Origin of the sequence: Pseudomonas syringae group sp. J254-4, from assembly GCF_032586855.1 — a bacterium.
GTDB classification, from domain to species: domain Bacteria; phylum Pseudomonadota; class Gammaproteobacteria; order Pseudomonadales; family Pseudomonadaceae; genus Aquipseudomonas; species Aquipseudomonas amygdali.
The window spans coordinates 171,213-228,883 of sequence record NZ_JAWHOO010000005.1; the positions used below are offsets into that span (position 1 = coordinate 171,213).

The following is a 57,671-nucleotide window of genomic DNA, read 5'->3' on the forward strand; positions in this document are numbered from 1 at the left end:
GCGCCGCCTTGCAGATTGCGGAAACGGGAACGAAATGCTTCCGGCAGACGCTTGCCGACAGGCGGCTGAGCGCTCCCATCCGACAGCCAGTCGCCAGCGATCCAGTCGTGCACCAATTGCTTCTCGTAGCCATTGAACACGCCGAACATCGGTGCACCGACCCCTTCGAACAGTTTCCAGAAGCGGCTATTAAGAGGGTCTTCGTGACGCTTGATCCAGCCCCTGTTTTGCAGCACGGCAAGAAATTCCGGGATCTGGTCAGGCTCGGCAAGCCACTCGTTGACCGTCTTGCCGTCCAGACGGCAATAGTCGGAATGCATGTGCTGACCAAAGGTCCGCTTGCGCTCCAGCATGGCGATCACTTCCTGCTCCAGATCGAACGACTGGATGACCTGGGTAGAGCCCATGCCCAACTCGTTCAGCCTGTAGCCATTGGAAACACGGCGATAAAATTCGTCGCGTTCCTGGCCCACAGGCAACAGCTCAAGAACGCTCTGCGCAGCCTTGCGTGCGTGGCCGGTGCTGGCGTTATCGATCGTCACATGCAGCGTGAAGTAATAAGGGTCGATGCCCAGTTCATTCAGTTCGAACGATGTGATGAGCAAATGCAGCGGCAGCTGTTCATAGCCCAGGTTGTAACCAATCACCTCGGGAAGGTACTGCTCGCTCAGTTGCCCCAGTGACAGCTGAATGGCGCCTTGCAGGTAGGCATCATCTGCCAGTGGGGCGCTGGTGTCGCAGTCCAGGTCGGCCAGCAACTTGCGATAAAGGGAGACATGATTCTGCGCCTGTTCGCCGTCGCCCAGTTCTTCCAGGTAAGTACGAATCAGACCGTGAAAACGGTAGTCTGCCCAATGCGGCAGCAAGCCATACAGCCATGCACCGTCAACCAGCTTGGTCGGCGCGACCTGCTGAATGAAATACATCGCGTGAGCCTTGGTCTTGAAAAATCGCCTGGGCTGCCCGGCGCGACGTTGTTCAAGATAGAGCGCATAGTGATCGGCTACGACCCCTACGTTCTGCTCCATCCAGTGTTCCAGCGTTTCAGGCTGAGCCGGAAGGTCGCAGTTTTCCCGCTCGGCCAAGGCCAGGCAGTGATTCAGAAACATGACCGCATCGTGTTGATATTCTGGAGCACGTTCACTCATCCATGATTGATAGACGGTTTTTGAACAGGCTTCTTCAACGACGGTTTTGACGACGGCATTGCCAGTCATCACTTGAAGAGACGTCATGAAAATCGTACCTCGGCAGTTGAAAATCACGATTGACGCGGTCACGCGAGACTTTCTGTTTTCTATGCAGCGTAGATAAGTGAGTATCGTGATACGGGGAAATTCAGCGTATTTTGCCGAGGGCCGATAGGTGGCAGATGTGGTTATTCCATGAGCACGAATGCCTCGCGGAAAAAATGTATTCTCGTTCTGTGTGCACATCAGGAACAGGCGATCATGGACAACTCACATGGCGTACAGAACCTTGTCTGGCAAACCAGCCAAGTGTCCTCGACAGACCGTGAGCAGCATTTGAAGCAAACGCCGAAAACAGTCTGGCTGACCGGATTCAGCGGCTCCGGAAAGTCCACCATAGCGTTTGCACTGGAGCGAGCGTTGATGGACCGTGGCAGGCTTGCGTATACCCTGGATGGCGACAACATACGTCAGGGTTTGTGCCGGGATCTGGGGTTTGCTGCGGCAGATCGTTCGGAGAACATCAGGCGCATCGCTGAAGTCGCCCGATTGATGAATGACGCAGGCCTGATCGTTGTCTCGTCGTTCATTTCGCCCTATGAGACCGACCGGGAAACCGCTCGCTCGATCATTGGCCACGAGCGCTTCATCGAAGTGTTTGTCAGCACACCGCTTGAAACCTGCATTCAGCGTGACCCCAAAGGGCTCTATCGCCGGGCGTTGGCAGGCGAGTTGAAAGACTTTACCGGCATCAGCGCCCCCTACGAACCGCCTGCTGGCGCCGCCCTGTGTCTTGATACCAGTCGATTAGCAATTGACGACTGTCTTAAGCAAGTTTTACGGCTGCTCAGCCTGAATACATAAGCTGGCTGCCTCACCTGCAGGGTTCAGTATCATCGATACATCGGCGTTTTACTGCAAGCGGTCGGAAAGGCTGAACACAGGTTTTGGGCGTGGGTCAAAACGTTTATATCGTCGATAACGATGATGTATTCAGCCCACACAAGGATGATCGAAAATGAACAATTATTTTCGCATGAGCGCCATTGCCATCGTGCTTTCGCTAGGCTCTCAAGTGGTTACTGCTGCGCAGGACGCTGACGACTTTGTAAAAGATGCTTCTGCAGCAGGGATCGCAGAAGTTCTGGTCGGCAAGCTTGTACAGGATGAGCAGGGTGTGTCTGCCGACGTGAAGAAGTTTGCTCAGCAAATGGTCACAGACCACACGGCTGCTAACGATAAGCTGGCAGCGATTGCCAAAAGCAAGAACCTTGAACTGTCCGAAGACCCCATACTCAGGGATAAAGCCGAGGCCGCCATTCTGGAAATGCACAAGAAGTCGTTTGATCAAGCGTATGCCAATAATCAGGTCATTGCGCATGAGCAGGCGACCAAACTGTACAAGGAAGAGGCCGAGAACGGTGATGACCCCGAGCTCAAGGCGTTTGCCAAAGCTACGTTGCCAACACTTGAGCAGCATCTTGAACATGCGAAAAAACTTGCAGCTGCGCATGGCGACGACGCTGCCAAAAAGTGATGTAACTGTAAAAGCGTGATGGGATATTGCGCATGATGACATCTTCCTGGCGAGAGGTAATGTCATGCGGCTATTGAGACGTCACTGAATGATATGACTTTCGGCGCTGCAAACATCTGAGCGTTCGTGAATGACCAAATCTTCTATGGTCATACGAGTCATGGTTATATCCTTTTCAGTAACCGAGTGACTTATCCACAGGCAAGGCTGGTGTCCAGCCTGCCCGGGGACTCGCCTTATAGAACGTGTGCCATTGATGACCGAATGTGATCAGCGTTCTGGCAGGTTGTTATCAAGCAAGGTTCCAACCCCAAAGACCTTCATAGCCATCACCACCTGAAGACCCCGACGTGCCAGCAGCGCCTGAGCCTCGAAAGCACGAAGCCCTTTTACAAACACCGCGTCGGTCAACGCAGTATCCAACTCGCCCTGAGACGGGAAAGGTTTGCGGGAGCGAAGTTTTTTCATGATTCCGTTCTCCTGAACAAGACAGGCTTAAACCCGTTTCAAACATTTTTGCCCTGTACAAAACCAGAACCCAGATCCGCACCGGTAATAGGGTTGGCAGTCGGATCGGACTGGGTCCGCTCCTTCATCATTTCCAGCACTTCTGCATCCTTGGCATCCAGTGTGACGGAAGCAGTGCCATCGCCGCCATCGACAGCCGGTTGTGGCGATTCCACATACTCCCAGACACCGCCCTGGTTCCACGGACCGCGTACATTGGGTTCACCGGACATGTTGAAGTACTTGTTGGTGAATTCCGGCATGCCTGGCAGCTTGCCCTGCGGGAAGTTGGGCTGGATGGCGTGCAGGGCTTTTTCGAAAGACAACTGATGAGCGATTTCACGTGTCATCAGAAAGCCCAGTGCCTCTTTCACGCCCGGGTCATCTGTCACGTTCATCAAACGCTCGTAAACAATCTTCGCTCTGGATTCCGCAGCGATGTTGGAGCGGAAGTCAGCCGTTGGCTCGCCAATGGTATCGATGTAGGCCGCCGTAAAAGGCACACCGGCAGAGTTGGTCAACGGCGCACCGGCCCCGTACAGCAGGCTGGTGATATGGGAGTCGTTGCCATTGCCGTTGATGGAGCGGTAAAGCTCGCCTTCTTCTTCGATGCCTTCAGCCAATTGACCTTTGGCGCCTTTGTTGAGCATGACAATAATCGAGCCGACTATTTCCAGGTGGCTCAACTCTTCGGTGGCGATGTCCATCAGCAGGTCTTTACGGCCTGGATCCTCCTCGCTCAACCCTTGAGTGAAATAACGTCCGGCTGCTGCCAGCTCGCCTTGGGCACCGCCGAACTGTTCCAGCAGAAGATTGGCCAGTCCAGGGTTTGGTCTAGCTACCCGCACGGTATATTGAAGCCGCTTGTTATGAATAAACATGTCGTGTCCTCAGGCGTGATCTTTTGGGAAGCGTCAACCCACCTGGATGGGTTTTATTCAACGCAGTCACTGGATATGAGAAAGCGGGGATGTAGACGTTGCGTATAACTTTAGTGAACGGGATGAACGGCCTGAAAATCCGGGTTCAATAGAATTTTCTTATTCGCTGAATGTTTGAAAAACAACACACTATTAGTTCAGAGGCCCCGCAGGCAATGCTCAGAGCGTAAGCCGTCTGTGTTGGCGAAAAATTCAAAAAAGACGGGTTATAAACAAAGTCTATTAGTTGTCATAGCCTTGCGGCCATCCCTATCGGCATGAGTGAGGGTGGCTATATGATATCGCTTACATGATGGCATTAATATTTTGAATTTTTCGAAAACCCTGCGATCTGTTTTGCGAGTCGACAAAGCAGGAGCAACACAATGGCTGATGAAAAACACTACCGTATCGATTACCTGCTGCATGGCAGTTACAAGACGTTCTATATAAGAGCGGTTGTCATGGACAATAAAGAAGCCTGGCACTGGGCGTCGGTGGATGCAGGATTCGGTGCGATCCCCAAGTACCGTTCCGACCCGGTACCAAAGCTGAGCAAGCCTCAAGCTGAAAAGCTCGGGTTGTCGAACGTGGAGTGGACGAGGGCTTGAAAGGCCCTCGTTCAAAACGCTATGACGCTCACCGTTGTGCGTCACGATGCCGCACAACGGTGTACGCGCTGAAAGATCTGTGGTCGACAGATCTGCCAGATGGACACCCATTTCCCTCCGTACTGAACTGAATCCACCTCATTTGGATCAGCGTTCACCGCAAGCTTCACTCCCCAAGCTCCGCCCCCGCGTCTTCCCGTAAACCCCCGCGACCTCAGGTTCTACGTAGCCCTGCCGATAGACCGGTATCAGATGATGGCCCTCATTGAACTTCCAGATGGGGCACAGCTCTGAGGTGATGTCACTATGCCTCTATCTGAATGGATGATTCCCTTCAAAGCGGCACCACTGACCTTGCACCTGCCGTGATACAAAGAAATAAAGGAGCTTTTTCAGCCGGATCGGGCGCCTAAATTAAAATAGAGACCACTATGAACATCCTTTCGCCTGGTATTTACCTTACCAATCGCCTGCGGTTCCCTGCCAAGTTTGCCGTTTTAGCCATCATCATCGTCATCCCGCTGATCGTTCTTGGTCTTCGGGTTTTCAACAGTCTGAATGCGAGCATAGACACCGTTGCCCAGGAACGTATCGGTCGTGAATACCTGCATGTCATGACACCCGTTCTGCGACTCTCCATGCTGCAGCGTGCAGCAACCAACCGTTTGCTCGCCGGTGATGCCTCCGCTGCCCAGGATCTGGCCAGCAACCGCACCCAGCTTGAAACAGCGCTTGGTAACCTCGCCGACATGGATGCCCGTCAAGGACGTCTGCTGGAGACCGAGAGTCGCGTGCAGCGTCTTCGCGAAGGTGCGCGCTCCCTGATGGAAAGTCTCAAGCCTGGTCTTTCGCAAGACGAGGTGTTTGCACAGTGGAATGAGCAGCTGGCCCAGACACTCAACTTTATCTATTACGTCTCGGCTACCTCGGGCATGGTACTGGACGAAGATTATGCCTCGCTGTTTCTGATCGACCTGAGCACCATTCGCATGCCCAGAGAAATCAACGTGGCCGGTCAGATCCGGGGTATCACCGCCGGTTTGAGTACTGGTCAGGGGCTAAGCGTACCGATGCGCGGCTCGCTTGAGAGCCTGTTGAAGATCGAGCTGCAATTTCGCGCGGAGCTGGAGCAAAGCATTCGACTGCTCAAGCGTCGTGCGCCAGAGCTTGCTGCCCGCATTGGCGACCCTATCGCTTCGGCCACCTCGACGATGGACGGCTTTCGCAATGACCTGCAAGCGTACGTCAAAGGTACGGAATTCTCGGTGCCGCAGGGGCAGGCGCTGAGCGCGCGCGGTAACGCTGTGGTCGCCGGGCTTTATAAGGCCCAGGACGAAATTCAGAGTGCGCTTCAAGGTGAACTGGATACGCGTTACAGCGCGCTGCTGCTGCAACGCGAAGTCGTGATTGCCATGTGCGTAATCATGGGCTTGCTGCTGCTCTATGCGTTCTTCAGCATCTACCGCGCCCTGCGCCTGACCATCGACGGCCTGCTGGGCGTCACCCGTCGTCTGGCCGACGGTGATCTGAGCGCCCGTGTACAGGTGAGCAGCAAGGACGAAGTGGCTGACATCGCCAACGGTCTGAACCTGATGGCCGAAGCATTCGCTAGCTCCATTTCGCACATGGACCGCACGTCATACGAACTGTCTGACGTAGCTGCCCGACTGGGCACCTCCATCGGTCTGGCCAAGCAGTCGATGAACGCGCAACAGGCTGAAACCGAGCAAGTGGCGACGGCCATCAACGAGATGACCACAAGCGTGGCCGATGTAGCGCAGAACACCGAAGGTGCTGCGCTGGCTGCTGATGAAGCCAACACTGCCTCGCGTAACGGGCTGCGCATCATGCATCAGGCCCACTCGACCATTCAGGCTCTGGCTGAAGAAGTGGAAGTCAGCGCCCAGAAAGTCCAGGCGCTGGCCCTGCACAGTCAGTCGATTGGTGGCGTTATTCAGGTCATCAGTACGATTGCCGATCAGACCAACTTGCTGGCCCTGAATGCTGCCATCGAAGCGGCTCGGGCTGGCGAGCAGGGCCGCGGGTTTGCTGTGGTGGCTGATGAAGTCCGCACGCTGGCTTCGCGCACTCAGGCGTCGACCGAAGAAATCCGCAACATCATCCAGCAACTGCAAAGTGCCACCGATGCTGCCGTGCAGCAGATGCAAGCCGGCCAGCAAAAGGCCCAAGCGTGCATCAGTGCCGCCAGCGATGCTTCTGGCAGCCTGTCGAGCATCAGCCAGGGCGTCGAGCGTATCGTCGAGATGAACACTCAGATCGCCAGCGCCGCGGTGCAGCAGCATGCGGTTTCCGAAGACATCAACCGTAATGTCATGGAGATTCGCAACAGCTCCGGCACCTTGATGCTGGGTATCGACAACAATGCCGTCACTGCCGAAGAACTGGCGCGAGTTGCTAGCGACATGCGCAATGTCGTGGCGCGTTTCAAGCTGGTTGCCTGACCGGATCGGGGGCTTGCAGCCCCCCCGATTCTCCTCTCGAATCGGCGTTCGAACGCTGATTGCCTTTTTTCGATCAAGTTTTGCTCTTCTGCGGCCGATAGCTCTGGCGCGCGGGTTTGCTGTCCATAAAAACAAATCTTCAGCTCTTTCGTCGCGCACAAAAAGCATTTTCAGGAGATTTTATGAACAGCAGTTTTGCGAATATCAGCGTCAACATGAAGTTGGCATTGGGCTTTGGGACGGTTCTTTTTTTCACTGCCATTCTCGCTCTGGTCGGCTGGACCAGCCTCGATAAACTCATCAATCGCACCGACAGAATCGGCGATATCACTGAGTTGAGTGACAACCTGACCAATCTGCGCGTCGCGCGCCTGCAATATATGCTGACTGACGGCGATGAAACCGCCGCGCAAAACATGCAGAGCAAACTGGATGTCTTCAAGGCGCAGCAGCAGTCACTGCTCATCACCTTCGACAATCCGATCAACCTCAAGCCTTTACGTGAACTGGCCGACGTCACTCGCGACTACGAGGCATCGTTGAACAGCATGCGCGCTGCGTTTCAGGCCGGCGCCAAAGTGCGTAATGACATGACCGCCAACGCCATGGTTGCCATGCGCGCTGTCGACTCGTTGAACGATGCCGTCATGCAGATCGATCCTGCGGACCCGGCGCGTTTCGATCAGGTCCAACTGGCGACTGCCGCCAGGCAAGACCTGATTCTGGTTCGCTATGAAGTACGTGGTTATACCGGCAACCCCAATGACAAGACCGAGAAAGCAGCTTTTCAGCAACTGGATACGGCGATCAGTCATCTGGACAGGCTCAAAACCGCTTTTGGCGCTGCCAACCGCGAACAGATTGCCCAGTTTGAAAGCGCTCTTCGCAGCTATCGCAGCTCGGTCGACGCTTTCAAGGCCACCACTCAGACTGCTGCGAGCGTGCGCAAGGACCTGACTTCCCAAGGGGCTGCCATCGTCAAACTGGGCGAAGAGCTGTATGGCATTCAGATGCAGATGGGCAAGGATGACACCGCTCAGGCGCGTAACCTGCAGATCGGTTGCGTGCTGTTGGTCATGTTGCTGGGCATTCTTGCGGCCATCGTCATTACCCGTCAGATCACCCGGCCGCTGCGCGAAACGCTGGCGATTGTCGAGCGCATCGCTGCTGGCGACCTGACTCATACCGAAGCCGTCACCCGACGTGACGAACTGGGCGTATTGCAGCAGGGCATCCAGCGCATGGGCACAACCCTGCGCGAGCTGATTTCCGGTATTCGCGACGGCGTCACGCAGATTGCCAGCGCTGCCGAAGAGCTGTCGGCGGTTACCGAGCAGACCAGCGCCGGGGTCAACAGCCAGAAGGTCGAGACCGATCAGGTGGCGACCGCCATGCATGAAATGTCGGCCACTGTGCACGAAGTGGCACGCAATGCCGAGCAGGCGTCCGTTGCTGCCTCCGATGCCGACAAGCAGGCTCGTGACGGTGACAAGGTCGTCGGCGAAGCCATCCAGCAGATCGAGCGACTGGCCGCCGAGGTGGTGCGCTCATCCGATGCAATGAATGTGCTGGAGCAGGAAAGCGACAAGATCGGCAAGGTTATGGATGTAATCAAGGCGGTTGCCGAGCAGACCAACCTGCTGGCACTCAACGCAGCCATCGAAGCCGCGCGTGCCGGGGAAGCCGGTCGCGGTTTTGCCGTTGTGGCCGACGAAGTTCGCGGTTTGGCGCAACGGACCCAGCAGTCCACCGAGGAGATCGAGGGCCTGGTGGCTGCATTGCAGAATGGCACGCGTCAGGTGTCGGGCATCATGCTTGGCAGCCGCACACTGACTGACAGCAGTGTCGAGTTGACGCGCAGGGCCGGTACGTCACTGGAAAGCATCACCCGGACCGTGTCGAACATCCAGGCGATGAACCAGCAGATCGCAGCCGCCGCCGAGCAACAAAGCTCGGTGGCCGACGAGATCAGCCGCAGCATCGTCAACGTTCGCGACGTGTCCGAGCAGACCGCTGAAGCCAGCGAAGAAACCGCAGCCTCCAGCGTCGAACTGGCGCGTCTGGGAGGCCAGTTGCAAACGATGGTCAGCCACTTCCGCGTCTGAGCCAGCGGACTTTTATGCCCTTGCGGTGCGGGGCGCGTGAGGTGTTCTTTCGGACACCTGTCGTTTCCTGCGCTCCAGCGAAGAAGTGATAAAGAGGACGCGGAGCGTCCAGAACGGCATGCGACGCAGAGCGTCGCACGATAGTTGATAGCTCTTACAGACGCCTATCGTTCCTCACGCTCCAGCGTAGGAATGCCGTGGGTGACGCTCCGCGTCACAGATCTGCGCTGCGCCGCTGAATCGAGACCGGACGCAGTGCGTCGCACGATAGTTGATAGCGTTCTCACAGACACCTATCGTTCCTCACGCTCCAGCGTGGGAATGCCGTGGGTGACGCTCTGCGTCACAAATCTGCGCCGCGCCGACTGTTCACGATCGGGCGCAGAACATTCAGAACGGCATACCCGTTAGTCCTGCAAATATACGTTGGTATATATAATTCATACTCACAGATAAACATGACCTACTTTTGCAGGTTTTAACAGTTGTTCAAAACTCGATAAGCTTTACTCACTGTCCGGCAACTATTAACTCACGGCCTTTTTCTGTTATCGCCGACCGCCTGTTTGTTTATCACGCTGGCGGGTACGCGCCTGCACAGCCGATTCGAGGTGAACAATGCATTCGATATTTGAATTCGGTAAAAGCCTGCGCACGCCCCGTTTTGTAAAACCCGGTGCGCGCACTCCTTATTGGGCCGATGGTATTTGCCTGGTCGTTATTGCCGTGTTTATTGCGCTGGTGCTGTATGGCGTGGGCCAGATGATGCAGCCACTTGCCGCGCTGAACTCAAGCCCGATGAGCCTCGACCCTGCGCGCCTGCCCGAATATGCATTGCGCACCACGCTGCGCATGTTCATCGCGCTGGCGGCTTCGCTGGTTTTCACGTTTGTCGTGGCCACGCTGGCGGCCAAAAGCCGTAAGGCCGAGCAGGTGATTATCCCGGCGCTGGATATTCTTCAGTCGGTTCCGGTATTGGGGTTTCTGACGTTCACAGTGACCTTTTTCATGGGGCTGTTCCCCGGTCGGCAAATGGGTGTCGAATGCGCAGCGATTTTTGCCATTTTCACCAGCCAGGCATGGAATCTCGCATTCAGTTTCTATCAGTCACTGCGTACCGTGCCGAGCGACCTGAATGAAGTCACCCGGCAGTTCGGACTGTCTCCACTGCTGCGTTTTACCCGTCTGGAGCTGCCGTTCGCCGTACCGGGGCTGGTGTGGAACATGATGATGTCGATGTCCGGCGGCTGGTTTTTTGTGGTCGCTTGCGAAGCCATTTCGGTCGGTGACACCACGGTCAATCTGCCCGGCATCGGCTCGTGGCTGGCGCTGGCCATCGAGCAGAAAAACCTTGCTGCGATTGCCTGGGCGGTGGGCGCAATGGCGCTGGTGATCCTGGCCTATGACCAATTGTTGTTCAGGCCGATCGTGGCATGGGCGGACAAGTTTCGCTTCGAGCAAACCGCATCGTCAAAGCGTCCGCGCTCCTGGATGTACAGCCTGCTGGGTCGCTCGCGGGTGGCACCGATGCTGGGCTCGATCCTCGCTGCGCCATGCAAATGCCTGATGCTGATCGACTGGCGCGTGGTATCCCGGCTGTGGAACGTAAAGCTCACGCCTGGCGTTGCCCGGTTGCTCGACTATCTATGGCTGGCCCTGGTGATGGCTGCTTGCCTGACCGGCAGTGTTTACCTGTTCAGGTTCATCGAGACATCGCTGGGCATGAGCGACCTGGTCACCGCGTTGGGATTGGGGCTGGCAACAATGGTGCGGGTGATTGTCCTGATCGTCATCGCCAGCCTGATCTGGGTGCCTGTTGGTGTATGGATCGGCTTGCGTCCGGTCTGGGCTGAACGCTTGCAGCCGATAGCGCAGTTCATGGCGGCTTTTCCAGCCAACGTACTGTTCCCTTTTGCAGTGATTGCGATTGTCGGCCTGCACCTGAACCCGGACATCTGGCTTTCGCCGCTGATGGTGCTCGGCACCCAGTGGTACATCCTGTTCAACGTGATCGCAGGGGCCAGCGCCTTGCCGACTGACCTGCGCGAAGCGGCCACGATATTCAACATGCGCGGCTGGCAGTGGTGGCGGCGTGTGGCCTTGCCGGGGGTGTTCCCCTACTACGTCACCGGGGCGCTGACCGCATCGGGTGGGTCGTGGAACGCCAGTATCGTCGCTGAAGCGGTGTCCTGGGGTGATCAGCATCTGGAAGCGGCAGGGCTGGGTTCTTACATCGCCAACGCGACTCAGGCGGGAGACTTTCCGCGCGTTGCGTTGGGCATTGTTGTCATGTCGATCTTCGTCATCGCGTTCAACCGGTTGCTGTGGCGTCCGCTGTACGGGTTTGCCGAGCGGCGTCTGAGTCTTGTGTGATCTTGATTGAGGAGGGCGCCATCATGATGGCTGTCGAAACGCGTTGCCTGGTAGATGTTCAGAAAGTCCGACATGTGTACGGCAAAGGCAGCAAAGAGCGCCTGGTGCTGGATGACGTGACACTGACGCTCAATGAGAACGAAATAGTCGGCCTGCTGGGTCGCTCCGGCTCGGGCAAGTCCACCCTGCTGCGCTCCATCGCGGGGTTGGTGGTGCCCACCGAAGGCGAAGTGAATTTTCCTCGCCGCGTGCAGGGGCGGTCGATGTCGGTAGGCATGGTTTTTCAGAGCTTTGCCCTGTTCCCGTGGCTGACGGTGCTGGAAAATGTCGAAGTCGGGCTTGAAGCGCAACGTGTGCCACCTGCCGTGCGTCGCAAGCGCGCGTTGGCGGCCATCGACCTGATCGGTCTGGACGGCTTTGAGAGTGCTTACCCCAAAGAGCTTTCAGGCGGCATGCGCCAGCGCGTGGGCATGGCACGTGCGCTGGTCATCGACCCTGATGTACTGCTGATGGACGAGCCGTTTTCCGCGCTCGATGTGCTGACGGCCGAAACCCTGCGCACCGACTTGCTGGATATGTGGAGCGAAGGGCGCATGCCCATCAAGTCGATCCTGATGGTGACGCACAATATTGCCGAAGCCGTGCTGATGTGCGATCGCATTCTGCTGTTCTCCTCCAATCCGGGTCGGGTGATCAGCGAGATCAAGGTCGATCTGCCTCAGCCGCGCAACCGTCAGGACCCAATCTTCCGGGCGCTGGTGGAGGAGATTTACGTGCTGATGACCCAAGACAACGATGCAGGCGAAATACGTCAGGGCGTGTTTCCAGGCACCGGGCTGGGCATGGTTTTGCCGCAGGTGTCCACCAATGCGCTGGCAGGGCTGATCGAAGCCATTCATGCGCCGCCCTACAGCCTCAAAGCGGACCTGCCGGAACTGGCCAGCGCGCTGCACTACAACGCCGATGAGCTGTTCCCGATTGCCGAGGTCCTGCAACTGCTGCGTTTTGCAGAGCTCAAGGGCGGTGATATTCGCTTGTTGCCTGCCGCAAATCGCTATGCGCTGGCGGATGTCGACGAACGCAAGCAACTGTTTGCCCAGCACCTGCTGAGCTTCGTGCCGCTGGTCGCGCACATTCGGCGAGTGCTGGATGATCGCCCCACGCACACGGCACCGGCGCGGCGTTTTCGCGATCAACTGGAAGACTTCATGTCGGAAAGCGATGCCATGCAGACCCTGAATGTCGTTACGCAATGGGGGCGTTACGCCGAGCTGTTCGCTTATGATGAGCTGGCCGATCAGTTCAGTCTGGATAACCCGTCCTGAGGTTTGTACGACATACTCGGCAGGCCTTTTGAAGAGCGAGAGGGTGCAGATGCACGAGCCAGAATCCTGTAGCAGAGCCGCGATGGTCGTCAGGTGGGTCGCCTTGCTGGCGCTGGCGCTGGTCATCGCGATTGCCGATACCCTGACCGATCTGGAGATCGCCGTGGGGGTGTTCCAGATCGCGGTGGTGCTGCTGGCGGTCAGGCTTTTGCCGGTCAGGGGCGTTATTGTCATGGCGGCGGTGTGCATGCTGCTGACGGTGGTCAGTTACGAAATGACCACCTCCAGAGGCAGCGAGGCGTCCGGGCTGATCAACTGCGTCATCAGCCTGGCCGCCATCGCTATGACCACCTGGCTGGCGCTGCGTATGGCGCGGGCCATCCGCACGGTTCATGAAGCGCGCTCGCAGCTGGCGCACATCGCACGGGTCAATCAGTTGGGTGAGCTTGCTGCGTCCATTGCCCATGAGGTGAATCAGCCGCTGTCGGCGATTGTCATCAGCGGTAACGCCTGTCAGCGCTGGCTGGCCACCGAGCCGGTCAATCTGGAAAAGGCCCGTCAGGCAGTCGAGCGCATGATCGGTGATGCCAATCGCGCCGGAGATATCATCGTGCGAGTGCGGGCCCTGGCGAAGCGCTCGTCGACGCACAAAGAGTGGATAAGTGTGGCGGACACGGTGGCCGAGATCGTTGCGCTGGCGCACAGCGAGATAGACGGGCAGGGCGTCACACTGTCGGTTGACGTGCCGGAGGGAATGCCACCGCTGCTGGCTGACCGTGTGCAGATCCAGCAAGTGCTGCTGAACCTGATGCTCAACGGCATGGACGCGATGAGGAAAGTCGAACCGGAGCAGGCGCAACTGGACGTGCGGGCCGAGTGGCGCGGAGGCGGGGAAATCGAGTTCACTGTCAGCGACAGCGGTGTAGGGATTCAGCCGGAAGCAGCCGATCGGCTTTTCGACGCTTTCTACACCACCAAAGAGGAAGGCATGGGAATTGGGCTGGCGATCAGTCGGTCTATCATCGAAGCGCATGGCGGACGAATCTGGGTGACGCCCAACCCGTCAATTGGGGCCACGTTTCATTTCACTCTGCCCACTGGAAAAATGGAAACCTGATGAACACAGCCGCTACTGCACCGCAGGCCGAAGAGCCGGTCATCTTTGTCATCGATGACGACCTCTCGGTGCGTTCTTCGCTGGAAGACCTGCTGGCTTCAGTTGGCTTGCGCAGCATGTTGTTCGGCTCGACCCGCGAGTTTCTGGACACCCCTCGTCCTGATGCGCCGGGCTGTCTGATTCTGGACATTCGCATGCCCGGCATGAGTGGCCTGGATTTTCAGGAGCACATGGCCAGGTCGGGGATTTTTCTGCCGGTCATTTTCATCACCGGGCATGGCGACATTCCCATGTCCGTGCGGGCGATGAAGGCCGGTGCGGTGGAGTTTCTGACCAAACCCTTCCGTGACCAGGACTTGCTGGACGCGCTTCAGCAGGGGCTTGAGCGAGACCGCAGCCGTCGCCGCAACTCAGCCGTCGAAGCCGAACTGCAGCGCCGTCACGCCAGCCTGAATCATGGCGAACAGCAGGTGATGGAACTGGTCGTCAGTGGCTTGCTCAACAAACAGATTGCAGCCCGCCTGAACGTGAGTGAAATCACCGTCAAGGTCCGGCGTGGCTCGGTCATGCGCAAGATGGAAGCCGACTCGCTCGCTGACCTGGTCAAGTTTGCCGAGCGGCTCAAAGAGCTCCGTTGATTAACCCACGCCCGCACACCTGTCGTTCCTTGCGCTTCCGCGTTTGACTGCCTTGCGTGAGGCTCCGCGTCACAACTCTGCGCCGCGCTGCGTGCTCGATTAATTCACCAGTTGTGGCAATACGTAGTTGCGCACCACGTACAACGAACCCTCTGCGCTCAAGTGTCCCGAGTCGATCTGCAGCAATGAGCGGCTGTTTTCCAGGCGTACCCGGCAGGCATCGGCGATGCACAGCTTGTCGATCAGCGACACAAACTGGATGCCTGCCGATACAGCCAGCGCGCGGGTTGCCTGATCCACCCGCATGACGCTTTGATCCAGCGCCGGATCGCGGATATACGACTCGCTCAGCCCCCAATGACGGTTGACGATGACACTGGGCAGCGATGGGCTCCACGACGGCATCGGACCGATCAGCACTATATGTTTCACGCCAAAGCCCTTGAGTCGGGTCGCAATCCGCTTCCAGTCGGTCTTGTTGTGGCCATCCTTCTGCGCGATGACCACGATGTCCGGACGCAGCCTGTCGATGCTCTGCAGGGCAGTCCTGTTGGAGTAGTCGCAGGCCTTGCTGGTCGCTGACGTGCGTCCCTCGTGGTCATTCAGGTCGGGAACGCAACTGGCCGAGGCCACCTGATAGAAGGGGGTCGTGCGTGTCAGCAAGGTACGCAGCCCGAGTGACAACGCCTGGGCGTGAGAGTCGCCCCACAAGAACACTCCGCCCGGCCCCTGTTTGCGCGTGCAGGCCTCGTCGATGCCCGACTGGCCACGCTGGGTCAGGGCGGAAAAGGCGTCACATTTCAGCCAGTAGGGCTCGTACAGGTTGTGCTGTCGATCGACGTATTCCTGGATGAAATGCGCCTTGTCCGAAACACTGATCGGGCGAAGTGGCGATACCACGCCCCGCGTCGCACCCACTAGCGCCCCGGCCGCGAACACCAGAACGACCAGTGCGGCGGGCATGGCAAATTTTCGGCGCTGCCCAGGTTGATGTGTGCTGGCGGGCTGCTCGATCAGTCGCCATGAAATCAGCCCCAGTGTCAGGGCCACGCCGATGCCCAATAGCACCGTGCGGGTCTCGCCCAGCAAACCGGTGTAGTTCATCCACACCACCACCGGCCAGTGCCACAGGTACAACGAGTACGACAGTTTGCCTGTCCATTGAAACAGCGGGTTGCAGGTCAGCAGCGAATCATTGCGGGCCGCCGCGATCACCGCGAAAGTCCCCAGCACCGGCATCAGCACCAGATACCCGGGCCATGTGTCCTGCACGGACAGCAGACAGAAACCGGCGACGATCAGCGCCAGTCCGACCTGTTCCAGAACTCGCTGCTGCAGGGGCCTGAGTTGCAGCGGGAACAGGCAGGCCACGCCACCCGCGAGCAACTCCCAGGCACGGGTCGGCAGCAGGTAAAACGCAGCTTCCGGCCATCGGGACGAGGCAAATACACAAAGCACAAAGCCCGCCAGACTTGCGCCCAGCACCCACCAGCGCAGGTTGTGCAGCGCGACAAAGCGACTGAGGAGCAACAGTGCAATCGGGTACAGCAGGTAAAACTGCCACTCCACCGACAGCGACCAGCTGTGCAACAGCCATTTCTCATGAGCACTGGCGGTGAAATAACCGGCCTCGCGCCAGTAGACAACGTTGGAAACGAATCCCAGGCTGCTGGCCACATGAGTGCCCAACGCGCTGTAGTCCAGCGGCAGCAAGGAGAACCAGCCCAGCAGCAGCAAGGCAAGACACAGCACCGCGAGGGCCGGGACGATGCGTCTGGCCCGCGACGTGTAGAACGTTGCCAGCCTGAATTTGCCGCTCCTCAAGCCGCGCAGGATGATCCCGGTAATCAGATACCCCGAGATCACGAAAAACACGTCCACCCCAGCGAAACCGCCAGGCAGCCAGGCGGGTTGAAAGTGAAAGAGCAGCACCGCAGCCACCGCGATGGCGCGCAGCCCATTGATGTCTTTTCTGAAGTCCATTTGAGAAAGCCATCCGGTGGATGATCGTGAGGGAGAGTGGCGCTGTGCAGCGCAGCGGCCGGGAAGTTATCTGGCGGCCCGTCAGTGGGCAGTGGAGGGCAGCCTGAGCGCATGGCTTGCAGCGGATTGTCTGCTGGCAATCACATGACCAATGGCCACGCCTATAAACAGATTGGCGACAGCGACCTCGAACATGTCGGTGGTCCAGCTGATCAGGCACCAGCAGAAGCTGATCGCCAGCAGCATGTGGCCGATGCGGGTCTGATCATCGATCAGTCGGAACAACAGCGGAATCTGTAGCGCGTACAGCAACAGCCCCAGCACGCCCAGCATCGCCCACAGATACAGCGCCGAGCTGTCCATGCCGAGAAATATGCCAGCACCTTCGACCGGAAATAGCCCCATTGTGCTGCCGACCATGCCGAAGCCCGCGCCGCTGATCATCCAGCCTTCGCGGCTAATGGCATTTATCAGGTTGGGCCAGGTATTGATCATCCGGTCATACAGCGAGGCCAGAGAGCCGCCGCTACTCACCGCATAGGCATCGGGGCTCACAATCAGCCCCAGAGTCGGTAGCAGCAGGCCGATGCCTACCACCACGCTGCAAAGCGTCCGGCAGGTCCAGCTCATTCGCCGCAGCAACAGCAGAATAAGGGTCAGGGCAAATGCCGCGGCTGGCGCTTTGCTGGTGGTCAGCACGATGGCGTAAAGCGCCACGGCACTGAGCAGGATCATCATCAGGCGTGAGCGCACGAAAATGATCAGGTACAGCGTGTAGAAGGCGATCATGATCGACAGTACGTTGGACACTCTGGCGAAACCGGCAATGCGGTCCACCTCGTCCGCGCTCCATGTGGTGTTGGCGCTCAATTCGGTTTCACCGACGCTATAGCTGTAGCCCTTCCAGGGCACCGAGGTGTACTTGTCCAGAGCAATACCCAGCAGTGAGGCCAGCAGGCAAAAGCCGATGGCGCGGTACAACAGTGGGCGGCGGTAGAGCAGGTGCTTGCTGCACACCAGGCCGAACACCAGCGGGCTCAGGGCGAACAGACTGAACGCCAGGTTGTGGACGCTGGCGCGATGCAGCATGGCCAGCAGCCCGGAAATCAGCCACACCACCATGAACGCCCAGAACAACCGTCCCGCTTTGAAGGTGCACAGCTCAAGCACAAACAACAGGATGCAGGCAGCTTTGGGCATGTAGAGCAGGGGGCTGATGCCTGCCTGATCGAAGTAGAAGCGCAAGGCTCCGGAGAAGGTCTCGACCAGAATCAGGCTGATGGCGACCCACACCACCACCGTGGATTTATCAAAGGACATCACCGACGACCTGGTGTCGGCGCTGTTCGCAGTAGTCAACGCCATGCTGGCTGCCTTCTGGATATGCGTCTGTGGAATTGCGCGGACAAAGCTACCGCCCGACGATCACGGGCATGTGTCGACACAGGAAGGCTCTGGGAGATGAAAGGTCTGGAGCGAACGCTCGCAACGGCGTGACAACACGTATATCAGTCGCAGTTCGGGCAACTGTCAATTAATTAGTCAGGATTAAGGGCTATGCGCTGCACTTAGTACCCGGGACAGGACGCGGAGCGTCCAGAACGGCGTGCCCACGCTGGAGCATGGGCACGATAGTGTTTTGGCGGGCACTTAGTTGAGCTCATCGTTCCTCACGCTCCAGCGTGGGAAAGCAGTGCGTGACGCTCTGCGTCACCTATCTGCGGACTACGGGTACTTGCGTCTGTCCGGTGCTGGCGGGAAGTACTGGTACATCCACGTTTCGCTCAGCGTACGGTCGCCAGTGCGGATGAACATGCGCATTTCAACCGGCTCGACCGAGTCGCTGTCCGGTACCCAGTCGAAGGTAACGCGGTAGCCCTTGATGTCCGGCAGCACGAGGATGTTGAAGTCCTGCACCTTGCCATGTGTGACCGTGACAATAGGCTCGATCCCGGTGCCTTCCGGCAAGCGATCCAGACCGCCGCCGTTGAAGTCCACGGCAAAACGGCGCGCCCAGGTTTTCGGGTAATGCTCGCCCGGTGCCCAGCCTTCGAGGAAGCCGCCCATGCCTGAACGAGTGGCGTGGACCTGCGCCAGCGGCGTGCTTACAGGTGGCAACGGGCTCCAGAACAGCTTGTAGCCGTAGTTCATCGAATCCCCGGCCTTGACCGGCGTCTTCGGTGTCCAGAACACCACGATGTTGTCCATCGTTTCACCCGTGGTCGGCAGCTCCAGCAGGCTGACCTCGCCTTCGCCCCACGCGGTGATCGGCTCGACCCACAGGCTCGGACGGCGGCTGTACCAGACTACGGTGTCCTGATAGCTGGAAAACTCGTGATCGCTCTGCACCAGCCCGAAACCTTTCGGGTCGGTGTCGGCGAACGCGCTGAACTGCGGTTTGGCCGGGTTGTTCAGCGGACGGCAGATCCACTCACCGTTTCCGCGCCACATGGACAGGCGATCCGAATCGTGAATTTGCGGGTGGATGGTGTCGCACATGCGGCGCTCGTGAGTGCCGCAACTGAACATGCTGGTCATCGGCGAAATGCCCAGTTGCTGGATATCGGTACGGGCATTGATGTGCGCGTCGATTTCCATGACCACCTGGCCAGCCTGACAGTCGATGTCGAAGCGGTAGGCGCCGGTTGCACTGGGCGAGTCGAGCAGTGCGTAAACCACAAAGCGTGTGGCGTTCTTGTCTGGCGTTTCAAACCAGAACTTGGTGAAGTCGGGGAATTCTTCCTGGCGCTTGGCGTAACTGTCGATGGCCAGGCCGCGGGCCGACAAACCGTATTGCTTGTTGCTGTCCACGGCCCGGAAATAGCTGGCACCGAGGAACGAAACAACGTCGTTGATGGCGATTTCGGGTGCCTTGAACAACTTGAAGCCGGCAAAGCCCAGATCGCCCTTGACCAGATTCTTGTCGATGCCGCTGCTTTCGTAATTGAACAGGTCATGGCGGAAATGCACTTCACGCGCCTGCTTGTTCTGCGGGTCGACGCTGTACATGCGCACCGGCGTCTTGAAACCCATGCCGACGTGGAAGAAATGCACGTCGAGCTGACCGTGGACGTCTTTCCACAGTGAGTGGTTCGGGTCGTAGCGAATGGCATTGAATTGCAGCGGCGTCATATTTGCCAGGACGGGTGGCAGCACTTGCTTGTTGCTCACATAGCCTTTGCCTGCGAGCTTCTTGGCATGGGCTTGCAGCTCTGCAAAATCGAAGTGTTCGATCTCGCCATCGGCTGCGGCGGCCAGTGCTCGCGCAGCATAAAGCCCTGAGGCCGACACGCTGCCGTAAGCGGCCAACGCCATGGACGCTTTCAGGAGATTTCTGCGATTCATAAGGGTGAAGCCTCTGAGTAATTCTGTGCGTCCTGCACAAAAAATGGCGCGCCAACGACTCCTTGCCGAACGCAAACTACCCACAACAGATAACAAAGACGAGATCCCGTTCGGAAATCAGTCAAAAAAAATCACCGATCGTGCTCAATGGAAGCGGCATCCAGATGGCAGGAATGGGCGTTTTTCAGGCCTGTTGTGGTGGGTTGAATGTGCTCGGCACCGCTTGGCGCAAGGCTTGCGAGCAAGGTGAGTACGCAGCGCCGGTCAGGGCGATAGGGCGCGTTGGCGCAGAGAGCTTGAATCTGCGCGCAATATTCAGCAACCATTTTGCCGGGTCGCAGACTGAGCAAATGTCAGTCTGACGCAGGCTGAGCGTCCAGTACCGCATGCCGACGCGGAGCATAGGCACGATATCCAGCCCGATTATTTACCGCTATATCGCATTCGTTCAGGCAATAGTCCTGACGAAAGTTTCACTCTGCGTGTTATATCGTAACGCTATGATGCAGCTGCATTAATGGATGCCGATACACGGCTCTCCACAGGGCAATAATCAGCGGGTGCCGGGGTAGTGATGCGGGTTGATTTGGGTGAGCACGATGGCCTCGAAGGCCTGCCGCGTTTTCAAATGGCGGTGCAGCAGGTTCGGCGTCTCGGGCGACTGATGTATGTGAGTGGTGGGGTGGGCGCGTTCGGGCTGCTGCTGGCCCTGTCCATCGATCTGTTTTCCCCAGGTTCATTGTGGATGGCCGTGCTGGGCAATGCGTCGGCGGCGCTGATACTGCTCGCCGCGGGCTTGCAGTCGGCCAGGCATGTCGCGGTGTGGCGTGCCCGCGCGTTGGCTGCACCTGTTGCCGCAGACTCTCCCGCAACGGCGCAAGCACTCGATGAAACCGGCTGGTATGAGCGCCTGCTTACCCGGCTGAGCGATTCGGGCGAGTCGCTGATTCGGCACATCGGCAGCTCGACCCTGTGGCTTGCCGGGTGGGCAGTGCTGGCGTTGATCGTCATCCGCGCCTTCTGGAACCTGACGTTGTCCGGTTCCGACCTTTCCACTTCAGGCAGTCTGGCGGGCAGCATCCTGTTGCTGTTGGCGTTCGGGCTCTTGGTCATCGAACGGCAATTGAGCAGCGAGCCCGAAGGCCAGTCGCCAGAGGCCGGGGCGCTGGCGCAGCTGGTGCGCATGACGCTTATCGTTCTGTTGGTCGGCGCGTTGTGCCTGTTCTTCTCCAGCGCTGATCGCGTCTGGCCTGCACGGCTGGCTGTGTTGATCGGCCTGCTGCCATTGGGTGTGGCGCTTGAATTTCTGTTGCGGGCTGTGTTGTCGGTGTTCAGCCCGCGCACTCCGCGTCTCGAACCGCGCCTGCTGGCCGCCAGTTTCATCGCTGACCTGTTGCGTTGGCCGCCGCGCCCTTTGCTCGCCTTGCAGCATGAGCTGCACAACCGCTTTGGCATTGACCTGCGCCAGATCTGGGCCTTTACCTACATGCGCCGCGCCTTTTTGCCGGTGCTGGCGGTGGTTGCAGCGCTGGGCTGGGCGCTGAGCGGCGTGCATGAAATTCCGATGCAGGGGCGAGGCATTTATGAGCGGTTCGGCAAGCCGGTCGAAGTCTTCGGACCGGGTCTGCATGTCGGTTTGCCTTGGCCGTTCGGCCGGGTCCTGGCGGTTGAAAACGGCGTGGTACATGAGCTGGCGACCAGTGTTTCTGCGGCCGACGCGTCCGAGCAGACGCTGGACCCGGCCGAAGGGCCGCCGCCGGGCAGTGCCAACCGACTGTGGGATGCCAGCCATATCAACGAAAAATCCCAGGTCATTGCCAGCAGTGCCGGCGACAAGCAGAGCTTTCAGATCGTCAATATGGATGTGCGGTTCGTCTACCGCATCGGCCTGACAGATGCCGCGGCGATGGCCTCGACCTATAACAGCGCCGATATTCCTTCTCTGATCCGCAGCACGGCCAGCCGCGTGCTGGTGCATGATTTTGCCTCGCGCACGCTGGACGAACTGCTCGGCGAACAGCGCAGCGGGCTGGCCGATGACATCGGCAAAGCCGTGCAGGCTGACTTGCAGCGACTGGACAGCGGCGTTGAACTGCTCGCCACGGTAGTCGAAGCCATCCACCCGCCAGCGGGTGCCGCCAATGCCTATCATGCTGTGCAGGCTGCGCAGATCGGCGCGCAGGCACTGATCTCCCGCGAACGCGGCGCGGCCAGTGACAAGGCCAACCAGGCGCAGCTCAATGCCAGCGTTGCCCGAGATCAGGCCAGCGCTGCAGCCCGTGAAGTTCTGGCCACAGCGCAAGGCGCGGACCTGCGCTTCAGTGCCGAGCGCCAGGCCTACGCCAAGGCAGGGCAGGCGTTTTTGCTGGAACAGTACCTGGCGCAACTGACCGAAGGCCTGGGCAATGCCAAGCTGCTGATACTCGACCACCGTCTGGGCGGCGACAACGCGCCGACCATCGACCTGCGTACCTTCACCCCACCGGCAGACCCAACGGCGCCGCGTAAAGCCGTTCAGTAAGGAGTCGTCCCTTGAGTCTGTTTCATCATCATCACGATCACGCCGACCACGATAGCCATGACAGTCACGGTCATGGCGGCCACGGCCATCATCACCATCATCATGGCGCGACCGGTCCGGCAGCGTTCCCCTGGCGACGGGCAAGCCTGGCGGCGGTGCTGATCGCCTTCGCGATTGCGGCGGCGAGCCTGGTGCAGGTGCGCTCGGGTGAAGCGACCGTCGTCACCCGCTTCGGCAATCCTTCCCGCGTTCTGCTCGACCCGGGCCTTAACTGGCGCTGGCCCGCACCGTTCGAAGCGACCATTCCGGTGGATCTGCGCCTGCGTACCACGTCCAGCGGTTTGCAGGATGTCGGCACCCGCGACGGCTTGCGCATCATCGTTCAGGCCTATGTGGCGTGGCAGGTACAGGGCGATGCCGACAACGTGCAGCGCTTCATGCGCGCGGTACAAAACCAGCCCGACGAAGCAGCGCGGCAGATCCGCACCTTTGTCGGCTCTGCGCTGGAAACCACCGCGAGCAGTTTCGACCTGTCCAGCCTGGTGAACACCGACGCCAACAAGGTGAATATCACCGCGTTCGAAAATCAGCTGCGCCAGCAGATCGATCAGCAACTGCTGGCGACCTATGGCGTTCGTGTTCTGCAGGTAGGCGTCGAACGACTGACCCTGCCGTCGGTTACGCTCAACGCCACCGTGGATCGCATGCGCGCCGAGCGCGAGACCATCGCCACCGAGCGGACCGCCGTGGGCAAGCGTGAAGCGGCGCAGATTCGTTCGGCAGCCGAGCGCGACGCGCGCATTGTCGAAGCAGATGCCACGGTCAAGGCGGCCGATATCGAAGCGCAGTCCCGGGTTGAAGCCGCGCAGATCTATGGCCGCGCCTATGCGGGTTCGCCGCAGCTCTACAACCTGCTGCGCTCGCTGGACACGCTGGGTACCATCGTGACGCCGGGTACTCGCCTGATACTGCGCACCGACGCCGCGCCATTCCGCGTGCTGGTCGATGGCCCGCCAACGCTGGACGGCAAGAGCGGAACGCAGCCATGAGCCAACCGGTCGACGAGCCCGTAACGCAACGACCGCCTGCCAACAGCCCCTGGTTGCAGGCGAGCCGACTGGCGTTCATCGGGCTGTATGGCGTGACCCTGCTGGCGGCGCTTGCCTGGGCGACGTCCAACGTGCGCCAGATCGATCCGCAGAACCGTGCCGTGGTCATGCGCTTCGGCGCGCTCGAGCGGGTGCAGAACGCAGGATTGCTGACCGCCTGGCCGCAGCCGTTCGAGCAGGTGGTGTTGCTGCCGTCGGCTGATCGGGTGATCGAGCGACGGGTGGAAACCCTGCTGCGTTCGCCTGCGGCACTCAAAGCCGATGAAATCGCGACCCTGTCGGCGCCGATGAGCGATGCTCTGGCAGGTTCTGGTTTTCTGCTGACCGGTGATGCCGGTGTGGTGCAGCTGGACGTCACCGTGTTCTACAAAGTGACTGACCCCAACGCCTTCGTATTGCAGGGCGATCATGTATTGCCCGCACTGGACCGGCTGGTCAATCGCAGCGCCGTGGCGCTGACTGCAGCGCGAGACCTGGACACCATTCTGGTTGCCCGCCCCGAGCTGATCGGCGCTGACAGTCAGGCGGCAGAGCGTCGTGAGCGGCTGCGCGGCGATCTGGTGCGCGGCATCAATCAACGCCTGGCTGAGCTCAACGCGACCGGGATGGGCATCGGCGTCGAAGTCGCTCGGGTGGATGTGCAGTCGAGCCTGCCGACGTCGGCGGTCAATGCTTTCAATGCCGTGCTGACGGCCAGTCAGCAGGCCGACCAGGCCGTGGCCAACGCACGCACGGATGCAGAAAAACTGACCCAGACCGCCAATCAACACGCTGATCGGACCCTGCAAGTGGCGCACGCACAAGCTTCCGAGCGCCTGGCCAAGGCACAAGCAGCCACCGCGACCGTCGTCAGCCTGACGCAATCTGCCGAGAACCGCAGCGATCCCGGCCTCATGCAGCGCCTTTACCGTGAACGTGTGCCGGGCATTCTGCATCAGGCAGGTTCGGTCACCACCGTCGATCCCAAAGACGATTCCCGCCTGATCATTCAGGGAGCACCGCAATGAGTGGCGAAGCCGTTCACACCCATCACGCCATCAAACCGCAAGCGGATGGCAGCCTGCTGAGCAACGCAGAGCAGCGTAGCGCAGCCCGGCAGTTGACCCTCGCGATGCTGGCGCTGGGTCTGCTGGCATTGGGTCTGGTCTGGCGTTTTGTCGCTCCGGAACAGGCAGGCGTCAGCCAGTTGCTGTTGGGCGCTGCCTCGCTGCTGGTGGCGATACCTGTGATCAGCGCCGGTTGGCACAGCTTGCGGCATCCAAGCCTGCACGGCATCACCGACCAGTTGATCGCGCTGGCGATGCTCGGCGCCTGGGCCACTGGCGATCTGATGACCGCCGCCTTGCTGCCGATCATCATGATCTTCGGCCATGTGCTGGAAGAGCGCAGCGTGATCGGCTCGCAGGAGGCCATCGAAGCGCTGGGTCGTCTGACCCGTAGCCAGGCGCGTTTGCTGGGGCCTGATGGCAATATTCGTGAGGTCGACAACGCAACGCTCAAGGCTGGCGATCAGGTTGAAGTACGTGCGGGTGACCGCGTCCCGGCCGATGGTCGAGTTCTTTCCGGGCAGGCCAGTCTGGACACTTCATCGATTACCGGCGAGTCGGTGCCGCTGGAAGCCAGTATCGGCGTCGAAGTGTTTGGTGGGGCGATCAACCTGGACGGCCTGCTGCGTATCGAAGTGACCCGCATTGGCGATGAGTCCACGCTGGGCAAGGTCATCGCGCTGATGCAGAGCGCGGAGCGCTCCAAGCCGCCGATCACACGACTGCTGGAGCGCTACGCAGGCAGTTACATGGTGCTGGTCTTGCTGATCGCGGCGCTGACCTGGTTTATCACTCAGGATGCCCAGGCGATGCTGGCGGTGCTGGTAGCTGCCTGTCCCTGCGCACTGGTGCTTTCGGCGCCGGCCACGGCCATCGCTGGTATCGCAGTCGCCGCGCGGCACGGTATTTTGATCCGCAGTTCGGCGTTTCTCGAAGAACTGGCGGACCTGAACTCACTGGTTGTGGATAAAACCGGCACCCTGACCTATGGCCGACTGCGCTTGCAGTCGGTGCAGGCTGAAGGGCCGCAGCATCCGCAATTGCTGGAGCTGGCGGCCAGCCTGGGGTCGGCCAGCAGTCACCCGGTCAGCCGTGCATTGGCCGGGCTTGTGGATAACACTCGGCTGCTGCCGTTGCTGGACACCCGTGAGCGGCAGGGACTGGGTGTGGTGGCGTCCACCGGGCAGGGTGAGGCAGCGCTGGGTCGTCCGGAATTGTTCGAACAGCTGGGCATTGTCACGCCCGGCGTACCTGCACATGACGGCCCGCTGGCCGGGTTGTCGCTGGATGGTGTTTTCCTGGCCTGGCTGCTACTGGCCGACAGCGTCAAGCCTGAAGCCCAGGCTGCGCTGTTTGAATTACGTGAACTGGGCATGGGACGGCAGTTGCTGTTGACCGGCGACCGACAAAGCGTGGCCGACAACCTGGCACACGATATCGGCATAGCAGACGTTCAGGCGCAGGCATTGCCGGAGGACAAACTGAACCGTGTCATGGGCGAGATCGCCAGTGGCTTCCGGCCGATGGTGGTCGGTGACGGGGTCAACGATTCGCTGGCTCTCAAGGCAGGCGTTGTCGGCGTCGCGATGGGGGCGGGCGGGGCAGACATTGCGCTGGCTTCCGCCGATATCGTGCTGATCGGCAGCGATCTGCGTCGTCTGGGCACCTGTGTGCGGCTCAGCCGTCAGTGCCGTCAGACCTTACAGGTCAACGTGATCATCGGTCTGGGCTGGACGCTGGCCATCGTTGCGCTGGCCGCGTTTGGTCTGCTCGGCGCTGCCGGCGCGATGGTCGCGGCTATCCTGCACAATCTAAGCACCTTGTTGGTGTTGGGCAATGCCGGACGTCTGCTGCGCTTTCAGGAGCCATTGCTGAAGCTATAGGCATTTGGTGAACGACAAGGCTCAGGCCAGCGGCGCTGATCAGCGCTTTAAAACGGCTTGAGCTTTGACGAATTCTGTTACAAATTAAGCGCTGTGTTTCAGTGCGTGATCCAAATTCAGGCTGTCTTTCGGCTCGAATCAGTGGGCACAGGGCTGTTCCCCGAAGTTGATTCATCGCAATTTGCCGTCGCCAATAGCCTTTGCGGGCCCTTTTGCGGGGCCCTTGCTGGATTACTCTTTTTGAGTTTCTGGATAAGGGGGTGATTTTGAATGCTTACACAACTTCCAACGACCTTGCAGAACCTTCATCTGCCGTTACGGCTCAAGCTCTGGGACGGCCATCAGATGGACCTGGGGCCTGCGCCCAGCGTCACTATAGTGGTCAAGGACCCGCAACTGGTTTCCGATTTCAACCACCCCAGCCTGGGCTTGCTCGGCAGTGCCTTCGTAGAGGGGCGGCTGGAGCTGGAAGGTTCGATCAGCGAAGTTGTCCGGGTTTGCGATGAACTGACTCATGCCCTTGTGGATGATGATGACAGCACCGACAACCCGATCCGCGTCCAGCATGACAAGGACACTGACGCCGCGTCGATTGCCTACCATTACGACGTATCCAACGACTTCTACCAGCTCTGGCTCGACAAAGAGATGGTCTACTCCTGCGCGTACTTCAAGACCGGTGACGAATCGCTCGAGCAGGCGCAGCAGGATAAATTCCACCACCTTTGCCGCAAGTTACGGCTCAAGCCAGGTGAGTATCTGCTGGACGTGGGGTGCGGCTGGGGCGGACTGGCGCGGTTTGCCGCTCGCGAATATGGCGCGAAGGTTTTCGGCATCACGCTCAGCGAGCAACAACTGACGCTGGCCCGTCAACGAGTGCAGGCCGAGGGCTTGCAGGACAAGGTCGACCTGCAACTGCTCGACTACCGCGACCTGCCGCAGGATGCGCGCTTCGACAAGGTGGTCAGCGTCGGTATGTTCGAGCACGTAGGGCACGCTAACTTGCCGTTGTATGCGCAATGCCTGTTCGGTGCCGTGAAGGAGGGCGGCCTGGTCATGAATCACGGGATCACCGCGCGGCATACGGATGGGCGTCCTGTCGGGCGCGGTGCCGGGGAGTTCATCGACCGCTATGTATTCCCCAACGGCGAGCTGCCGCACGTGGCCATGATCAGCGCCCATATCAGTGAAGCCGGGCTGGAAATAGTCGACGTGGAAAGCCTGCGCCCGCACTACGCCAGAACGCTGGAACACTGGAGCGCTCGGCTTGAGGCCAGGCTCGGTGAAGCCGCCCGTATCGTGCCCGAACATACCCTGCGTATCTGGCGTCTGTACCTGGCAGGCTGCGCCTATGGATTCGCCAAGGGCTGGATCAACCTGCACCAGATACTCGCCGTGAAACCCTTTGCCGACGGCAAGACCGGGTTGCCGCTGACGCGGGAGGATATTTATGGATGAGCTTTAGTTACGAACGCCGAGGCCGGGATACTCTGAGAGTCTTAAGGGTCTTGAGCAAGCAAGGCGGCGTTCGTGCTCGGCAGGCCGATTAGCAGAGGGTTACGATGCGCTCGAATATGTCTTTCATGGGGCCATAGTTCACGTTGACGCCATCAATATTGGCCCTGACCCATTCCTCCTGACTGACGGTTGCCCAATCGAGCTCTCGTATCTGTCCATTGATCATCTTCTGTGTTTGGCCAGTATCATTTCCAAAGACGTTTTCTCGTCGGTGGAGGGTATGTGGATTCCTTCCAGTTTCGAACTGCTAATGAAATTTCTGTGTTTGTTCTCTTCAAAACGCTCATGCGGGTCGACCGTACGACCGAGAACATACAGTGAGCATGTTTGTATCAGCCGGTCGAGCTCTGCTTGATTGTGTGCCGTTATTTGAAAACCCAGGCTTTTTGAGAGTTTGCGTTTGGCTTCTCTGAAGGTGTTTTCATGGGCGGCCATGTGGACGGAGGTCTTACTCGCCAAGAGCGCGGTTTTCAGAACATTCAGTTTCGAGAATAACGCTACCCAGCCATTGACCCCGAGCTTCAACATCAGCTGAGTTTCGATGCCTCTCTTCACTTCAATAAATGTTCCTAGCTTTTGCAGGTCGTCTATTCGATCAGCCTGTAACACCTGCTGCAGTGACGCTTTCATCTTGAGCCTCGTAAAATCCATCAATGCGCGTGGTGATCAAAATTCTAGTGAAAACTCATGGGTTATCCAATCCTTGAGGTGCAACAATGTAGTACACCTTAATCTTCACAGAATCGGCGAAATCAGTCGCGCCACGCGCATACCCAGTTGATGCAGGCGCCGCGTTTCGTGGCTTTCCTGCAAGGATATTTCGCGGGCGAGGTTGAAGTCGGCAGTGAGCATGGATTCCACCTGGCTGGAGAAGTCGCTGTCGACCGTCAGTAGCATCAGTTCGAAGTTGAGGCGGAACGAGCGGTTGTCGAGGTTTGCGCTGCCTATGGCTGTAATGTCGTTGTCGACCAGCACGACCTTCTGGTGCAGGAAGCCCGGTTCGTAACGGAATACCCGCACGCCGGCACGCACGGCATCGAAGGCATACAGGCTGGAGGCGGCATAGACCACATAATGATCAGGCCGTGAGGGCAGCAGCAGGCGCACATCCACCCCGCGCAGTACCGCCAGGGTCAGCGCAGCGGTCACGGCTTCGTCAGGTATGAAGTAAGGGCTGGTGATCCATACGCGCTCTTCGGCAGCGTGGATGGCTTCGACGAAGAACAGCGAGCAGGTTTCCTGCGCATCGGCCGGGCCACTGGTCAGCAACTGGCAGAGCACACCATCCTCGGGAAATTCATCAGGCAGGCTCAGTGGTGGCAGCTCGCGGGTGGCCCAGAACCAGTCTTCGGCGAACGACTCTTGCAGGCAGGCGACCACCGGGCCGATGACTTCTACATGGGTATCGCGCCAGGGAGCCAGGGGCGGCTTCAGTCCCATGTATTCATCACCGACGTTATGCCCGCCCATATAGCCTTTCAGGCCATCGACGACGACGATCTTGCGGTGGTTGCGGAAGTTGATCTGAAAGCGATTCAGCCAGCCGCCACGTGTGGCAAAGGCTTTTATCTGTACGCCACCGTCGCGCAATTTGTCGATGTAAGCCCCCGGCAATGCGTGGCTACCGATCCGGTCATAAAGGACAAAGATGCCTACGCCCTCGGCGGCTTTTTCCAGCAGCAGTGTTTGCAACTGGCGACCGAGGTTGTCGTCATGAATGATGAAGAACTGAATCAGGATTGTCTTTTTCGCCTCACGGATGGCTTTGAAGATCGCTCCGAAGGTTTCCTCACCATTGATCAAGAGCCTGACCTTGTTGTTGGCCAGTGCGGGCATGTTTCCCAACTTGGGCATGGCGCGCAGCGCTGCATAGGCATCCGAGCGACGTGCTGCTACGGCTTCCTCGATCCACGGCCGCCAGTTGAGGCTGCCAATCGCAATGCGCATTTCCTGGTTGGCCTGGCGACGGGCCTTGATGTACGCGTCGAACGAGCTTCTGCCGAACACCAGATAAGGCAGCAGGGTGAAATAAGGAATGAATACCAGCGGCATCGCCCAGGCAATAGCACCTTGAGAGGTGCGCACCGTCAGCAGCGCGTGAATGGCGGCGCCTGTGCCCAGCAAATGAATGAAGCCGAGGACATAACCGAAAAAGTACGGGTCGTGATAATCCATGTGGAACAATGCTCCTCGTCTTTGCTGCCTAACAGACCACAGCTGAACGGGAATGTCGCTATTTTATTACCCATGCAACTGGGCGATGTCTGTGCCGTCTAAGGCTTATCTTCCGGCTGGATGATTCCGGCCCCGTTTACATCTGCAATCGTCCATCAGGAATCTTGAAATGAACAAACGCATATTGGCCTGGATGTTTTGCCTGGCTACCCCTCTGGCTCAAGCGCAGATGCTGCAACCAGGTTTGTGGGAACTGACTTCTAGCAATATGAAGGTGGACGGACAGCAATTGCCGGACATGCAATTGATGCTGGGGCAATTGCAGAATCTGCCGCCTGAGCAGCGCGCCATGATGGAACAGATGATGAAGAAGCAGGGCGTGTCGCTCGGCGGCAAGGGCGTTAGGGCCTGCCTGACACAGGCTCAGGTACAGTCGGACAACATCCCGCTGACTGATCCGGCTTCCGGATGCACGCAAAAAATTACCGCGCGAAACGGCAAGACCTGGAATTTTCAGTTTAGCTGCCCGAAAGCTCAGGGCACCGGGCAGGCTCAGTTTCTAAGTGATCGTGAGTTCACCACGAACGTGGTGGGTACTTTCAACGCCACCGGTCAGCAACAGAATGGCAGCATGGACACTCGCGCTGTTTGGCTGGGGCCGCAATGCGGCAATGTCGCGCCGCGTACCTGATCAAATTCAGATAGTTATGTTCCACGTGGAACACTCTGTTTGAAGGCGGTGATTTTTTGTCGCGTTGGCGGCGCGCCAGATGACGGAATCTTCATGAAGGGCTTCATCTTTCGTTCGTAACTGCATGTTATATTGTTACTAATGATCTGGATGAACCCTTCGTGAGCCGGGATGCTCAATTTGCTCTTTGAGACGTTCCATGCACCGACGCCAAGTGTTGCTCAACATGCTGCTGGCCAGCGCGGCCCTGACGTTGCCGTTGGGTGCGTATGCCACACAGATTCGTAACGCCCGCCTGTGGCGTACCAACGACAAGCTGCGCCTGGTGCTCGACCTTAGCGGCCCGGTGCAGTACAAAACCTTCACGCTTACCGCCCCCGACCGCCTGATCATCGATGTCAGCGGGTCGCGGCTGACCGGCGACTTCAGTCAGTTGGCGCTGGACCGTACCGTTATCAAATCCATTCGCTCCGGGCACTACGGCCAGGGTGACGACACGCGCATCGTGCTGGACCTGACCGCGCCAGTGCAGCTCAATAGTTTTCTGCTCGGCCCGGAAGGCGGGCAGGGGCACCGGCTGGTGCTGGACATGAGTTCCACGGCCCATGCGCCCGTGCAGATGGCTGAACTGCCGCCACCGGTGCCCGTCCCGATCCAGACCAACAAGGCGCACACCGGGCGCGACATCATGGTGGTGGTCGATGCCGGTCATGGCGGCAAGGACCCGGGCGCTGTAGGTTCTCGGGGCGAACGCGAAAAAGATGTGGTGCTTTCCATCGCGCAGTTGCTGGCCAAACGGCTGAAGCGCGAGAAGGGTTTCGACGTGCGTCTGGTGCGCAACGATGACTTCTTCGTACCGCTGCGCAAGCGCGTCGAGTTCGCGCACAAGTCCAACGCTGACATGTTTATCTCCGTACATGCTGACGCAGCGCCTCGTCTGACAGCCTCTGGTGCTTCGGTGTTTGCCCTTTCCGAAGGCGGTGCAACCTCGGCGACGGCGCGTTTCATGGCGCAGCGGGAAAACGGTGCCGACCTGTTGGGGGCCTCGTCGCTGCTCAACCTCAAGGACAAGGACCCGATGCTTGCCGGGGTGATTCTCGACATGTCGATGAACGCTACCATTGCAGCCAGTCTGCAACTGGGCCACACCGTTCTGGGCAGTCTGGAAGGCATTACCACGCTGCATCAGAAGCGCGTGGAGCAGGCCGGGTTCGCCGTTCTCAAATCACCGGACGTACCGTCGATTCTGGTCGAAACCGGGTTTATCTCCAATAGCCGTGACAGTCAGCGTCTGGTCACTGCGCGCCATCAGCAGGCCGTTGCAGACGGTTTGTTCGATGGCCTGCAGCGCTATTTCCAGCGCAACCCGCCAGTGGATTCGCACATGGCCTGGCTGCAAGCGCAGAAGCAGGAACAGCAGGTCTGATCAGGTCAACGGCAGCCGTTCAGCCGGCTGCAGGTGATCTTGCTACGCGTGCCGCTTGAGCTGGACACCCGCGTGATTGTTGTCCAGCCCACGCGCTGGACAGTGCCTACCCAGGCTTCGCCATTGGAAGCCAGCCCGGTAAAAAACGTCAGCTGGCCATAGCGACTGTTGGTCTGCGCCCAGCGACGCTTGTCGAGTACCTCGTAACCCTTCAACCAGGTCGTCGATCCGGCTGTGGTCACGCTGTAGCTATTGCCTTGGGCATCGCTGCACGCCAGCACCGTCGCGCTACGCGTACAAGTGGCGAGGTCGGCAGAAGGCCTGGGTGGTGCTGCCATCAAGTGTGCGCTGATCAACATCGCCACCAAACCTGTTGAAACCCGTCTCATGAAGATCCCTTCACCAACGCCGTAGCTATTATGTGTTGTTATACTATAACATCTCAGTGTGATTAGAGCCGGCTGCCTGAGGGATTCGTTGCAGCCGACATGAACAAGGTTCAAGCCTTGCAGCTGCCTGGAGAATCCTGATGGCAAATCTTCTACCCGTTACCGTTCTGTCCGGTTTTCTAGGGGCCGGTAAAAGCACTTTACTCAACTATGTGCTGCGCAATCGTGAAAACCTGCGGGTTGCCGTAATAGTCAACGATATGAGTGAGATCAATATCGATGGCAGCGAAGTTCAGCGCGATGTCAGCCTGAACCGTGCCGAAGAAAAGCTGATCGAGATGAGCAATGGTTGCATCTGCTGCACCTTGCGCGAGGACTTGCTTGAAGAGGTCAGTCGCCTCGCTCAGGACGGTCGTTTTGACTATTTATTGATCGAATCCACTGGAATCTCCGAACCACTGCCAGTGGCCGAGACCTTCACTTTTCGTGACGAAGCTGGCAAAAGCCTGATGGATCTGGCGCGTCTGGACACCATGGTCACCGTCGTCGATGGCGTGAATTTTCTGCTCGATTACGAAGCGGCTGACGGCTTGTCCACACGCGGTGAAACCCTGGGTGAAGACGATGACCGCTCGATTACCGACCTGCTGATCGAGCAGATCGAATTTGCCGACGTCATCCTGCTCAGCAAGATCGACCTGATCAGCTCCAGTGAGCGTGAAGAGCTGATGGCGATCCTGAAGCGCCTCAACCCCGAAGCCGAGATTGTGCCGATGGTGATGGGCCAGGTGCCGTTGGCGACGATTCTCAACACCGGGCGTTTTGACTTCCAGCGTGCTTCTCAGGCACCGGGCTGGCTAAAGGAAATGCGCGGCGAACACATGCCGGAAACCGAAGAGTACGGCATAGCATCAACTGCCTATCGTGCCCGGCGCCCGTTCCATCCGGAGCGTTTTTTCAATTTCATCAATCGCCCGTGGACCAATGGCAAGCTGCTGCGCTCCAAAGGCTTCTTCTGGCTGGCCAGCAAATACAAGGATGCAGGCAGCTGGTCGCAGGCGGGCGGCTTGATGCGCCATGGTTTTGCCGGACGCTGGTGGCGTTTCGTGACCCGCGACAGCTGGCCCGAGGACAAGGAGAGCGTCAAATCCATTCTGGAGAACTGGTCGACTGAAACCGGTGACTGCCGTCAGGAACTGGTGTTCATCGGTCAGAACATTGATTTTGCCCTGCTGACAGCCGAACTGGACAAATGCCTGCTCACTGATACCGAGATGGCGGCGGGTGTCGAGCGCTGGCGCACGCTGGCCGATCCTTTTGGCGACTGGTACGAAGAAGAGGTGGCTGCCTGATGCTGGCCTATCGTTTGAATGACAAGACAGCCGTTCGTCAAGCACACGGCGGCACGCCTGAGGTATTGAGCGAGATCCTCCAGGATGACGTCAACCTTGCGGTCTGGCAGCGTCAACTGCCTGCGCACATCGAGGATTTCGGTGCCTTGCTGCTGTCGATGGGCGAGCCCCTTGCCGAGTCCATGCCCCTGCAAGTAAGGGGCGGTGAAGTCGAGCCTGACCTGACCACGCTGGCTCGGGGATATTCCGATCTGCAGGGGTATCAGGGCTTCATTGCCGACGTTTCATGGCTGGTCGGCGCCTATGCCTGCCTGCTGGGTGCCGAGTGCGTTGGCCTGCGTCTGCGCGTGCTCGACAAGGCCATGTGCCCGCGCTTCCATGTTGATCATGTGCCGGTACGTCTTATCACCACTTATGGCGGAGTTGGCAGTCAATGGCTGCATGAAGGGGTGATGGACCGTAAACAATTGGGGCATTTGGACGCCGAGCCGACGGATGCTGCCCGTATCCAGCAGATCAACAGCGGGGAAGTGGCGTTGCTCAAGGGGGAACGCTGGCACGGTAACGAAGGCTTCGGTTTGATCCATCGCTCGCCGCAACTGCTGCGTAACGAGCGCAGGTTGATTCTGACGCTGGACTGGCTGGACTGAAACTTTATTCAGGGGTTGCCCATTGCCCCTTGCTCTGGCCCTCACAAAAGGGCTTGAGGTACAGCGCGTCACGGGCGACCCCGTAATAGTGAATGTGCTCACGATACGGCAGATTGGCGACTTGCGCGTTGCGGCAGACACCGAAGGCACCTGCCGGGCACTGTTGCGAGTAGGTCGTTTCGGTCTTCTGCCCGGCCAGTTGTGGCTTGCAGAAGCTGTCGTGGAACAGGTCTGCCGGGATATTGATATTTTCCTGGCAGACTTTCACATCAAGCCTTTCGGCCTGGCTGTGGACCAGACACGCCTCGGCCCACGCCGTACCCGAACTCGCCATCAGCAGCATCAGTGCCAGGCGGGCGGGCAGCCACATCACTTGCATCATTACCCTTCCTTGCTCTTCAATGACCCACGCATTCGTCAAAAGTGATCCCATGCTGCAAAACATACCGACGCATGTCATCGGTGGCCCGCTGGGCGCCGGCAAGACCAGCCTGATCAGACGCCTGCTGGCGCAGAAACCCGCCCATGAACGCTGGGCCGTGTTGATAAACGAGTTCGGACAGATCGGTCTGGATGCCGCGTTGCTGACCACGGATGCCGATGGTATCGCACTTGGCGAGGTGGCTGGCGGCTGTCTGTGCTGCGTCAATGGCGTGCCGTTCCAGATCGGTCTGGGGCGTTTGTTGCGCAAGGCCCGGCCTGATCGTCTGCTGATCGAGCCTTCGGGGTTGGGTCATCCTGCGCAACTCATGGCGCAATTGCGCGAGGTGCCCTGGCGCGGCGTCCTGAATGTTCAGCCCGGCGTGGTGGTGCTGGACGCGCAAGCAATGCTCGCCGGACAACCGTTGCCGAGCACTCAGCAGGAAGCACTGGCGGATGCAGGGCTTGTGGTTATGAACAAGTCCGAGCAACTGGATGAAGTCTCTCGCCGGGCGTTGGCCGAACAGTTGCTGCCGCACGCCTTGATCTGGACCCGATACGGGGAGCTGCACCCGAGCCAGATACCGGGGTTCAACGCCGCTGCCGTTGTGGATAAACAGGCTGTGGATAAGTTGATGCTGCCCAACAGCGTTGGCCAGTTGCCTGCGCTATGGGTCGACCCGAAGGTACCGATCTGCCTGAGTCAGGCCAGTGCTGAAGGCTGGAGCATCGGCTGGCGCTGGCATCCCTCGCAATGCTTCGACCTGCAGCGCATTCTGTACTGGCTGGAAAGCCTTGATTGGCGGCGGGCGAAGATGGTTATCCACAGCGAGGGTGGCTGGTATTCCGGGAATGTGGTCGATGGCGCACCGATAGCCTGGCAAGTCAGCGAGTGGCGTCAGGATTCACGTCTGGAATTGATCTTTTCCACCGATCAGGATGTGGATAAGTTGCAGGCGCAGATGGCGGAGTGTCTGGCGTGACGCGCCGCTTGCTCGCGACGGCGACCCTTCAAACGCCCTGTTTTCGGGGGCTTTGACGCCCTCTTCGCGAGCAAGCTCGCTCCCACAACGATTTGCATTTACCCAGCCGCTACTGCTTCCATTTCTGATGCGATTGACGCCACTCGCTCATTTGAATAATTTCAGCGCTGGGTGGTGGCGTCTTGATTTCAAACGGGTAGGGTGCCAGTTCGATTTGCGCAGTGTGCGCGCCGAACATGGTGATCGTGCCAGGGTGACGCTGCTCGCCCGTCACCGTGAACTCGAAGCCATACACGCGGGCCAGGCGCTTGCGACCCTGAGCGTCGTGGGCAAAGGTCAGGCGGCGCAGCGCAACGGCGTCGTCCAGCAGTTGCAGTTCAAGGCGTGCACAATGCTGCTTGACGCGCGCCAGCGCTTTTTCTCGCAGACCATGGGCGTGCCACCACCAGGCCGCAGCACTTGCGAACAGCATCAGCACGAAGATATTTCCCAGGGTCAGCATGACGGAGTGCTCCAGCGTAGGTGTTACCAGCTTAACTGCCCTGAGTGATTTACAGCCATACTGCGCAACTTATATTTCTCATTATTGCATTTGCATCGTGTTCAGGATTCCGCCCCCAATGAAACGTACGCCTCACTTGCTCGCTATCCAGTCCCATGTGGTATTCGGCCACGCCGGCAACAGCGCGGCGGTGTTCCCGATGCAGCGTATCGGGGTCAATGTCTGGCCGCTCAATACGGTTCAGTTCTCCAACCACACGCAATACAAGCAGTGGACAGGCGAAGTGCTGGCCCCGCAGCAGATTCCCGCACTGATCGACGGGATAGCCGCCATCGGCGAGCTGGGTAACTGTGATGCCGTGCTGTCCGGGTATCTGGGCAGTGCGGCGCAGGGCAGGGCGATTCTGACCGGCGTGGCGCGCATCAAGGCTGCCAATCCCAAGGCGCTTTACCTGTGCGACCCGGTAATGGGCCACCCAGAAAAAGGCTGCATCGTTGCGCCTGAAGTCAGCGACTTCCTGCTGCAAGAGGCTGCGGCCATGGCTGACTTCATGTGCCCCAACCAGCTGGAGCTGGACAGCTTCTCTGGCCGCAAGCCCGAATCGCTGGCCGACTGCCTGGCGATGGCGCGGGCCTTGCTGGCGCGGGGTCCCAAAGCGGTTGTCGTCAAACACCTTGATTACCCCGGCAAGGCTGCCGACGGCTTTGAAATGCTGTTGGTGACCGCCGAGGAAAGCTGGCACCTGCGTCGCCCGCTATTGGCGTTTCCACGCCAGCCGGTCGGTGTGGGGGATCTGACCTCCGGGTTGTTCCTGTCACGCATTTTATTGGGCGACGATCTGGTAGCAGCGTTCGAATTCAGCGCAGCAGCAGTCCACGAAGTGCTGCTCGAAACGCAGGCTTGCGGCAGTTACGAGCTGGAACTGGTGCGCGCCCAGGATCGCATTGCGCATCCACGGGTGAAGTTCGACGCTGTGCGTCTGTAACCTTCATATGCAACCGAGGGCTCAGGCATCATGTCTGAGCCTGTCCCTTACAAGGCTTCTTCCTTGATGTCCTGATAACGCTTTTCCAGTTCCTGACGAATCTGGCGGCGTTGTTGCGCCTGAATGAAACGACGCTTGCCTTCCGGTGTTTCCGGTTCCAGAGGCGGTACGCTGGCGGGTTTGCGATTGTCGTCCACGGCAACCATGGTGAAGAAGCAGCTGTTGGAATGGCGTACCGAGCGCTCGCGGATGTTTTCGGTGACCACCTTGATGCCCACCTCCATGGACGTGTTGCCGGTGTAATTGACCGACGCAAGGAAGGTCACCAGTTCGCCGACATGCACTGGCTCGCGAAAAATCACCTGGTCCACCGACAGCGTTACCACATAGCGTCCGGCGTAGCGGCTGGCACACGCGTAGGCCACTTCGTCCAGGTACTTGAGCAGCGTGCCGCCGTGTACGTTGCCAGAGAAGTTGGCCATGTCCGGGGTCATCAATACAGTCATCGACAGCTGGGCGTTTCCGGGTTCCATAGCGTACTCACACGGTCAAGGTGTTCAAGGGGCGCCTATCCTGGCGCTCAAGGGGCTTGTGACAGTTATCGGGACGCTGGCCAGCAGGCGGCCGTCACGCGTCATAACTATCTGTTTCCATATATTGCACCGGCTTTATGTCGAAGGGGGCGGTGTTAACCTGCAAAAACCCGTGGATCGGGAATTTTCCTACGCTTTCATCCGATTTTGATGGCGCAACTACCAGCCGACGCCGTTGCAAGAACAGCGCCAGCGGTTTTAGGAGTCATCACCCACAAGGAGCCGTATCCCCATGCATGCCATCAATTTCATTCAGGACCTGGCAGTGATCATGCTGGTGGCCGGCGTGGTGACCATCCTTTTTCATCGCCTCAGGCAGCCAGTGGTGCTCGGTTATATCGTTGCCGGGTTCATCATCGGTCCGCACACTCCGCCGTTCAGTCTGATCCATGACGAAGAAACCATCAAAATTCTGGCCGAGCTGGGAGTGATCTTCCTGATGTTCTGCCTGGGGCTGGAATTCAGCCTGCGCAAATTGTTCAAGGTCGGCGCGACGGCGTTCATCGCGGCTTTTCTGGAAATTGCCCTGATGATCTGGATCGGTTACGAGATCGGGCAGTTCTTTGGCTGGAAAACCATGGACTCGCTGTTTCTCGGCGCGATTCTGGCGATCTCTTCCACCACCATCATCGTCAAGGCGCTCAACGACCTGAAGATGAAGAACCAGCATTTTGCCCAGTTGATCTTCGGTGTGCTGATCGTCGAAGACATTCTCGGCATCGGCATTATTGCGCTGTTGTCCGGCATCGCAGTCAGCGGCTCCGTCAGTTCGGGGGAAGTGTTTTCCACGGTCGGCAAACTGTCGCTGTTCATGATCGTAGCGCTGGTGATCGGGATTCTGCTGGTGCCCCGTTTGCTGGCCTATGTCGCCAGGTTCGAAAGCAATGAAATGCTGTTGATTACCGTGCTGGGCCTGTGTTTCGGCTTCTGTCTGCTGGTGGTCAAGCTGGAATACAGCATGGTGCTGGGCGCGTTCCTGATCGGTGCGATCATGGCTGAGTCGCGTGAGCTGCTGAAAATCGAGCGATTGATCGAGCCGGTTCGTGACATGTTCAGCGCAATCTTTTTCGTCGCCATCGGTTTGATGATCGACCCGAAAATCCTGCTGGAATATGCCTGGCCGATTGCAGTCATCACTGTCGCTGTGGTGCTGGGCAAGATGCTGTCTTGCGGCCTTGGGGCGTTTATCGCCGGCAATGACGGTCGCACCTCATTGCGCGTGGGGATGGGGCTGTCACAGATTGGCGAGTTTTCCTTCATCATCGCGGCGCTCGGCATGACCCTGCAGGTCACCAGCGACTTTCTCTACCCGGTGGCAGTGGCGGTATCAGCGATTACTACTTTGCTGACGCCCTACCTGATTCGCGGTGCAGATCCGCTGTCACTCAAGCTGGCGTCGATCATGCCCCGGCGCGTTGCACGGGTGTTCGGCATGTACGGTGAGTGGCTGCGCAGCATTCAGCCGCAAGGGCAGGGTGCAGTGCTTGCCGGGATGATCCGGCGGATTCTGCTACAGGTCGGGGTCAATCTGGCGCTGGTAATGGCGATTTTCTTCAGCGGCGGCTATTTTGCCGAGCATCTTGGCGGGTACATGGACGAATGGGTGGCCGATGTCAGTCACCAGAAAGCCTGGATCTGCGGCGCGGCGTTGCTGCTGTCGCTGCCGTTTCTGATTGCCGCGTATCGCAAGCTCAAGGCGCTGTCGATGCTGCTGGTGGAGATGGGCGTCAAACCCGAGATGGCGGGCCGACATACCGTGCGGGTGCGCAAGGTCGTGGCGGAAGTGATTCCGCTTTTGTCGCTGGTGGTGATTTTCGTGATGCTGGCAGCATTGTCGGCAAGTATTCTGCCTGCCAACGAATTGCTTCTGGTCATCGCCCTGATTGCCGCTCTGGTCGCGGCATTGCTCTGGCGCTGGCTGATCCGCGTGCATACGCGGATGCAGATCGCGCTGCTGGAGACCCTGGGCAATAATCAGGAATCATCCGGGCATTGAGCCCGGAGATTACCTTACAGTCTTTGCCGCGCAGGGGTGTCTCAGCTTTCCAGCCAGACATCCCGAGCCCAGTGCCAGACCGACTCCCAGCTTTCCTCGGTGACCAGTTCCTCTTCGGCAGACCACAGCACTACCGTGCCGTCTTCTTCGACGCAGTAGTAGTCGTCGCCGTCCTGGCAGATCGGAATCAGCTCGCGCGGCACGCCCAGATCCCAGGCCGTGGCGGCCACGTCCGGCAAATAGGTGTGCGACTGCGGATCGGTCACGGTGACGGGCTCAAGGCTGCCGTACACCACATCGCTGACCGTCAGGAGAAACTCTTTGAAGACGAACGGAATATTGATGAACAGCTGTTCTTCAATTTCGACCAGTTGGTCTTCGTCTGGCAGCTCAAGCGGAACCGGGACCGGCTCGTTTGCTTCACGCAGTTGTTCGATGACTTCTTCCACGACACAGATCCTCTCACTTGATGGCGCGGGTTATACAGTAGCGTAAAGCCTTTCTCAAAATAACTATCCGAACGGATAAGCAAAAACCCCGGACATGTCCGGGGTTCTGAACGCGAGAAAGGATTCTGGTTCAACCGTTCTGGCGAATTCCTGCCACCAGCCACGGTTGGTTATCACCCTGTGGGCGCTCCATGTTCCAGCTTTCGCTGAACACTTCGCCCTGGTCGAAACGCGAGGTCTTGGACACGCCCGAGAAGGTCAGGGTAGCGATGGTCTTGTCGGCGCGATCATCCACACCGTCCAGTTGAACCTGAAGGTTGTCGATGTAGGTCGACTGGAAGCCATCACCCAGGTCCGCACGTTCCTTTTTCAGGAACTGCAGCATTTGCGGGGTAACGAACTCGGCGATCTTGTCCATTTCGTTGGCGTCCCAGTGCTGCTGCAGCGACTGGAAGTGGCCACGAGCGGCTTCCAGAAAGCGCTCTTCGTTGAACCAGGCCGGGGCGTTGATCACTGGCGCAGCGGAGGCCGGTGAGGAACTGCCGAAGATCGGGTTCTGCGCAGGCTGGCTGCTTTCACGCTGGTACGGTGCACCGGCAGCAGCCATTTTCGGCTGTTGCTGCTGACGACGACGTGCAATGAAGCGGAAGATCAGGAAGGCGATGAGGCCCATGATCAGGATGTCGAACAGTTGCAGGCCGTTGAAGCCGTCACCCATGAACATCGACGCGAGCAGGCCACCGGCAGCGATACCGGCCAATGGGCCCAGCCAGCGCGAAGCACCGCTTGCCGCAGGGGCAGGACGGCCCGCAGCGTTAGGCGCTGCCGCAGGCGTGGAGGGTGCGGCCTGACGTGTCTGGTGCGTAGGCGCCGAGCCCATGCTCTTGCCGCCACCGAAACGCGCGGCGTTCACATCCAGGCTCATGGTGAGCCCGATGCACAGCGCCATCGCGATGCTTAGAAAACGTTGCATAAGGGTATTCCCGTTTTGTGATTGCACGCGCGCCATGTTGCACAGCAGATGACTACATGACCAGCGCGTTAGTGTTTCGGACTTTTACATAAATAGCGTAGGACTTTTCAGCGCGCTTCGTAAGATGCGCCCTTGGCTATCGTTCCTCACGCTCGAGCGTGGGCGCAATAGCCAAGGCGTATGGACGATGGTTGACCGGCCTACAAAGGCACCAGTTTCGCATAGCCCATCATCAGCCACTTGCTGCCTTCGGCGAAGTTGACCTGCACCCGTGCCTGCGCACCAGCGCCCTCGAAGTTGAGGATCACGCCTTCGCCGAACACCGCATGCTGGACGCGCTGGCCCATGGTGAACTCGGTTTCCGGAATGCCGGTGCCGTTGAACAGGCTGCTGCTGTTGAACTTCGGAGTGCCGCCGAACGGGCGACTCACGCTGTTGGACAGGCGTACTTCCTGGATCAGCGCCGGCGGGATCTCGCGTACGAATCGCGAGACCTTGTTGTAGGTTTCGCTGCCGTACAGACGACGCGTTTCGGCGTAGGTCATCACCAGCTGTTTCATGGCGCGGGTGATGCCGACATAAGCCAGACGTCGCTCTTCTTCCAGACGCCCCGGCTCTTCCAGACTCATCTTGTGCGGGAACAGCCCTTCCTCCATGCCCACCAGGAACACATGCGGAAACTCCAGGCCCTTGGCGCTGTGCAGGGTCATCAGCTGAATGCTGTCTTCATGCTCCTGCGCCTGGGTGTCGCCTGCTTCCAGCGAGGCATGCCCCAAAAACGCTGCCAGTGGCGTCAGGTCTTCTTCGCTTTCGTGATTCTCGAAAGCACGAGCCGCGCTGACCAGCTCCTCAAGGTTTTCTACCCGCGCCTGGCCTTTCTCGCCTTTTTCCTGCTCGTGATAGGTGATCAGCCCGGACTGCTCGATAACCGTCTGGGTCATCAGGTGCAGCGGCATCTCCATGACCTTGGCCGACAGGTTCTCGATCAGCTCGATGAACCCGCCCAGGGCCGTGGCGGCGCGGCCGGTCAGGCCCTTGTTGGCGACCAGCAGGCGCATGGCTTCCCACATGGAGACGTCGGCATGACGGGCATGCTCGCGAATCGCTTCGACGGTTTTTTCGCCGATGCCACGAGCCGGAACGTTGATCACCCGCTCCAGCGCTGCATCGTTGCCACGGCCTTCCAGCAAGCGCATATAGGCCATCGCGTTCTTGATTTCAGCCCGTTCGAAGAAGCGCTGTCCGCCATAGATGCGGTATGGAATACGCTCACGCAGCAGGGCTTCTTCAAGCACTCGTGACTGGGCGTTGGAGCGGTACAGAATGGCGATGTCGTTGCGCGAGATTCCGGTTTTCAGCGCGCTTTCGATGGTCTCGACCACATAGCGCGCCTCATCGTGTTCGTTGAAAGCTGCATACAGGTTGATCAGCTCGCCATCGCCGACGTCAGTCCACAACTCCTTGCCGAGGCGGCCGCTGTTATTGACGATCAAGCCGTTGGCGGCCTTGAGGATGCTCGCTGTGGAGCGGTAATTCTGCTCCAGACGGATGACTTCGGTGTCCGGGAAGTCAGACGAATACTGGTGGATGTTCTCGATCTTCGCGCCACGCCAGCCGTAAATGGACTGATCGTCATCGCCGACCACCATCAGGCTGTCGCCACCCTGAGCGAGCAGACGTAGCCACGCGTATTGCACGGCGTTGGTGTCCTGGAATTCATCCACCAATACATGGCGGAAACGGCGCTGATAATGCTCGAGCAAACCCGGATTATCGCGCCACAGGTCGAGTGCGCGCAGCAGCAGTTCGGAGAAGTCGATGACGCCAGCCCGCTGACAGGCGACTTCGTAGGCTTCGTAGACGCTTTTCATGGTGGTCAGGAACAGATCGCCGCTGGCCTGAATATGTTTCGGGCGCAGGCCTTCATCTTTCTGGCCGTTGATGAACCACTGGGCCTGACGCGCAGGCCAGCGTTGCTCATCCAGGCCCAGCTCGCGCATCACGCGTTTTACCAAGCGCTGCTGGTCATCGCTGTCGAGAATCTGGAAGGTTTGCACCAGCCCGGCTTCCTGCCAGTGCGCTCGCAGCAGGCGGTGGGCCAGACCGTGGAAGGTGCCCACCCACATACCGGCAGGGCTGATACCCATCAGCTGCTCGATGCGGTGGCGCATTTCGGCGGCAGCCTTGTTGGTGAACGTCACCGACAGGACCGAATGCGGGGAGGCTTGCTCGACCTGCATCAGCCATGCGATGCGATGCACCAGCACACGGGTTTTGCCGGAGCCAGCACCGGCCAGGACCAACTGACGACCCAATGAGGCGGCTACGGCCTGACGTTGGGCATCGTTGAGGGAATTCAGAAGAAGAGAGAGATCATCGCGCATCCGCGCATTCTAGGGTGCTGCGTCATGACGGGCAAACCATGCTTTGCGTCAGGCAATAAAAATGACCGGGTGCTGACGACCGGTCATCGTGCGGTGCAGGGTCGAACGCGGTCAGTCGACTTTGAAGACTGGCCATTCGCAGGCCTGGCGCAGGATTCAGCTTAATGTAGGATTATTCCCACAATTTTTTTCGATTCACCCATTCAGGGCTCGTGTAACAGGTTTAAGCGTCGTTTAACTGGGCGGTTTGCAGGTCATGTAGTATAACTACAAGAAAGCTACAACCCAGCCCATCTTCCCTTTGCCGAGTCTGCCCCTTGAATCTGCTGCAACACATCGCCCAGTCACGTAATTTGCTGCGCAAATCGGAGCTCAAGGTAGCTGACCATGTGCTGCTCGACCCTGCGGCCGTGATGCACAGTTCCATGGCGGATCTGGCGCATAGCGTCGGCATCAGTGAGCCAACCATCGTGCGCTTCTGCCGCGCCATTGGGTGCACCGGGTTTCAGGACCTCAAGCTCAAGCTGGCGCAGAGTCTGGCAGCGGGTGCGAGTTTCGGCCAGTTCGCGATTCATGAAGACGATTCGGTCGCCGACTACAGCCTGAAGATTTTCGACACTACCCTGCACACGCTCATGGAAGTGCGCGAAAACCTCGACCCCCATGCCTTACAGATGGCAGTCACGGCCATGGCCGGGGCCAATCGGGTCGAATTTTATGGGTTTGGCGCTTCCGGTGCAGTGGCTGCCGACGCGCAGCACAAGTTCTTTCGTTTGCTGCTGACCGCGGCAGCGTATTCCGATCCGCACATGCAGGCGATGTCGGCGGTCACGCTCAAGCCGACAGACGTCGCGGTATGCATTTCCCAGTCGGGGCGCTCCAAGGATTTGCTGATCACCGCCAATCTGGTCCGCGAGAGCGGCGCAACGCTGATTACCCTGTGCCCGAGCCAGACGCCGCTGGCCGAGCTGTCTTCGGTCAATCTGGCTATCGATGTACATGAAGACACCGAAATCTACACGCCGCTGACGTCCCGTATCGCGCACCTGGTGGTGATCGATGTGCTGGCGATGGGCGTGGCAATGGCCCGCGGCCCGAGCCTGGTCAACCACCTCAAGAGCGTCAAGCGCAGCCTGCGTGGCTTGCGTCTGTCGCCGAAGTCAATAAAGACTCACGAAGACTGATCGCTCAACCGAGCGGAATTCATCGATCTGTCATCTGCATGCCGCCTGATTGTCACCGCAGCGCTCCATTCTGGTGCTCCCACAAAACGTATTGGGAGACAGGATATGGCTCGGCATTACGATGATTTACCCACCAGCACCGTGAAAACCCGCCGTCAGCAGGAAGACCAGCGCCGCATGGAGTTTCGTCGGGCTATCGAGAGCTATAGTGAAGCGCGTCAGCTTAATCAGGAGCTGTGTGACTACATGGACGGCATGGACAACGCTGTATGGCAGACTATCAAGTTGCCCGCGGTCGACCGTCGAAACGCTCGACAAGCTGGCTGATCTGCGCACGTTCGGTGCGGATGAACGCAAGAAAGGCATGTGCCACGGGTGAAAGGCGTTTGTCTCTGGCCTGAGCCACGCACCAGCTTCGATACAGCGGCAGCTCCGCCACGGGTAGCTCCACGAGAGCACCGGTGGCGAGTTCCTGGCAGACCGCATGCCGTGTCAGCATCGCCAGGCCCAGTCCGGCGACCACGCATTCACGTTGCGCCTCGCTGGAAGACACCTCCAGCGTCTGCGTGAAATGCACGCGTTTCTCTTTGAAGTACTCCTCGCAGGCCCGGCGTGTGCCTGAACCCGTCTCTCGGGTCAGCAGCGGCCAAGGCTCCAGGTCTTTCAAGTTCAGCGTCGCAAGGCTGCTCAGCGGGTGGTCAGGCGGTGCTACGGCGACAATCGGGTTGTTGAGAAAGGGTAGAAACTGCAGCCCCATATCCAGCGGAACCGCTGACATCACTACAAGATCATCGCGGTTGTCCGATAATCGCCTGATTATCTGTGCACGATTGACAACCATCAGGCTCAGGCTGACTTCCGGGTGCTGGCGTTTGAATGCAGCGAAAAGGTGAGGGATGAAATACTTGCAGCTGGATTCAATCGCCAGCTTCAGCTGGCCTTGCAGCGAGCCCTGCATGTCCGAAAGCTGCATGTCCAGACTTTCCAGGCGTCCGAAAATATCCCGACTGGCCAGTTGCAGTGCCTGCGCCGCCTCAGTGAGGTAGAGCTTTTTGCTGACGTATTCGAACAGCGGCTGGCCGATCAGCTCTTCAAGCTGGCGAATCTGCAGGCTGACGGCAGGCTGCGTCAGAGACATCTCTTCGGCTGCACGGCTGTATGAGCGCAGATCGCATACTTCATTGAAAATACGCAGCTGACGCAATGTCATACGCATCAATGACTTACGCATTTATAAAAGCTTCCTGAGACGACAAGAAGCTTCAACTATAAGCTTTTACTTATGCATCACCCAACTTTTACTCATTTTTGTTAATCCTCGATTCGGCATAGGGTGTCCCTGCGGCATTCAGTCACATGCCCTGTTACAAAAACGGGTCGAGGAAAACGCCAGTGATAACAAAAATTCTGATCGCCAACCGCGGGGAGATTGCCGTCCGGATCGTGCGCGCCTGCGCCGAGATGGGCATTCGCTCGGTCGCGATCTTTTCCGACGCTGACCGGCATGCCCTGCATGTCAAACGTGCTGACGAAGCCTATAGCATTGGTGCCGAACCGTTGGCCGGTTACCTGAACCCGCGCAAGCTGGTGAATCTGGCGGTAGAGACTGGCTGCGATGCGCTGCATCCCGGTTATGGCTTTCTGTCGGAGAACGCCGAACTGGCCGACATCTGTGCTGAACGTGGCATTAAGTTTATCGGTCCGTCCGCAGAAGTGATTCGTCGCATGGGTGACAAGACCGAAGCGCGGCGCAGCATGATCAAGGCCGGTGTGCCGGTTACGCCCGGCACCGAAGGTAACGTAGCGGACATCGACGAGGCGCTGGTCGAAGGCGAGCGTATTGGTTACCCGGTGATGCTCAAGGCTACCTCCGGGGGCGGCGGGCGCGGCATACGCCGTTGCAACAGCCGCGAAGAACTCGAGCAGGCATTCCCCAGGGTGATTTCCGAAGCGACCAAGGCCTTTGGCTCGGCGGAAGTGTTTCTCGAGAAGTGCATCGTCAATCCCAAGCACATTGAAGCGCAGATTCTCGGTGACAGCTTCGGCAATGTGGTGCACCTGTTTGAGCGCGACTGTTCGATTCAGCGCCGCAACCAGAAGCTCATCGAAATCGCCCCCAGCCCGCAGCTGACGCCCGAACAGCGCGCCTACATCGGCGATCTGGCGGTACGTGCGGCCAAGGCGGTTGGTTACGAGAACGCCGGCACCGTGGAGTTTCTGCTCGCCGAGGGCGAGGTGTACTTCATGGAAATGAACACCCGGGTGCAGGTCGAGCACACCATCACCGAAGAAATCACCGGCATTGATATCGTTCGCGAGCAGATCCGTATCGCGTCCGGCCTGCCGCTATCGATCAAGCAGGAAGACATCATTCACCGCGGTTTTGCCCTGCAATTCCGGATCAACGCCGAAGACCCGAAAAATAATTTTCTGCCCAGTTTCGGCAAGATCACCCGCTATTACGCGCCCGGAGGACCAGGCGTGCGCACCGATACGGCGATTTACACCGGCTACACCATTCCGCCGTTTTACGACTCGATGTGCCTGAAGCTGATCGTCTGGGCGCTGACCTGGGAGGAGGCGATGGACCGTGGCCTGCGTGCGCTGGATGACATGCGCCTGCAAGGAGTGAAGACCACGGCTGCCTATTACCAGGAAATTCTGCGTAACCCGGAATTTCGCAGCGGTGAATTCAACACCAGCTTTGTCGAGAGCCACCCCGAGCTGACCAATTATTCGATCAAGCGCAAACCCGAAGAGCTGGCTCTGGCCATCGCCGCCGCCATTGCCGCACACGCCGGTCTGTAAGGAATAGTGAAATGTCCAAGAAGATTTTCGTAACCGACACCATCCTGCGTGACGCTCACCAATCATTGCTGGCGACCCGCATGCGTACCGAGGACATGCTGCCGATCTGCGACAAGCTCGACAAGGTCGGTTACTGGTCGCTGGAAGTCTGGGGCGGCGCGACCTTCGATGCCTGCGTGCGTTTTCTCAAGGAGGATCCGTGGGAGCGCCTGCGTCAACTGCGCGCTGCCTTGCCCAATACCCGGTTGCAAATGCTCCTGCGCGGCCAGAACCTGCTGGGCTATCGGCATTACAGCGATGACGTGGTCAAGGCGTTCGTCGCCAAGGCGGCGGTGAATGGTATCGATGTGTTCCGTATTTTCGATGCCATGAACGATGTGCGTAACCTGCGCGTTGCCATCGAAGCGGTAAAAGCTGCGGGCAAGCATGCACAAGGCACCATCGCTTACACCACCAGCCCGGTGCACACCATCGAAGCGTTCGTCGCACAGGCCCGGCAGATGGAAGCGATGGGCTGCGATTCGGTGGCGATCAAGGACATGGCCGGTCTGCTGACTCCCTATGCCACGGGTGAACTGGTCAAGGCGCTGAAAGCCGAACAGTCGCTGCCGGTGTTCATTCACTCCCACGACACCGCAGGCCTGGCTGCCATGTGCCAGCTCAAGGCCATTGAAAGCGGCGCGGACCATATTGATACGGCGATCTCCAGCTTTGCCTGGGGCACCAGTCATCCGGGCACAGAGTCGATGGTTGCTGCGCTTAAGGGCAGCGAGTTCGACACCGGGCTGGACCTGGAGCTGTTGCAGGAAATTGGTCTGTATTTCTACGCGGTGCGTAAGAAGTATCACCAGTTCGAAAGCGAATTCACGGCGGTCGATACCCGTGTGCAGGTCAATCAGGTGCCTGGCGGGATGATTTCCAACCTGGCCAATCAGCTCAAGGAGCAGGGCGCGCTCAATCGCATGGGCGAAGTGCTGGCTGAAATTCCGCGCGTGCGCAAAGACCTCGGTTATCCACCGCTGGTAACGCCGACCTCACAGATCGTCGGTACTCAGGCGTTCTTCAATGTGCTGGCTGGCGAGCGCTACAAGACCATCACCAATGAAGTGAAGCTTTATCTACAGGGCGGTTATGGCAAGGCGCCGGGGCCGGTGGATGAAAAGCTGCGTCGTCAGGCCATTGGCAATGAAGAACTGATCGATGTTCGTCCGGCCGATCTGCTCAGGCCGGAGATGACCAAGCTGCGTGCCGATATCGGCGCATTGGCCAAATCCGAAGAGGACGTGCTGACGTTTGCCATGTTCCCGGACATCGGCCGCAAGTTTCTTGAAGAGCGTGCAGCCGGAACGCTGACGCCGGAAGTACTGCTGCCGATTCCCGAAGCAGGAAGCGTGGCCAGAGCGGGCGGCGAGGGCGTGCCGACCGAGTTTGTTATTGATGTGCACGGCGAAACCTATCGGGTCGACATCACCGGCGTGGGCGTCAAGTCCGAGGGCAAGCGCCACTTCTACCTGTCCATCGATGGCATGCCGGAAGAAGTGGTGTTCGAACCGCTCAACGAATTTGTCGGCGGCGGTGCCAGCAAACGCAAGCAGGCCCATGCACCGGGCGACGTCAGCACCACCATGCCGGGCAATATCGTCGATGTACTGGTCAAGGAGGGCGATATGGTCAAAGCCGGGCAGGCGGTATTGATCACCGAAGCCATGAAGATGGAAACCGAGGTCCAGGCGTCGGTCGCGGGCAAGGTTGTGGCGATTCACGTTGCCAAGGGCGACCGCGTCAATCCGGGTGAGGTTCTGGTCGAGATCGAAGGCTGACCGGGCACATATAGATAACTCAACGATTTACCTCAGGGAAGCACTCGTGGCTTCCCTTTTTTTATTCTGTGCAGGCGGGCCCGGTTGTCACGGCTATCGTTGCGCACGCTCCAGCGTGGGAATGCCGTTCTTGACGCTCTGCGTCCTCAGAATCAGCGAAACGCCTCAAGCCCTTTGATCTGCTGCCCGTCCGAGAAGTTATCCACAGCCAGCCAGCTTTCAAAGGCTTTTTGCAGTTCAGGCCATTCGCTGTCAAGGATCGAGTACCACGCGGTATCCCTGCTCTGACCTTTGACTACCATGTGCTGGCGGAAGGCGCCTTCGTAGCTGAAGCCAAAGCGTTGGGCTGCGCGTTTGGAACGGGCGTTGTTGGCATTGCACTTCCATTCCAGGCGGCGATAGCCCAATGCGAAGGCTTCTCTGGCCAGCAGGTAGATGGCTTCGGTGCCTTTTGGGGTGCGTTGCATGGCCGCGCTGAAGGTGACATGACCTATTTCGATACGCCCGTGGGCGGCGACGATCGACATCAGGCTGATGACACCTTCGGCTTTACCGGTCTGCTGATCGACGACCGTATAAAACCACGGGTCGGACGCGACCTGATGCCCGGCCAGCCATGCATCGAACGCACTGCGTTCGATAAAAGGACCGTAAGGCAGGTAATCCCACAGTTTCGGGTCGGCATTCGGCCCCTGAAGTGCGGCCCACAAATTATCGGCGTGACGTGTGGCGTCGAGTTTCTCCAAGCGAATGAAACGGCCTGTCAGAGTCTTGGTTGTGGGCAATGCAGCGGCTTGCCAGTCCAGCAGAGTGTCGGACATTAATCACTTCCTGTTTCAGAGCGCTTTGCGAAATTGTATGAGGCCAGGCCGTTCGGCAATCCTTTCATACAACTGAATGGCTGTGGCGTTGGTTTCGTGGGTCAGCCAGTGCACCTTGTCGCAACCGTCTCCCTTGGCCGTTGCGTAGACAAACTCGATCAGTTGCCTGCCAATGCCTGTTCCGCGTTGTTCGGGGGCGACGATCAGATCTTGCAGGTAACAGGCGTTGTTGATGCTCCAGTTAGAGCGATGGTAGATGAAGTTCACCATGCCCACCGCTTCGCCATCCAGCCAGGCCAGCGCCGAGTGGGTCGGTTCGTTCGGGTCCACAAGGCGTTGCCAGGTGACATCGCTGACACTTTCGGCCAGCTCGGTATTGTAGAAGCGCAGATAGGCCTGCCATAGAGGCAGCCAGGCCTTATGGTCGTCGACAGTAACGGCGCGAATCCGGACATCGGTCATGACGTTCTCCCTGCGCTCATCAAACGAGCGATTTGCTGATCGTTTGCATCCTCGCTTGCAACGAGGCCGTCGCGTACACCGGCCATGTCCGAAGCGCTGCGGTTCTGGCTGAGTTTGCGTTTGCCTTGCAGCCGTTGCACGGGAATTGCAAACCCTGCAATCGCCCCCAGCATTTTTGCAATGTAGTCCGCAGGTGCATCCTCGATTGACCAGGGTTGCGGGCGGCTGGACTCATGGCGATGGGTCAGGTCAGCCAGCAATTGGTGCAGTTGCGCTGCATCGGTAAAAACCGTGGCCTGCCCGTAGGCATGTACGGCTAGATAGTTCCAGGTAGGTACAACCTTGCCGTGTTCTGCCTTGCTCGGGTAGAAAGACGGGCTCACATAGGCATCGCCGCCGGGAAAAATCACCAGCGCTTCGACACCTGAGTCCAACTGCTGCCACTGTGGGTTGGCTCTGGCCAGATGCCCGTAAAGCGTGCCGTGCGGACCTTCATCGCGGCGCAACAGCAGCGGCAAGTGGGTCGCGTGCAATCCTTCTTCACCCTGTGTGACAAGAATAGCCAGGCGAGTCTGATCCATCTGCTCGTGCAGGCTGAGCGTATCGTTTTCCTTGAAGGCGGCAGGTATGTACATGGTCATGTTCCTTGGCTGATGGAGCGATCCTAGGCAAGGCATTGGTCTGATGTAAGATCCATTTTTTATAAATTTCATGGGACCAATTAATGCCCATCGCCCCTGTCGCGTTTCCACCCACGCTTACCGGCATTGAGCTGGACCCTAATCACGGCTTGAGCAAGCAGCTCTACGAGATTTTGCGCCAGCAAGTGCTGGATGGGCGCTTGAGTGGCGGCATGCGTCTGCCAGCCAGCCGCGATTTGGCACATTTACTGGGCATCTCCCGTAACAGCGTCATGCGGGCCTATGACCAGCTGTATGCCGAGGGTTTCATCGAAGGGCGTGTTGGCGACGGTACGTATGTTGCGCAGCTGTCTGAACGAAGCGCCGCGCCTCGACGGCCTGGCCGTAAAAAACTATCCACCAACTTACCCACAGGTGTATCCACAGGGTTACACACAGGTTTGTCCACAATTGCGGCGGAAATGCCGTCGAATTGTTCCGATGAAGTTATCCACAACCCGACACGCGTGCTGCTCGAAAAGCATCATTTGCACGAGCCGCCGACGGGTAGGCCGCGGGCTTTTCGAGTAGGCGTTCCAGCCTTCGATCTTTTTCCGTTTGCCTTGTGGGGCAAGCTGTATGCGGCCTTTTGGCGCAAGCCGGACCTTGCTCAGCTGGGTTACGGCACCGCTGCGGGAGATTCGCGGCTGCGTGAGTTGATTGCCGTTTATCTTCGTTCATCGCGTGGGCTGCACTGCACGGCTGAGCAAATTGTGATCACCAGCGGCGCACAACATGCAATCAGCCTTTGTGCACAGTTGCTTTTGACGCCGGGCGATAGCGTTGCTGTGGAAAATCCAGGCTATCGGGCGGCGGGTCATGCGTTTGCACTGGCAGGTGCGCGATTGCACGGCGTGCCTGTGGATAACGAGGGCATGCGTTGCGCCGATCTTGAGCAGGCCAATTGCAGATTGGCGTACGTGACCCCTTCGCATCAGTACCCGACCGGCGTAGTCATGAGCCTGGCACGGCGCCTGGAATTACTGGCCTGGGCCGAGAGGCACCAGAGCTGGATTGTCGAGGACGATTACGATGGTGAGTATCGGTACAGCGGTTCGCCATTGGCCCCGTTGGCTGCGCTCGACCAGAGCGGTCGAGTGCTCTACGTCGGTACGTTCGGCAAAATCGCCTTTCCGGCGCTGCGCCTCGGGTATCTGGTTCTGCCTGAGCAACTTGTCCTCCCGTTCAGCCAGCGCAAGGCGGTAGACATGCGCCATACCGAGATTGGCGTGCAGGCGGTCATGGCGCAATTCATTGCGTCGGGGCACTTTCAACGACACATCCGTCGTATGCGTCGCGCGGCGCTGAGCCGTCGTAATGCGCTGCTGGATAACTGGCCTGCCGATATAGCAGGGTGCGCTGCAATGCCCAAGGTGGTTGCAGGGCTGCATGTGATGGTCAAGGTAGACAGTATCGCGCGTGAGCAGGCACTGATTGCCAAGGCTGGCAGCGTCGGCGTCGAGATGAATGCCTTGAGTGATTACTGGCTGCCCGAGTCCAGCGAGCCTGTGGATAACCGCGCCGGGCTGGTGCTGGGTTTTGCCGCAGTGCCCGAGGTCGAGATTGCCGAAGCATTGAACAGGCTGCGCAAGGCCTGGTCCGAGTAGTCCCGCTGGCAGGCGTATAATCTGCACTTTCTGTTACTTGTCCTGAGATACCCATGAACAACTCTCTTACTGCAACACCCGGACGCAAGTTCGGCGCGCCGCTGGCCGCGCTGTTCCTGCTGCTGATGGGCGCCCAGTTTCTGCTGCTCAGTGTCGGCACCCGTCAGGTAATGCTGTGGATCGTCGGCGCAGCGCTGGGCGTGACGCTGTATCACGCGGCATTCGGCTTCACCTCGGCGTGGCGGGTGTTTATCCGTGAGCGGCGCGGTGCGGGTTTGCGGGCGCAAATGGTCATGCTGGCGGTGGCGGTGGTGCTGTTTTTCCCTGCGCTGGGGGCTGGCACGCTGTTCGGTCAGCCCGTTACCGGACTGGTCGCGCCGGTCGGAATTTCGGTCGTCGTCGGTGCGTTCATCTTCGGTATCGGCATGCAACTGGGCGGTGGCTGTGCGTCCGGTACGTTGTTCACTGCAGGTGGCGGCAATGCACGCATGCTGGTGACGCTGCTGTTTTTCATCCTCGGTTCGTTGATTGCGACCCATCACGTTGACTGGTGGTTTGCGCTGCCTGCGTTCCCGGCAGTTTCAGTGGTCAAGACCTTCGGCGTGATGCCTGCGCTGATCGTGAATCTTGCTCTGTTCGCCTTGATCGCCTTCATAACCGTGAAGCTCGAAAAGCGGCGTCATGGACAGCTTGAAGCACCGGTCAGCACTGATCACCGTGGGCTGAGCCGGGTGCTTCGCGGACCGTGGGTTCTGGTCTGGGGCGCTGTCGCGCTGGCGCTGCTCAATTACGCAACACTGGCGCTGGCAGGGCGTCCTTGGGGCATCACCTCGGCGTTCGCGCTGTGGGGCGCGAAGGTGGCCAGTGGTCTGGGTGTGGACGTCGGCAGCTGGGTGTTCTGGCAGAGCGCGGCGAATGCCAAGGCGTTGGCGGCTCCGGTGTGGGAAGACGTCACCAGTGTGATGGACATCGGCATCATGCTCGGTGCCTTGCTGGCGGCAGGGCTGGCTGGCCGTTTTGCGCCGAGCCTGGACATTCCCACGCGCTCGCTGGTTGCTGCGGTCATCGGCGGGTTGCTGCTGGGTTATGGCTCGCGTCTGGCCTACGGCTGCAACATCGGCGCGTACTTCAGCGGTATTGCTTCGGGCAGCCTGCACGGCTGGCTGTGGCTCGTTGCAGCCTACGCCGGTAACGTGATCGGCGTGCGTTTGAGGCCGATTTTCTTCGCTGGCGAACGCCCGCAAGTGGCGCTGACTGGCTGCTGAGGAAGTCTGTAACGCCGAGATAAAGCGGGTCGTTTGCGAACCATCTGCCGGTTTGGCATTCAAAGCCATGCAGCAGATGTCAGCCTGCGATTCGCTTCTTTTTCGGTGGGGTAGTTCTTTTGCAGCAAACGATCATTTCGAAAATCCGTTTTCTCGGCAAGACCATCGGTTACGTGGGTTGGTCGCTTTTCTGGTTGTTGATCTGGGATGTGATCGTCACGGTCGACTTCATGCTGTATCTGGAGCGCAAGATTACATTGCCTTCCATGCCGTTGACCCTGCTGGGCTCGGCACTCGTGGTCCTCACCAGCTTTCGTAATTCCAGCGCCTACAACCGCTGGTGGGAAGCACGAACGTTGTGGGGCGCGCTGGTCAATAGTTCGCGCAGCTTCGCTCGGCAGGTGTTGACTCTGGTCGAGGATGATGACGGGATCAACCCGGTCAAGGCCACGCTGTTGCGTCGCCATGTTGCCTACGTGAAGTGCCTGTCCGCGCACCTGAAAGGCGCCAAGTGTGGCGACGAGATTCAGATGCTGATTCCCCGCGAGGAATTCGAGCGCCGTCACGACACCAACAATTTCCCCAACGATCTGCTCAACACCTCCGCAGCGCTGTTGGCCAAGGAGTATCAGGCGGGGCGGCTGGACAGCATTCGTCTGGCGCGTCTGGAGTCGACCATGGTGGACATCTCCAATTGCCAGGGCGGTATGGAGCGTATTGCCAACACACCATTGCCTTATCCGTACGTGGCCTTTCCGCGCCTGTTCATCACGCTGTTCTGCCTGATCGTACCGATTGGCCTGGTGGAGACTCTGGGCTGGTTCACGCCGCTGGCATCAACCGTGGTGGGCTTCATGCTGTTGGCCATCGAAAAGATCGGCACCGACCTGCAGAGCCCGTTCCGTGCCAGCGAACATGAGATTCAGATGACGGCGTTGTGCGAAAACATCGAGCGCAATCTGGATTCGATGCTCAGGGGCGCGCAGGAAGAAAGCAAGGCTTCGTAAAGAGGGTGAGGCGTTGCGCGTGTGCAGAACGCCTCGCTTAACGCAGAGGTTGCGGCTGCTTAACGCAGCTCGCCACACAGGTCCAGTTCGACCAGCCGCCTGACTTCCTCGGTCGTCAGGCTTGCACCCAGCAGTGCATGCAGTTTGCCAAGCGCTGCCTCGCGGGTCATGCCACCACCGGAAAGCACGCCTGCACCACGCAGGCGGCTGCCCGCTTCGTAGACATCCAGCTCGACACCGCCTTCGTGGCATTGGGTAATCGCGACAACGCAGATACCCAGTGCTCGTGCATTTTCCAGGCTGGCCAGAAACTGCGGATCATCACTTGGCCCGGTGCCGCTGCCGAAGCACTCAAGCACCAGACCCCGAATACCGCTGTTGATCAGACCGTCCAGCTGAGCTGCGCCGACGCCGGGAAACAGTGGCAATACGGCGACCTCTGCCAGCGTCTTCGCCTGCCGGTAGTTCAGTGCATCGGGCAGCGAAACCACCGCATGACCGCCACGCGAACGTTGCAGCGGTGCGAACGGTTGACGACCGAAGCTGCGAATTTTCGCGCAGCGCACAGGCGTCATCAGTTGCCCGTGGAAATACAGCTGAACGCCTGACACCAGACCCGAAACCAGTGCCAGCAGTGCACCGTTGACGTTTTCCCAGGCATCGCTGTCCTGCACGCCAGCGGGCAGCATCGAGCCGGTGAACACGACGGGGGCATGGAAACCCAGCAGCTGGAAGCACATGGCCGCCGCGCTGTATGCCAGGGTGTCGGTGCCATGCAGCACCAGAACGGCGTCGCAGCCATCGACCTCCACCGCCTCGATCACCGCCTCACGCAGGCGCAGCCAGTAGGAAGGGGTCATGTTGGCGCTGTCGATCAGCGGCGACATCTCGCGAAAGCGCCACTGCGGCACCCGCAGTTCCGGGTGCTCGGCCAGTTGCCCGGCCATCCGCGCCTCGAAACCCGAGGCGGGTGCCAGGCCGTTGGCGCTGGCCTGCATGCCAATGGTGCCGCCGGTGTAAAGAACCATGACGCTCTGAGCGGGTTTATGTGCATGATCAGTCATGGTTGTTCTCCGGCGTAAGGTCGCGTTGGTTATCGTGCTTCGGGTACAGGCTTGGCGGCCGCTTCGGCGTCCTGTGTCGACTGACGGGTCGGATTGGCTGGCCATGCGTTGCGGTCCAGGTCCAGATCAGGGAACTGGCTGGAATCGAACACCGGCGTCTTGATGCCAGCCCGACGCTGCGAATCGTAGTCGTTCAGAATGCGCTTGACGACTTTGAACAGCATGGCGAGCGCGATCAGGTTGACGAACGCCAGCATGGTCATGGTGATGTCGGCGAATGCCAATACATCTTTCAGGTCGACGACGGCACCCCACATGATCAACACCAGCACCGCGATACGGTAGATGATGATGGTCTGGATCTTCTCGCCAAACAGGAACCGCAGGCTGTTTTCACCCAGGTAGTAGTTGTAGAGAATCGAGGTGAAGACGAACAGTGCCAGCGCCACGCTAATGAAGATTCGGCCCCAGTCACCGACCACTGCGGCCAGCGAGTTCTGCGCCAGAACGATGCCGTTGCCGTCGTAACCGATGTCGTAGATACCGGACAGCAGGATCAGCAAGGCGGTGCAGGTGCAGATCACGAAGGTGTCGAGGAACACGCTGAACGCTTGAACCACGCCTTGTGCAACCGGGTGCTCTACATGCGCCACAGCGGCCACGTTGGGCGCGCTGCCCAGACCGGCTTCGTTGGCGAACACGCCACGCTTGACGCCCATCACGATAGCGCTGCCGATCAGGCCGCCGAATACCGGGTCAAGACCGAAGGCGCTTCTGACGATGGTCATCAGCATG

General features: G+C 58.9%; 49 protein-coding genes and 2 pseudogenes (2 of these 51 cut by a window edge). 30 read left to right on the forward strand and 21 right to left on the reverse strand.

Annotation, left to right across the window (positions count from 1 at the left end):
- On the reverse strand, window positions 1–1,235 hold the 5' portion of the coding sequence (locus RYB09_RS08910) for an iron-containing redox enzyme family protein (protein ID WP_316888000.1). It extends 217 nt beyond the left edge of the window; the window shows 1,235 of its 1,452 coding nt (coding positions 1–1,235); the start codon lies at window positions 1,233–1,235; its stop codon lies beyond the left edge, outside the window.
- A 216-nt stretch (window positions 1,236–1,451) separates the two neighbouring features.
- Here RYB09_RS08910 and cysC point away from each other — a divergent pair, with 216 nt between their 5' ends.
- Both cysC and RYB09_RS08920 read left to right on the forward strand, forming a co-directional pair.
- Complete coding sequence (gene cysC, locus RYB09_RS08915) at window positions 1,452–2,054, forward strand: adenylyl-sulfate kinase (RefSeq protein ID WP_058407659.1); 603 nt, start codon at window positions 1,452–1,454, stop codon at window positions 2,052–2,054.
- A 154-nt stretch (window positions 2,055–2,208) separates the two neighbouring features.
- Window positions 2,209–2,727 (forward strand): DUF4142 domain-containing protein, encoded by a 519-nt coding sequence (locus RYB09_RS08920; RefSeq protein ID WP_316888002.1) that lies wholly within the window; start codon window positions 2,209–2,211, stop codon window positions 2,725–2,727.
- Between the two features lie 270 nt (window positions 2,728–2,997).
- On the opposite strand, the gene RYB09_RS08925 is transcribed toward RYB09_RS08920, so the two are convergent.
- Window positions 2,998–3,195 carry a hypothetical protein gene (locus tag RYB09_RS08925; RefSeq protein ID WP_005756931.1) on the reverse strand — a complete coding sequence of 66 codons (198 nt, stop codon included), beginning with the start codon at window positions 3,193–3,195 and terminating at the stop codon, window positions 2,998–3,000.
- Between the two features lie 38 nt (window positions 3,196–3,233).
- Entirely contained in the window at window positions 3,234–4,115 is an 882-nt protein-coding gene (locus tag RYB09_RS08930; RefSeq protein WP_002555970.1) for a manganese catalase family protein, read from the reverse strand.
- 425 nt (window positions 4,116–4,540) lie between these two features.
- On the opposite strand from RYB09_RS08930, the gene RYB09_RS08935 reads away from it, so the two are divergent.
- The 9 genes and pseudogenes from RYB09_RS08935 (at window position 4,541) to RYB09_RS08965 (ending at window position 14,785) form a co-directional block, all read left to right on the forward strand.
- Window positions 4,541–4,765 (forward strand): DUF6555 family protein, encoded by a 225-nt coding sequence (locus RYB09_RS08935; protein ID WP_002555969.1) that lies wholly within the window; start codon window positions 4,541–4,543, stop codon window positions 4,763–4,765.
- Window positions 4,766–6,189: 1,424 nt separating this feature from the next.
- Window positions 6,190–6,357, forward strand: a pseudogene (locus RYB09_RS27175) (HAMP domain-containing protein); the annotation flags it as partial.
- 159 nt (window positions 6,358–6,516) lie between these two features.
- Window positions 6,517–7,227 carry a methyl-accepting chemotaxis protein gene (locus tag RYB09_RS27180; protein ID WP_410478299.1) on the forward strand — a complete coding sequence of 237 codons (711 nt, stop codon included), beginning with the start codon at window positions 6,517–6,519 and terminating at the stop codon, window positions 7,225–7,227.
- Window positions 7,228–7,442: 215 nt separating this feature from the next.
- A pseudogene (locus tag RYB09_RS27185) lies at window positions 7,443–8,429 on the forward strand (methyl-accepting chemotaxis protein); the annotation flags it as partial.
- 198 nt (window positions 8,430–8,627) lie between these two features.
- Complete coding sequence (locus tag RYB09_RS27190) at window positions 8,628–9,332, forward strand: methyl-accepting chemotaxis protein (protein WP_410478300.1); 705 nt, start codon at window positions 8,628–8,630, stop codon at window positions 9,330–9,332.
- Between the two features lie 618 nt (window positions 9,333–9,950).
- Entirely contained in the window at window positions 9,951–11,705 is a 1,755-nt protein-coding gene (locus RYB09_RS08950; RefSeq protein ID WP_011169923.1) for an ABC transporter permease, read from the forward strand.
- A 20-nt stretch (window positions 11,706–11,725) separates the two neighbouring features.
- Complete coding sequence (locus tag RYB09_RS08955; RefSeq protein ID WP_316888059.1) at window positions 11,726–13,030, forward strand: nitrate/sulfonate/bicarbonate ABC transporter ATP-binding protein; 1,305 nt, start codon at window positions 11,726–11,728, stop codon at window positions 13,028–13,030.
- Between the two features lie 49 nt (window positions 13,031–13,079).
- Window positions 13,080–14,147 (forward strand): sensor histidine kinase, encoded by a 1,068-nt coding sequence (locus RYB09_RS08960; protein ID WP_029241026.1) that lies wholly within the window; start codon window positions 13,080–13,082, stop codon window positions 14,145–14,147.
- Window positions 14,147–14,785 carry a response regulator transcription factor gene (locus RYB09_RS08965; RefSeq protein WP_005744911.1) on the forward strand — a complete coding sequence of 213 codons (639 nt, stop codon included), beginning with the start codon at window positions 14,147–14,149 and terminating at the stop codon, window positions 14,783–14,785. The genes RYB09_RS08960 and RYB09_RS08965 overlap by 1 nt, the downstream gene beginning before the upstream one ends.
- Window positions 14,786–14,884: 99 nt before the next feature.
- Here the strand turns inward: RYB09_RS08965 and RYB09_RS08970 are convergent, their stop codons facing one another.
- The 3 genes from RYB09_RS08970 to RYB09_RS08980 form a co-directional block, all read right to left on the reverse strand.
- Complete coding sequence (locus tag RYB09_RS08970; RefSeq protein WP_316888008.1) at window positions 14,885–16,768, reverse strand: acyltransferase family protein; 1,884 nt, start codon at window positions 16,766–16,768, stop codon at window positions 14,885–14,887.
- A gap of 81 nt (window positions 16,769–16,849) precedes the next feature.
- Window positions 16,850–18,133 carry a hypothetical protein gene (locus tag RYB09_RS08975; protein ID WP_193601019.1) on the reverse strand — a complete coding sequence of 428 codons (1,284 nt, stop codon included), beginning with the start codon at window positions 18,131–18,133 and terminating at the stop codon, window positions 16,850–16,852.
- Window positions 18,134–18,493: 360 nt separating this feature from the next.
- Window positions 18,494–20,113: a glucan biosynthesis protein D gene (locus RYB09_RS08980; RefSeq protein WP_058402513.1), complete on the reverse strand. Its 1,620-nt coding sequence runs from the start codon at window positions 20,111–20,113 to the stop codon at window positions 18,494–18,496.
- A gap of 574 nt (window positions 20,114–20,687) precedes the next feature.
- Between RYB09_RS08980 and hflK (RYB09_RS08985) the strand changes: the two genes are divergently transcribed.
- From hflK (RYB09_RS08985) to cfaB, 5 genes are all read left to right on the forward strand, one after another.
- Entirely contained in the window at window positions 20,688–22,634 is a 1,947-nt protein-coding gene (gene hflK / locus RYB09_RS08985) for a protease modulator HflK (RefSeq protein WP_122280153.1), read from the forward strand.
- Window positions 22,635–22,645: 11 nt separating this feature from the next.
- Entirely contained in the window at window positions 22,646–23,683 is a 1,038-nt protein-coding gene (gene hflC, locus RYB09_RS08990) for a protease modulator HflC (protein WP_002555935.1), read from the forward strand.
- Window positions 23,680–24,750, forward strand: a complete 1,071-nt coding sequence (gene hflK, locus RYB09_RS08995; protein WP_044320970.1) for a protease modulator HflK — start codon at window positions 23,680–23,682, stop codon at window positions 24,748–24,750. Before hflC ends, hflK (RYB09_RS08995) begins: the two co-directional genes overlap by 4 nt.
- Complete coding sequence (locus RYB09_RS09000; RefSeq protein ID WP_058402517.1) at window positions 24,747–26,672, forward strand: cation-translocating P-type ATPase; 1,926 nt, start codon at window positions 24,747–24,749, stop codon at window positions 26,670–26,672. Before hflK (RYB09_RS08995) ends, RYB09_RS09000 begins: the two co-directional genes overlap by 4 nt.
- Before the next feature lie 270 nt (window positions 26,673–26,942).
- A complete protein-coding gene (gene cfaB / locus RYB09_RS09005; protein WP_316888011.1) occupies window positions 26,943–28,130 on the forward strand; it encodes a C17 cyclopropane fatty acid synthase CfaB in 1,188 nt (395 codons plus the stop codon).
- A 222-nt stretch (window positions 28,131–28,352) separates the two neighbouring features.
- On the opposite strand, the gene RYB09_RS09015 is transcribed toward cfaB, so the two are convergent.
- Complete coding sequence (locus RYB09_RS09015) at window positions 28,353–28,820, reverse strand: YhfG family protein (RefSeq protein ID WP_223282449.1); 468 nt, start codon at window positions 28,818–28,820, stop codon at window positions 28,353–28,355.
- A 105-nt stretch (window positions 28,821–28,925) separates the two neighbouring features.
- Window positions 28,926–30,365 (reverse strand): cardiolipin synthase, encoded by a 1,440-nt coding sequence (cls, locus tag RYB09_RS09020; protein ID WP_058407644.1) that lies wholly within the window; start codon window positions 30,363–30,365, stop codon window positions 28,926–28,928.
- A gap of 169 nt (window positions 30,366–30,534) precedes the next feature.
- Between cls and RYB09_RS09025 the strand changes: the two genes are divergently transcribed.
- Together RYB09_RS09025 and RYB09_RS09030 are read left to right on the forward strand one after the other, a co-directional pair.
- Window positions 30,535–31,056 (forward strand): DUF3617 domain-containing protein, encoded by a 522-nt coding sequence (locus RYB09_RS09025; protein ID WP_002555930.1) that lies wholly within the window; start codon window positions 30,535–30,537, stop codon window positions 31,054–31,056.
- 199 nt (window positions 31,057–31,255) lie between these two features.
- Window positions 31,256–32,482: an N-acetylmuramoyl-L-alanine amidase gene (locus RYB09_RS09030; protein ID WP_004666611.1), complete on the forward strand. Its 1,227-nt coding sequence runs from the start codon at window positions 31,256–31,258 to the stop codon at window positions 32,480–32,482.
- 5 nt (window positions 32,483–32,487) lie between these two features.
- Here the strand turns inward: RYB09_RS09030 and RYB09_RS09035 are convergent, their stop codons facing one another.
- The gene (locus RYB09_RS09035; protein ID WP_057402014.1) at window positions 32,488–32,871 is read right to left on the reverse strand and encodes a hypothetical protein; all 384 of its coding nucleotides are present in this window, start codon (window positions 32,869–32,871) and stop codon (window positions 32,488–32,490) included.
- Between the two features lie 140 nt (window positions 32,872–33,011).
- Between RYB09_RS09035 and zigA the strand changes: the two genes are divergently transcribed.
- Both zigA and RYB09_RS09045 read left to right on the forward strand, forming a co-directional pair.
- Window positions 33,012–34,223: a zinc metallochaperone GTPase ZigA gene (gene zigA / locus RYB09_RS09040; protein WP_058402520.1), complete on the forward strand. Its 1,212-nt coding sequence runs from the start codon at window positions 33,012–33,014 to the stop codon at window positions 34,221–34,223.
- The gene (locus RYB09_RS09045; RefSeq protein ID WP_058407642.1) at window positions 34,223–34,873 is read left to right on the forward strand and encodes a DUF1826 domain-containing protein; all 651 of its coding nucleotides are present in this window, start codon (window positions 34,223–34,225) and stop codon (window positions 34,871–34,873) included. The genes zigA and RYB09_RS09045 overlap by 1 nt, the downstream gene beginning before the upstream one ends.
- A gap of 4 nt (window positions 34,874–34,877) precedes the next feature.
- On the opposite strand, the gene RYB09_RS09050 is transcribed toward RYB09_RS09045, so the two are convergent.
- Window positions 34,878–35,252: a hypothetical protein gene (locus RYB09_RS09050; RefSeq protein ID WP_058402547.1), complete on the reverse strand. Its 375-nt coding sequence runs from the start codon at window positions 35,250–35,252 to the stop codon at window positions 34,878–34,880.
- A gap of 52 nt (window positions 35,253–35,304) precedes the next feature.
- Between RYB09_RS09050 and RYB09_RS09055 the strand changes: the two genes are divergently transcribed.
- On the forward strand, window positions 35,305–36,276 hold the full coding sequence (locus tag RYB09_RS09055; protein ID WP_230017179.1) for a CobW family GTP-binding protein: 972 nt from the start codon (window positions 35,305–35,307) through the stop codon (window positions 36,274–36,276).
- A gap of 109 nt (window positions 36,277–36,385) precedes the next feature.
- Here RYB09_RS09055 and RYB09_RS09060 read toward each other — a convergent pair whose 3' ends face one another.
- A complete protein-coding gene (locus RYB09_RS09060) occupies window positions 36,386–36,778 on the reverse strand; it encodes a DUF3301 domain-containing protein (protein ID WP_057402017.1) in 393 nt (130 codons plus the stop codon).
- Window positions 36,779–36,896: 118 nt separating this feature from the next.
- On the opposite strand from RYB09_RS09060, the gene pdxY reads away from it, so the two are divergent.
- Window positions 36,897–37,763, forward strand: a complete 867-nt coding sequence (gene pdxY, locus RYB09_RS09065; protein WP_058407641.1) for a pyridoxal kinase PdxY — start codon at window positions 36,897–36,899, stop codon at window positions 37,761–37,763.
- Between the two features lie 47 nt (window positions 37,764–37,810).
- Here pdxY and RYB09_RS09070 read toward each other — a convergent pair whose 3' ends face one another.
- Window positions 37,811–38,296: an acyl-CoA thioesterase gene (locus RYB09_RS09070; protein ID WP_002555921.1), complete on the reverse strand. Its 486-nt coding sequence runs from the start codon at window positions 38,294–38,296 to the stop codon at window positions 37,811–37,813.
- Between the two features lie 292 nt (window positions 38,297–38,588).
- Between RYB09_RS09070 and RYB09_RS09075 the strand changes: the two genes are divergently transcribed.
- Window positions 38,589–40,352, forward strand: coding sequence for a cation:proton antiporter (locus RYB09_RS09075; protein WP_230017177.1), 1,764 nt, complete (start codon window positions 38,589–38,591; stop codon window positions 40,350–40,352).
- Window positions 40,353–40,393: 41 nt separating this feature from the next.
- Here the strand turns inward: RYB09_RS09075 and RYB09_RS09080 are convergent, their stop codons facing one another.
- From RYB09_RS09080 to uvrD, 3 genes are all read right to left on the reverse strand, one after another.
- Window positions 40,394–40,801, reverse strand: coding sequence for an SMI1/KNR4 family protein (locus RYB09_RS09080; protein WP_004659120.1), 408 nt, complete (start codon window positions 40,799–40,801; stop codon window positions 40,394–40,396).
- Between the two features lie 130 nt (window positions 40,802–40,931).
- The gene (locus tag RYB09_RS09085) at window positions 40,932–41,774 is read right to left on the reverse strand and encodes a Tim44 domain-containing protein (RefSeq protein WP_044319152.1); all 843 of its coding nucleotides are present in this window, start codon (window positions 41,772–41,774) and stop codon (window positions 40,932–40,934) included.
- Between the two features lie 200 nt (window positions 41,775–41,974).
- The gene (gene uvrD / locus RYB09_RS09090) at window positions 41,975–44,158 is read right to left on the reverse strand and encodes a DNA helicase II (RefSeq protein ID WP_230017176.1); all 2,184 of its coding nucleotides are present in this window, start codon (window positions 44,156–44,158) and stop codon (window positions 41,975–41,977) included.
- A 317-nt stretch (window positions 44,159–44,475) separates the two neighbouring features.
- Between uvrD and hexR the strand changes: the two genes are divergently transcribed.
- Together hexR and RYB09_RS09100 are read left to right on the forward strand one after the other, a co-directional pair.
- A complete protein-coding gene (gene hexR, locus RYB09_RS09095) occupies window positions 44,476–45,342 on the forward strand; it encodes a transcriptional regulator HexR (protein WP_002555915.1) in 867 nt (288 codons plus the stop codon).
- 141 nt (window positions 45,343–45,483) lie between these two features.
- A complete protein-coding gene (locus RYB09_RS09100; protein WP_003316061.1) occupies window positions 45,484–45,669 on the forward strand; it encodes a PA3496 family putative envelope integrity protein in 186 nt (61 codons plus the stop codon).
- Here RYB09_RS09100 and RYB09_RS09105 read toward each other — a convergent pair.
- The gene (locus RYB09_RS09105; RefSeq protein ID WP_230017175.1) at window positions 45,623–46,573 is read right to left on the reverse strand and encodes a LysR family transcriptional regulator; all 951 of its coding nucleotides are present in this window, start codon (window positions 46,571–46,573) and stop codon (window positions 45,623–45,625) included. The two genes, RYB09_RS09100 and RYB09_RS09105, sit on opposite strands and share 47 nt — an antisense overlap.
- 161 nt (window positions 46,574–46,734) lie before the next feature.
- Here RYB09_RS09105 and RYB09_RS09110 point away from each other — a divergent pair, with 161 nt between their 5' ends.
- Together RYB09_RS09110 and oadA are read left to right on the forward strand one after the other, a co-directional pair.
- On the forward strand, window positions 46,735–48,150 hold the full coding sequence (locus tag RYB09_RS09110) for an acetyl-CoA carboxylase biotin carboxylase subunit (protein ID WP_058402526.1): 1,416 nt from the start codon (window positions 46,735–46,737) through the stop codon (window positions 48,148–48,150).
- Window positions 48,151–48,161: 11 nt separating this feature from the next.
- The gene (gene oadA / locus RYB09_RS09115; RefSeq protein WP_316888018.1) at window positions 48,162–49,970 is read left to right on the forward strand and encodes a sodium-extruding oxaloacetate decarboxylase subunit alpha; all 1,809 of its coding nucleotides are present in this window, start codon (window positions 48,162–48,164) and stop codon (window positions 49,968–49,970) included.
- Between the two features lie 152 nt (window positions 49,971–50,122).
- Here oadA and RYB09_RS09120 read toward each other — a convergent pair whose 3' ends face one another.
- Genes RYB09_RS09120 through RYB09_RS09130 form a run of 3 tightly spaced genes read right to left on the reverse strand, consistent with a single transcriptional unit; the run spans window position 50,123 to window position 51,888 of the window.
- The gene (locus RYB09_RS09120) at window positions 50,123–50,791 is read right to left on the reverse strand and encodes a GNAT family protein (RefSeq protein WP_316888020.1); all 669 of its coding nucleotides are present in this window, start codon (window positions 50,789–50,791) and stop codon (window positions 50,123–50,125) included.
- Window positions 50,792–50,806: 15 nt separating this feature from the next.
- Window positions 50,807–51,253: a GNAT family N-acetyltransferase gene (locus RYB09_RS09125; RefSeq protein WP_058402529.1), complete on the reverse strand. Its 447-nt coding sequence runs from the start codon at window positions 51,251–51,253 to the stop codon at window positions 50,807–50,809.
- Window positions 51,250–51,888, reverse strand: a complete 639-nt coding sequence (locus tag RYB09_RS09130; protein WP_316888023.1) for an FMN-binding negative transcriptional regulator — start codon at window positions 51,886–51,888, stop codon at window positions 51,250–51,252. The genes RYB09_RS09125 and RYB09_RS09130 overlap by 4 nt, the downstream gene beginning before the upstream one ends.
- 89 nt (window positions 51,889–51,977) lie before the next feature.
- On the opposite strand from RYB09_RS09130, the gene RYB09_RS09135 reads away from it, so the two are divergent.
- From RYB09_RS09135 to RYB09_RS09145, 3 genes are all read left to right on the forward strand, one after another.
- Window positions 51,978–53,540: a PLP-dependent aminotransferase family protein gene (locus RYB09_RS09135; RefSeq protein WP_058402530.1), complete on the forward strand. Its 1,563-nt coding sequence runs from the start codon at window positions 51,978–51,980 to the stop codon at window positions 53,538–53,540.
- Window positions 53,541–53,593: 53 nt separating this feature from the next.
- Window positions 53,594–54,805 (forward strand): YeeE/YedE family protein, encoded by a 1,212-nt coding sequence (locus RYB09_RS09140; protein WP_058402531.1) that lies wholly within the window; start codon window positions 53,594–53,596, stop codon window positions 54,803–54,805.
- 119 nt (window positions 54,806–54,924) lie between these two features.
- A complete protein-coding gene (locus RYB09_RS09145) occupies window positions 54,925–55,812 on the forward strand; it encodes a bestrophin family protein (RefSeq protein WP_002555905.1) in 888 nt (295 codons plus the stop codon).
- A gap of 59 nt (window positions 55,813–55,871) precedes the next feature.
- Here the strand turns inward: RYB09_RS09145 and RYB09_RS09150 are convergent, their stop codons facing one another.
- Window positions 55,872–56,876, reverse strand: a complete 1,005-nt coding sequence (locus RYB09_RS09150) for an asparaginase (protein WP_316888028.1) — start codon at window positions 56,874–56,876, stop codon at window positions 55,872–55,874.
- Between the two features lie 29 nt (window positions 56,877–56,905).
- Window positions 56,906–57,671: the 3' portion of an alanine/glycine:cation symporter family protein gene (locus RYB09_RS09155; protein WP_005744886.1), read on the reverse strand. 686 nt of this gene lie beyond the right edge of the window; only the last 766 of its 1,452 coding nucleotides appear in the window; its start codon lies beyond the right edge, outside the window; the stop codon is at window positions 56,906–56,908.

Bases quoted from the DNA above. Each gene is read 5' to 3' on its own strand.
- cysC (WP_058407659.1), top strand. From the start codon at position 1,452: ATGGACAACTCACATGGCGTACAGAACCTTGTCTGGCAAACCAGCCAA.
- RYB09_RS08920 (WP_316888002.1), top strand. From the start codon at position 2,209: ATGAACAATTATTTTCGCATGAGCGCCATTGCCATCGTGCTTTCGCTA.
- RYB09_RS08925 (WP_005756931.1), bottom strand. From the start codon at position 3,195: ATGAAAAAACTTCGCTCCCGCAAACCTTTCCCGTCTCAGGGCGAGTTG.
- RYB09_RS08930 (WP_002555970.1), bottom strand. From the start codon at position 4,115: ATGTTTATTCATAACAAGCGGCTTCAATATACCGTGCGGGTAGCTAGA.
- RYB09_RS08935 (WP_002555969.1), top strand. From the start codon at position 4,541: ATGGCTGATGAAAAACACTACCGTATCGATTACCTGCTGCATGGCAGT.
- RYB09_RS27180 (WP_410478299.1), top strand. From the start codon at position 6,517: ATGACCACAAGCGTGGCCGATGTAGCGCAGAACACCGAAGGTGCTGCG.
- RYB09_RS27190 (WP_410478300.1), top strand. From the start codon at position 8,628: ATGTCGGCCACTGTGCACGAAGTGGCACGCAATGCCGAGCAGGCGTCC.
- RYB09_RS08950 (WP_011169923.1), top strand. From the start codon at position 9,951: ATGCATTCGATATTTGAATTCGGTAAAAGCCTGCGCACGCCCCGTTTT.
- RYB09_RS08960 (WP_029241026.1), top strand. From the start codon at position 13,080: ATGCACGAGCCAGAATCCTGTAGCAGAGCCGCGATGGTCGTCAGGTGG.
- RYB09_RS08965 (WP_005744911.1), top strand. From the start codon at position 14,147: ATGAACACAGCCGCTACTGCACCGCAGGCCGAAGAGCCGGTCATCTTT.
- RYB09_RS08970 (WP_316888008.1), bottom strand. From the start codon at position 16,768: ATGGACTTCAGAAAAGACATCAATGGGCTGCGCGCCATCGCGGTGGCT.
- RYB09_RS08975 (WP_193601019.1), bottom strand. From the start codon at position 18,133: ATGGCGTTGACTACTGCGAACAGCGCCGACACCAGGTCGTCGGTGATG.
- RYB09_RS08980 (WP_058402513.1), bottom strand. From the start codon at position 20,113: ATGAATCGCAGAAATCTCCTGAAAGCGTCCATGGCGTTGGCCGCTTAC.
- hflK (WP_122280153.1), top strand. From the start codon at position 20,688: ATGCGGGTTGATTTGGGTGAGCACGATGGCCTCGAAGGCCTGCCGCGT.
- hflK (WP_044320970.1), top strand. From the start codon at position 23,680: ATGAGCCAACCGGTCGACGAGCCCGTAACGCAACGACCGCCTGCCAAC.
- RYB09_RS09000 (WP_058402517.1), top strand. From the start codon at position 24,747: ATGAGTGGCGAAGCCGTTCACACCCATCACGCCATCAAACCGCAAGCG.
- cfaB (WP_316888011.1), top strand. From the start codon at position 26,943: ATGCTTACACAACTTCCAACGACCTTGCAGAACCTTCATCTGCCGTTA.
- RYB09_RS09015 (WP_223282449.1), bottom strand. From the start codon at position 28,820: ATGAAAGCGTCACTGCAGCAGGTGTTACAGGCTGATCGAATAGACGAC.
- cls (WP_058407644.1), bottom strand. From the start codon at position 30,365: ATGGATTATCACGACCCGTACTTTTTCGGTTATGTCCTCGGCTTCATT.
- RYB09_RS09025 (WP_002555930.1), top strand. From the start codon at position 30,535: ATGAACAAACGCATATTGGCCTGGATGTTTTGCCTGGCTACCCCTCTG.
- RYB09_RS09030 (WP_004666611.1), top strand. From the start codon at position 31,256: ATGCACCGACGCCAAGTGTTGCTCAACATGCTGCTGGCCAGCGCGGCC.
- RYB09_RS09035 (WP_057402014.1), bottom strand. From the start codon at position 32,871: ATGAGACGGGTTTCAACAGGTTTGGTGGCGATGTTGATCAGCGCACAC.
- zigA (WP_058402520.1), top strand. From the start codon at position 33,012: ATGGCAAATCTTCTACCCGTTACCGTTCTGTCCGGTTTTCTAGGGGCC.
- RYB09_RS09045 (WP_058407642.1), top strand. From the start codon at position 34,223: ATGCTGGCCTATCGTTTGAATGACAAGACAGCCGTTCGTCAAGCACAC.
- RYB09_RS09050 (WP_058402547.1), bottom strand. From the start codon at position 35,252: ATGCAAGTGATGTGGCTGCCCGCCCGCCTGGCACTGATGCTGCTGATG.
- RYB09_RS09055 (WP_230017179.1), top strand. From the start codon at position 35,305: ATGCTGCAAAACATACCGACGCATGTCATCGGTGGCCCGCTGGGCGCC.
- RYB09_RS09060 (WP_057402017.1), bottom strand. From the start codon at position 36,778: ATGCTGACCCTGGGAAATATCTTCGTGCTGATGCTGTTCGCAAGTGCT.
- pdxY (WP_058407641.1), top strand. From the start codon at position 36,897: ATGAAACGTACGCCTCACTTGCTCGCTATCCAGTCCCATGTGGTATTC.
- RYB09_RS09070 (WP_002555921.1), bottom strand. From the start codon at position 38,296: ATGGAACCCGGAAACGCCCAGCTGTCGATGACTGTATTGATGACCCCG.
- RYB09_RS09075 (WP_230017177.1), top strand. From the start codon at position 38,589: ATGCATGCCATCAATTTCATTCAGGACCTGGCAGTGATCATGCTGGTG.
- RYB09_RS09085 (WP_044319152.1), bottom strand. From the start codon at position 41,774: ATGCAACGTTTTCTAAGCATCGCGATGGCGCTGTGCATCGGGCTCACC.
- uvrD (WP_230017176.1), bottom strand. From the start codon at position 44,158: ATGCGCGATGATCTCTCTCTTCTTCTGAATTCCCTCAACGATGCCCAA.
- RYB09_RS09105 (WP_230017175.1), bottom strand. From the start codon at position 46,573: ATGCGTAAGTCATTGATGCGTATGACATTGCGTCAGCTGCGTATTTTC.
- oadA (WP_316888018.1), top strand. From the start codon at position 48,162: ATGTCCAAGAAGATTTTCGTAACCGACACCATCCTGCGTGACGCTCAC.
- RYB09_RS09120 (WP_316888020.1), bottom strand. From the start codon at position 50,791: ATGTCCGACACTCTGCTGGACTGGCAAGCCGCTGCATTGCCCACAACC.
- RYB09_RS09125 (WP_058402529.1), bottom strand. From the start codon at position 51,253: ATGACCGATGTCCGGATTCGCGCCGTTACTGTCGACGACCATAAGGCC.
- RYB09_RS09130 (WP_316888023.1), bottom strand. From the start codon at position 51,888: ATGTACATACCTGCCGCCTTCAAGGAAAACGATACGCTCAGCCTGCAC.
- RYB09_RS09135 (WP_058402530.1), top strand. From the start codon at position 51,978: ATGCCCATCGCCCCTGTCGCGTTTCCACCCACGCTTACCGGCATTGAG.
- RYB09_RS09140 (WP_058402531.1), top strand. From the start codon at position 53,594: ATGAACAACTCTCTTACTGCAACACCCGGACGCAAGTTCGGCGCGCCG.
- RYB09_RS09150 (WP_316888028.1), bottom strand. From the start codon at position 56,876: ATGACTGATCATGCACATAAACCCGCTCAGAGCGTCATGGTTCTTTAC.